This is a genomic window from Pseudoalteromonas sp. ABE4_541, from assembly GCF_056312285.1.
The window spans coordinates 1-57671 of record NZ_JBSVEM010000024.1; the positions used below are offsets into that span (position 1 = coordinate 1).

The 57671-nt window shown below is 43.4% G+C and carries 55 protein-coding genes (1 of these 55 running past the window's edge); 13 read left to right on the forward strand and 42 right to left on the reverse strand.

Annotation, left to right across the window (positions count from 1 at the left end):
- Nucleotides 1–318: 318 nt before the first annotated feature.
- Nucleotides 319–786, forward strand: a complete 468-nt coding sequence (locus ACW689_RS18535) for an RNA recognition motif domain-containing protein (RefSeq protein WP_476293597.1) — start codon at nucleotides 319–321, stop codon at nucleotides 784–786.
- Here the strand turns inward: ACW689_RS18535 and murI are convergent.
- Entirely contained in the window at nucleotides 783–1586 is an 804-nt protein-coding gene (gene murI, locus ACW689_RS18540; protein WP_476293598.1) for a glutamate racemase, read from the reverse strand. The two genes, ACW689_RS18535 and murI, sit on opposite strands and share 4 nt — an antisense overlap.
- 41 nt (nucleotides 1587–1627) lie before the next feature.
- A complete protein-coding gene (locus ACW689_RS18545) occupies nucleotides 1628–2722 on the reverse strand; it encodes a DUF5610 domain-containing protein (RefSeq protein ID WP_476293599.1) in 1095 nt (364 codons plus the stop codon).
- Between the two features lie 185 nt (nucleotides 2723–2907).
- On the opposite strand from ACW689_RS18545, the gene trmA reads away from it, so the two are divergent.
- Nucleotides 2908–4005, forward strand: coding sequence for a tRNA (uridine(54)-C5)-methyltransferase TrmA (gene trmA, locus ACW689_RS18550; RefSeq protein WP_476293600.1), 1098 nt, complete (start codon nucleotides 2908–2910; stop codon nucleotides 4003–4005).
- 62 nt (nucleotides 4006–4067) lie between these two features.
- On the opposite strand, the gene ACW689_RS18555 is transcribed toward trmA, so the two are convergent.
- From ACW689_RS18555 to ccoG, 4 genes are all read right to left on the reverse strand, one after another.
- On the reverse strand, nucleotides 4068–4700 hold the full coding sequence (locus tag ACW689_RS18555) for a thiol:disulfide interchange protein DsbA/DsbL (RefSeq protein WP_476293601.1): 633 nt from the start codon (nucleotides 4698–4700) through the stop codon (nucleotides 4068–4070).
- A gap of 15 nt (nucleotides 4701–4715) precedes the next feature.
- Nucleotides 4716–5348, reverse strand: coding sequence for a thiol:disulfide interchange protein DsbA/DsbL (locus ACW689_RS18560; RefSeq protein ID WP_476293602.1), 633 nt, complete (start codon nucleotides 5346–5348; stop codon nucleotides 4716–4718).
- Nucleotides 5349–5366: 18 nt separating this feature from the next.
- Complete coding sequence (locus ACW689_RS18565) at nucleotides 5367–6341, reverse strand: serine/threonine protein kinase (RefSeq protein WP_476293603.1); 975 nt, start codon at nucleotides 6339–6341, stop codon at nucleotides 5367–5369.
- A 65-nt stretch (nucleotides 6342–6406) separates the two neighbouring features.
- Nucleotides 6407–7834, reverse strand: coding sequence for a cytochrome c oxidase accessory protein CcoG (gene ccoG, locus ACW689_RS18570; protein ID WP_476293604.1), 1428 nt, complete (start codon nucleotides 7832–7834; stop codon nucleotides 6407–6409).
- A 275-nt stretch (nucleotides 7835–8109) separates the two neighbouring features.
- Here ccoG and ACW689_RS18575 point away from each other — a divergent pair, with 275 nt between their 5' ends.
- Together ACW689_RS18575 and ACW689_RS18580 are read left to right on the forward strand one after the other, a co-directional pair.
- Nucleotides 8110–8469: a hypothetical protein gene (locus tag ACW689_RS18575; RefSeq protein ID WP_476293605.1), complete on the forward strand. Its 360-nt coding sequence runs from the start codon at nucleotides 8110–8112 to the stop codon at nucleotides 8467–8469.
- On the forward strand, nucleotides 8466–8672 hold the full coding sequence (locus ACW689_RS18580; RefSeq protein WP_476293607.1) for a hypothetical protein: 207 nt from the start codon (nucleotides 8466–8468) through the stop codon (nucleotides 8670–8672). Before ACW689_RS18575 ends, ACW689_RS18580 begins: the two co-directional genes overlap by 4 nt.
- Here the strand turns inward: ACW689_RS18580 and ACW689_RS18585 are convergent.
- The 13 genes from ACW689_RS18585 to gspC all read right to left on the reverse strand — a co-directional run bounded on the left by ACW689_RS18585 (nucleotide 8669) and on the right by gspC (nucleotide 20665).
- Nucleotides 8669–9259 carry a UPF0149 family protein gene (locus tag ACW689_RS18585; protein ID WP_476293608.1) on the reverse strand — a complete coding sequence of 197 codons (591 nt, stop codon included), beginning with the start codon at nucleotides 9257–9259 and terminating at the stop codon, nucleotides 8669–8671. The genes ACW689_RS18580 and ACW689_RS18585 overlap by 4 nt on opposite strands.
- 9 nt (nucleotides 9260–9268) lie before the next feature.
- Nucleotides 9269–10027 carry a type II secretion system protein N gene (locus ACW689_RS18590; protein WP_476293609.1) on the reverse strand — a complete coding sequence of 253 codons (759 nt, stop codon included), beginning with the start codon at nucleotides 10025–10027 and terminating at the stop codon, nucleotides 9269–9271.
- 3 nt (nucleotides 10028–10030) lie between these two features.
- Complete coding sequence (gspM, locus tag ACW689_RS18595) at nucleotides 10031–10507, reverse strand: type II secretion system protein GspM (protein WP_476293610.1); 477 nt, start codon at nucleotides 10505–10507, stop codon at nucleotides 10031–10033.
- Nucleotides 10504–11712 (reverse strand): type II secretion system protein GspL, encoded by a 1209-nt coding sequence (gene gspL / locus ACW689_RS18600; RefSeq protein WP_476293611.1) that lies wholly within the window; start codon nucleotides 11710–11712, stop codon nucleotides 10504–10506. The genes gspM and gspL overlap by 4 nt, the downstream gene beginning before the upstream one ends.
- The gene (gene gspK, locus ACW689_RS18605) at nucleotides 11709–12689 is read right to left on the reverse strand and encodes a type II secretion system minor pseudopilin GspK (protein WP_476293612.1); all 981 of its coding nucleotides are present in this window, start codon (nucleotides 12687–12689) and stop codon (nucleotides 11709–11711) included. Before gspK ends, gspL begins: the two co-directional genes overlap by 4 nt.
- The gene (gene gspJ, locus ACW689_RS18610; RefSeq protein WP_476293614.1) at nucleotides 12686–13411 is read right to left on the reverse strand and encodes a type II secretion system minor pseudopilin GspJ; all 726 of its coding nucleotides are present in this window, start codon (nucleotides 13409–13411) and stop codon (nucleotides 12686–12688) included. The genes gspK and gspJ overlap by 4 nt, the downstream gene beginning before the upstream one ends.
- Nucleotides 13411–13785 carry a type II secretion system minor pseudopilin GspI gene (gspI, locus tag ACW689_RS18615; RefSeq protein WP_476293615.1) on the reverse strand — a complete coding sequence of 125 codons (375 nt, stop codon included), beginning with the start codon at nucleotides 13783–13785 and terminating at the stop codon, nucleotides 13411–13413. The genes gspJ and gspI overlap by 1 nt, the downstream gene beginning before the upstream one ends.
- The gene (locus ACW689_RS18620) at nucleotides 13782–14378 is read right to left on the reverse strand and encodes a prepilin-type N-terminal cleavage/methylation domain-containing protein (protein ID WP_476293616.1); all 597 of its coding nucleotides are present in this window, start codon (nucleotides 14376–14378) and stop codon (nucleotides 13782–13784) included. The genes gspI and ACW689_RS18620 overlap by 4 nt, the downstream gene beginning before the upstream one ends.
- Before the next feature lie 5 nt (nucleotides 14379–14383).
- Nucleotides 14384–14809, reverse strand: a complete 426-nt coding sequence (gspG, locus tag ACW689_RS18625) for a type II secretion system major pseudopilin GspG (RefSeq protein WP_476293617.1) — start codon at nucleotides 14807–14809, stop codon at nucleotides 14384–14386.
- Nucleotides 14810–14870: 61 nt separating this feature from the next.
- Nucleotides 14871–16097: a type II secretion system inner membrane protein GspF gene (gene gspF, locus ACW689_RS18630; RefSeq protein WP_476293619.1), complete on the reverse strand. Its 1227-nt coding sequence runs from the start codon at nucleotides 16095–16097 to the stop codon at nucleotides 14871–14873.
- A gap of 2 nt (nucleotides 16098–16099) precedes the next feature.
- Entirely contained in the window at nucleotides 16100–17611 is a 1512-nt protein-coding gene (gene gspE / locus ACW689_RS18635; protein WP_476293686.1) for a type II secretion system ATPase GspE, read from the reverse strand.
- 55 nt (nucleotides 17612–17666) lie between these two features.
- A complete protein-coding gene (gspD, locus tag ACW689_RS18640) occupies nucleotides 17667–19739 on the reverse strand; it encodes a type II secretion system secretin GspD (protein WP_476293620.1) in 2073 nt (690 codons plus the stop codon).
- A gap of 26 nt (nucleotides 19740–19765) precedes the next feature.
- Entirely contained in the window at nucleotides 19766–20665 is a 900-nt protein-coding gene (gene gspC / locus ACW689_RS18645; protein ID WP_476293621.1) for a type II secretion system protein GspC, read from the reverse strand.
- A gap of 210 nt (nucleotides 20666–20875) precedes the next feature.
- Here gspC and hslR point away from each other — a divergent pair, with 210 nt between their 5' ends.
- The 3 genes from hslR (at nucleotide 20876) to ACW689_RS18660 (ending at nucleotide 23944) form a co-directional block, all read left to right on the forward strand.
- On the forward strand, nucleotides 20876–21286 hold the full coding sequence (hslR, locus tag ACW689_RS18650; RefSeq protein WP_476293623.1) for a ribosome-associated heat shock protein Hsp15: 411 nt from the start codon (nucleotides 20876–20878) through the stop codon (nucleotides 21284–21286).
- An 11-nt stretch (nucleotides 21287–21297) separates the two neighbouring features.
- On the forward strand, nucleotides 21298–22143 hold the full coding sequence (gene hslO, locus ACW689_RS18655) for an Hsp33 family molecular chaperone HslO (protein ID WP_476293624.1): 846 nt from the start codon (nucleotides 21298–21300) through the stop codon (nucleotides 22141–22143).
- Nucleotides 22144–22405: 262 nt separating this feature from the next.
- A complete protein-coding gene (locus tag ACW689_RS18660) occupies nucleotides 22406–23944 on the forward strand; it encodes a phosphoenolpyruvate carboxykinase (RefSeq protein ID WP_476293625.1) in 1539 nt (512 codons plus the stop codon).
- Nucleotides 23945–24045: 101 nt separating this feature from the next.
- On the opposite strand, the gene ACW689_RS18665 is transcribed toward ACW689_RS18660, so the two are convergent.
- The 4 genes from ACW689_RS18665 to ACW689_RS18680 form a co-directional block, all read right to left on the reverse strand.
- Nucleotides 24046–25152, reverse strand: coding sequence for a hypothetical protein (locus ACW689_RS18665; protein ID WP_476293626.1), 1107 nt, complete (start codon nucleotides 25150–25152; stop codon nucleotides 24046–24048).
- Nucleotides 25153–25237: 85 nt separating this feature from the next.
- A complete protein-coding gene (locus ACW689_RS18670; protein ID WP_476293627.1) occupies nucleotides 25238–25492 on the reverse strand; it encodes a hypothetical protein in 255 nt (84 codons plus the stop codon).
- A 408-nt stretch (nucleotides 25493–25900) separates the two neighbouring features.
- Nucleotides 25901–26800: a hypothetical protein gene (locus tag ACW689_RS18675; RefSeq protein ID WP_476293628.1), complete on the reverse strand. Its 900-nt coding sequence runs from the start codon at nucleotides 26798–26800 to the stop codon at nucleotides 25901–25903.
- 288 nt (nucleotides 26801–27088) lie between these two features.
- Nucleotides 27089–27655: a hypothetical protein gene (locus ACW689_RS18680; RefSeq protein WP_476293629.1), complete on the reverse strand. Its 567-nt coding sequence runs from the start codon at nucleotides 27653–27655 to the stop codon at nucleotides 27089–27091.
- A gap of 333 nt (nucleotides 27656–27988) precedes the next feature.
- On the opposite strand from ACW689_RS18680, the gene ACW689_RS18685 reads away from it, so the two are divergent.
- The gene (locus ACW689_RS18685; protein ID WP_476293687.1) at nucleotides 27989–30019 is read left to right on the forward strand and encodes a methyl-accepting chemotaxis protein; all 2031 of its coding nucleotides are present in this window, start codon (nucleotides 27989–27991) and stop codon (nucleotides 30017–30019) included.
- Between the two features lie 109 nt (nucleotides 30020–30128).
- Complete coding sequence (gene hemN / locus ACW689_RS18690) at nucleotides 30129–31499, forward strand: oxygen-independent coproporphyrinogen III oxidase (protein WP_476293630.1); 1371 nt, start codon at nucleotides 30129–30131, stop codon at nucleotides 31497–31499.
- A 210-nt stretch (nucleotides 31500–31709) separates the two neighbouring features.
- On the opposite strand, the gene ACW689_RS18695 is transcribed toward hemN, so the two are convergent.
- Complete coding sequence (locus ACW689_RS18695) at nucleotides 31710–32162, reverse strand: tellurite resistance TerB family protein (RefSeq protein WP_476293631.1); 453 nt, start codon at nucleotides 32160–32162, stop codon at nucleotides 31710–31712.
- Between the two features lie 57 nt (nucleotides 32163–32219).
- Here ACW689_RS18695 and ACW689_RS18700 point away from each other — a divergent pair, with 57 nt between their 5' ends.
- A complete protein-coding gene (locus tag ACW689_RS18700) occupies nucleotides 32220–32606 on the forward strand; it encodes a hypothetical protein (protein WP_476293633.1) in 387 nt (128 codons plus the stop codon).
- A 56-nt stretch (nucleotides 32607–32662) separates the two neighbouring features.
- Here the strand turns inward: ACW689_RS18700 and ACW689_RS18705 are convergent, their stop codons facing one another.
- From ACW689_RS18705 to fabR, 16 genes are all read right to left on the reverse strand, one after another.
- Nucleotides 32663–33082: a globin family protein gene (locus ACW689_RS18705; RefSeq protein WP_476293635.1), complete on the reverse strand. Its 420-nt coding sequence runs from the start codon at nucleotides 33080–33082 to the stop codon at nucleotides 32663–32665.
- Nucleotides 33083–33171: 89 nt separating this feature from the next.
- Entirely contained in the window at nucleotides 33172–33765 is a 594-nt protein-coding gene (locus ACW689_RS18710; RefSeq protein WP_476293637.1) for a hypothetical protein, read from the reverse strand.
- Nucleotides 33766–33847: 82 nt separating this feature from the next.
- Complete coding sequence (gene leuD, locus ACW689_RS18715; RefSeq protein WP_476293638.1) at nucleotides 33848–34447, reverse strand: 3-isopropylmalate dehydratase small subunit; 600 nt, start codon at nucleotides 34445–34447, stop codon at nucleotides 33848–33850.
- Nucleotides 34447–35847: a 3-isopropylmalate dehydratase large subunit gene (gene leuC / locus ACW689_RS18720; protein ID WP_476293639.1), complete on the reverse strand. Its 1401-nt coding sequence runs from the start codon at nucleotides 35845–35847 to the stop codon at nucleotides 34447–34449. Before leuC ends, leuD begins: the two co-directional genes overlap by 1 nt.
- A 56-nt stretch (nucleotides 35848–35903) precedes the next feature.
- A complete protein-coding gene (gene leuB / locus ACW689_RS18725; protein WP_476293640.1) occupies nucleotides 35904–36980 on the reverse strand; it encodes a 3-isopropylmalate dehydrogenase in 1077 nt (358 codons plus the stop codon).
- Entirely contained in the window at nucleotides 36977–38524 is a 1548-nt protein-coding gene (gene leuA / locus ACW689_RS18730) for a 2-isopropylmalate synthase (RefSeq protein ID WP_476293642.1), read from the reverse strand. Before leuA ends, leuB begins: the two co-directional genes overlap by 4 nt.
- 402 nt (nucleotides 38525–38926) lie before the next feature.
- Nucleotides 38927–39985 carry a hypothetical protein gene (locus ACW689_RS18735; RefSeq protein ID WP_476293644.1) on the reverse strand — a complete coding sequence of 353 codons (1059 nt, stop codon included), beginning with the start codon at nucleotides 39983–39985 and terminating at the stop codon, nucleotides 38927–38929.
- A gap of 72 nt (nucleotides 39986–40057) precedes the next feature.
- Complete coding sequence (locus tag ACW689_RS18740) at nucleotides 40058–41530, reverse strand: internalin (protein WP_476293646.1); 1473 nt, start codon at nucleotides 41528–41530, stop codon at nucleotides 40058–40060.
- Nucleotides 41531–41540: 10 nt separating this feature from the next.
- Nucleotides 41541–42386, reverse strand: coding sequence for a GEVED domain-containing protein (locus tag ACW689_RS18745; RefSeq protein WP_476293648.1), 846 nt, complete (start codon nucleotides 42384–42386; stop codon nucleotides 41541–41543).
- Nucleotides 42387–42396: 10 nt separating this feature from the next.
- A complete protein-coding gene (locus ACW689_RS18750; RefSeq protein WP_476293649.1) occupies nucleotides 42397–43632 on the reverse strand; it encodes a hypothetical protein in 1236 nt (411 codons plus the stop codon).
- Between the two features lie 38 nt (nucleotides 43633–43670).
- Nucleotides 43671–45656, reverse strand: coding sequence for a Hint domain-containing protein (locus ACW689_RS18755; RefSeq protein ID WP_476293650.1), 1986 nt, complete (start codon nucleotides 45654–45656; stop codon nucleotides 43671–43673).
- Between the two features lie 111 nt (nucleotides 45657–45767).
- Nucleotides 45768–49007, reverse strand: a complete 3240-nt coding sequence (locus ACW689_RS18760; RefSeq protein ID WP_476293652.1) for a M4 family metallopeptidase — start codon at nucleotides 49005–49007, stop codon at nucleotides 45768–45770.
- A gap of 367 nt (nucleotides 49008–49374) precedes the next feature.
- Nucleotides 49375–49770, reverse strand: coding sequence for a hypothetical protein (locus ACW689_RS18765; RefSeq protein ID WP_476293654.1), 396 nt, complete (start codon nucleotides 49768–49770; stop codon nucleotides 49375–49377).
- Between the two features lie 201 nt (nucleotides 49771–49971).
- Nucleotides 49972–50673 carry a hypothetical protein gene (locus ACW689_RS18770; RefSeq protein ID WP_476293656.1) on the reverse strand — a complete coding sequence of 234 codons (702 nt, stop codon included), beginning with the start codon at nucleotides 50671–50673 and terminating at the stop codon, nucleotides 49972–49974.
- Between the two features lie 101 nt (nucleotides 50674–50774).
- Entirely contained in the window at nucleotides 50775–51491 is a 717-nt protein-coding gene (locus ACW689_RS18775) for a hypothetical protein (RefSeq protein WP_476293657.1), read from the reverse strand.
- A 224-nt stretch (nucleotides 51492–51715) separates the two neighbouring features.
- A complete protein-coding gene (gene fabR / locus ACW689_RS18780; protein WP_476293659.1) occupies nucleotides 51716–52324 on the reverse strand; it encodes an HTH-type transcriptional repressor FabR in 609 nt (202 codons plus the stop codon).
- A gap of 120 nt (nucleotides 52325–52444) precedes the next feature.
- Between fabR and ACW689_RS18785 the strand changes: the two genes are divergently transcribed.
- Both ACW689_RS18785 and sthA read left to right on the forward strand, forming a co-directional pair.
- Entirely contained in the window at nucleotides 52445–53590 is a 1146-nt protein-coding gene (locus tag ACW689_RS18785) for an acyl-CoA desaturase (RefSeq protein ID WP_476293661.1), read from the forward strand.
- Between the two features lie 33 nt (nucleotides 53591–53623).
- Nucleotides 53624–55057: a Si-specific NAD(P)(+) transhydrogenase gene (gene sthA, locus ACW689_RS18790; RefSeq protein ID WP_476293663.1), complete on the forward strand. Its 1434-nt coding sequence runs from the start codon at nucleotides 53624–53626 to the stop codon at nucleotides 55055–55057.
- 57 nt (nucleotides 55058–55114) lie between these two features.
- Here sthA and ACW689_RS18795 read toward each other — a convergent pair whose 3' ends face one another.
- The gene (locus ACW689_RS18795; RefSeq protein WP_476293664.1) at nucleotides 55115–56353 is read right to left on the reverse strand and encodes a hypothetical protein; all 1239 of its coding nucleotides are present in this window, start codon (nucleotides 56351–56353) and stop codon (nucleotides 55115–55117) included.
- Nucleotides 56340–56978 carry a methylamine utilization protein gene (locus ACW689_RS18800; protein ID WP_476293665.1) on the reverse strand — a complete coding sequence of 213 codons (639 nt, stop codon included), beginning with the start codon at nucleotides 56976–56978 and terminating at the stop codon, nucleotides 56340–56342. The genes ACW689_RS18795 and ACW689_RS18800 overlap by 14 nt, the downstream gene beginning before the upstream one ends.
- Nucleotides 56979–57161: 183 nt before the next feature.
- Here ACW689_RS18800 and ACW689_RS18805 point away from each other — a divergent pair, with 183 nt between their 5' ends.
- A protein-coding gene (locus ACW689_RS18805) for a glycoside hydrolase family 97 protein (RefSeq protein WP_476293667.1) crosses the window boundary here: on the forward strand, nucleotides 57162–57671 show its beginning. Its footprint extends 1533 nt past the window's final position; only the first 510 of its 2043 coding nucleotides appear in the window; its start codon is at nucleotides 57162–57164; the stop codon falls past the right edge of the window.

Here is a 57671-nt window from a genome sequence, read left to right on the forward strand (position 1 = left end):
GTTTTCTTGGTAAGAAGTTTCAAGATTAAGTTTTACTTGACCCTGACTCGTTTCGTTTTCGCTTTAGTGCGTAGCGCTCCGTGTCAGTGGGGTCGCATTATAGGGCGATCCTTTTTTTGATCAAGCGTTTTTTATTCTTTTTTTGTTTGTTTGCACACTTTGTGAGCAAAACTATCTAAAACACAGTTTTTTGCCCACTTTTAATGCAATTTCCTGAGCTATGCCTATTTTTATTATTGCGAAGTTTATTTATCTCGTTAATATAGCTTCCTTATTTGTTAATTTAATGTTTATCCTCTGTTTATTGGTAACTCTATTATGAAATCATCGTCTCAAAAGTCTTTTATTATTACGCTAGTATTGGCGGTTGCAGGGTTTATTGCGGCGCAATTTTTATTTTCTAGTATTGAAATTAGCGCACCGATCACATTTGCTGTGGGGATCTTAATCGGCGGCCTCGCAGTGATAGCAACTTCTACCACATCAACATCTGATCCTTTACAAGATGTAGCAACTAAAACACTTTATGTAGGTAACCTACCTTATAAAGCAAATGAAGGAGTTGTTAGAGAACTATTCGCGCAACAAGGACAAGTATTCAGTGTTCGACTATTAAAGGATAAAAATACCGGCAAACGTCGCGGTTTTGGGTTTGTAGAAATGGCCGAACAAGATGCTGATAAAGCAATTGCCCAACTAAACGACAAAGAATTCCAACAAAGAACGCTAAAAGTACGCGCGGCAAAACAAAAGCAGTTTGAAGGTGATGAATCAAACGCTATTTAACAGCTCAGCTCAATAGGCAGTAGCTTTACTTCCTTATTGTAATGAGAGATATCAGATGCCGTTGCGTAAAAACGTAACGGCATTTCATTTTTTACATGGCTACTTTTAAGTTTATCGGCTAATAAAAACCGTACGCGATTAGCAATAGCATCGCCTGAATCAACAAGTGCGACTTGCTCTGTGTAAAACGCAGCCAAAGACTGAGCCAAAATTGGAAAATGCGTACAACCTAAAACAATACTATCTACGTCGGGATGAATGCCAATGTGTGATAACTCCTCTGCAATTGCCTGTTCATCTAAAATCTGCTGCCAATAATACAGCTCAGCTAATCGCACAAGTTTTGTAGACTGGTGCAAATCTACCTGACAGTGCATCGCATGGTTAGTAATTAAATCTCGCGTATATTGATTACTTGATGTGGCCGGTGTGGCAAGAAGCGCAATACGTTTTGTTTGGCTCATTGCTGCTGCCGGTTTGATTGCTGGCACAACACCTACAATGGGAATATCGGTACACTGACGAGTGGTCGCAAGTGCATAAGTTGACGCAGTGTTGCACGCTATAACAATGAGGTCGACTTTTCGATGAAAACGACCAAGGCGTTGCACTAAACATCTTAACCGTTTTTGGATAGTTTCTTCAGATTGAAGTCCATAAGGCAGCAGGGCATTGTCCATCACATAGCTATATTCTGCAAACGGGAGTTTCGCACGAATGCGCTCCAACACACTCGTACCTCCGATACCTGAATCAAACACCAATATGTGAGGCAAAGCACAACCGCTAAAAAATGACACTTGCGCGGCAGTTTGCCATGCGACACATTAAAAATAAATGACTACTCAGCGTCTTTCTTATCTAACTGACCAAAAAAACCTTGCGTATAGTCAAAAAACTCTTTTAGTCGAGCCTGTCCTTCATTCAACCAAGCAAGGATGTCTGGCAATTGTTTTTCAATTCCCAATTGTTTGCCTTGAACGTGAATGTTTTCCAGTTGCTTGTCTAAAGGCTGTAGCCCTTTCTCAATCTCTTTAAGCGGATTTGACTGCTGATACTGACTAATCGCGGCGGTCGTTTTAGACTGACGAAGATCCATAGTAAAGTTTGCTATCTGATCACTCTCTATATTCAATGACTTGGCTTTATCAAACGCGTCGTCATACTCACCTGAGAAAAACGAATCACTGACATTGCGCACATCTTTCATCATTTCATTAATTGCATTTTGCTCTTCTTGGTTAAGCTCACCATTGACGATTATCGAGAAGCTGACTTCATGCTGAGTATGCTGGCCAACAGCGAAGCCATGTTCATTTCCTTTTTGACTATAAGCCGCAGCCTTTGATTCAGAACGTGCATCACTGAATGTAATTTTAACTTCGTCACCTTCAGCGGTAGTGAAACTATATTCAGCCTGATTTGAAAGACTGGCATACTGCGCCTCGCTGACTTGCATTGATTGCGACTTAGGACTGAACAACGACTCTTCAAACTCATCAAGCCCTTTGAAAATTCCATCATGCGCTTTTTCTATTCCTTGCTCAATTTCATCATTATAGGACTTTGCCCCTTTTAACTCTTCCGTGGCTTCATCAATCCCCATTTGCACGCCTTTGCGAGCGGCGCCTAACATCTCTTTTAGTTCATCGTCATTTTTGCCGTCAACCTTTGCGCGTTTCACCGCCGCCGTCACGAAATCCAGTACATTTTTGGTAATAGCTTCAAAATCAAATAATGGCTTTTCTTTTTCAGCTTTTTTTTCTATACCGAGTGCCTGTGCTAACTTATCGTCTAGCACCATAGCAGCCAGTTTATTTTTATCACCAAAGTAGCTATCTGAATTTAATTTTACGCTGGGTGCAAAATTATCTGGTCTATTTGCTTTATTAGTCAGTGCGGGGTTAAGCAACTGATGTAACTGTCCTATTTTCATAACATGGCTCCAAATATCGTGGTCATCTTGTGTTAAACACAACCATCCGTTCCTTGTTATCGACCAGAATAAACTTAACTAAAGAGTTTTTAGTATAAAAAAGAAACAATTTTTATGCGATAAACTGGACAAATCGGCAGCGCCCCCTAAAATAGCGCGTCTGAATTTTGCAAGGTACTTCTTATATGGCTGTCATTTTAATAGATACTTCCGAATACGAGCAGCAGCTCGCTGAAAAACAACAACGCATCAGCGCACAATTCGCTAAGTTCAATGCGCCAGAGCTGGAAGTGTATGACTCGCCAAAAACACAATACAGACAACGTGCGGAATTCCGCGTTTGGCATGAAGGCGACGATCTATTCCATATCATGTTTGATCAAGCGACTAAGCAGAAAATCCGCGTTGATCGATTTGATCCAGCCGCACCACTTATCAGCGAAATCATGCAAGTCATGATGGATAAACTTCGTGACAACGAAGTCCTGCGTCGAAAACTCTTTCAAATCGATTATCTTTCAACGCTTAGCGGGGAAATACTCGTCAGCTTACTTTATCACAAAGCACTTGATGAACAATGGCAGGAGGCGATGCAAACACTTCGTGCTGAATTACAACAAGTGTATAAAATTGATTTCATTGGTCGAGCTCGCAAGCAAAAAGTGGTCTTTGGTGATGACTTTGTCACTGAGAAACTTCAGGTGAACGGCCAAGAGCTCATTTATCAGCAAGTTGAAAACAGCTTTACACAGCCAAATGCCAAGGTGAATGAAAAGATGCTGGCATGGGCACAATCGGTATGTACTCCTCTGAACAACGATTTACTCGAACTCTATTGTGGCAACGGTAACTTTTCCATCGCGCTGGCTGGCAGCTTTAATAAGGTACTGGCAACAGAAATTTCTAAATCATCGGTTCACTCTGCTCAGTACAATATTGCCGCCAACAAAGTTGAAAACTTAGACATCATCCGTATGTCGAGTGAAGAGTTTACCCAAGCAATGAAAGGTGAACGCAACTTCTCAAGACTCAACGGTATCGACTTAAATGACTATGATTGTCAAACTATTTTGGTCGACCCTCCACGTGCTGGGATGGATGAGTTAACTTGCAAGCTCGTGTCGAACTACGACAACATTATTTATATTTCTTGCAATCCAGATACGCTAGAGCGAGACCTTGAGCTACTATGCAAGACACATACGATCTCTCGTATCGCCATTTTTGACCAGTTCCCATATACTCATCATGTTGAGTCGGGCGTATTTTTGCAACGCAAGTGACAAGAGTTAAAGAGCACAAAAAAGCCTCGTGATGACGAGGCTTTTTTGTATTTAAACGAGAGTTATTTCGTTGCCAAATAATTGATCAAAGCACTGATCTGCTCTGGCGTTGTCGTTTTTGACTCGCGTAATAACAACTTGTATTTACCATTTACGATAAAGGTCGGCACTCCACTTAATGCACCTTTTTCTTGTAATTGCGCTTGATTACGTGCCATACGAGATGCTTTGGTGCGAACCGAAAAACTCTTGTATAACTTATCAAATTTATCGCCATCAACACCTTGCGATACAAAAATATCTTTAATGTCAGCAAGCTCGTTAATTTTTCCACGCTTTGTATGAATGTGTGTAAACAACGCGGAAACAATAGCCTCTTTCTGTGGCAAAACTGCGGCCGTTGCCAGCGCGTTAGACATCATTTTTTGAATTTCAGGATCACGTGAACCAACAAAATCGACGTGACTTTTCTTAAACTTAACACCCTTATCAAGCTTAGGCTTAAATTCAGCAATCAAAGGCTCAAATGCTTTACAAGCAGGACAATAAAACGAAAAGTATTCTGTCACTTCAGGTTTTTTTGTACCGCGCTCTGCAACCACTTCGTAATGTACGCCCTCTTCATACTGCACAGCAGCATTGGCGAACATAGGCAGCATCATTGCAATGGCCGCAGCTTTGATTAATTTCAACATTGATATCTCCAACTCTTATTTTTCTAGTAAGTACTTTACTAATTCATTTAACTCTTGCTGACTTTTTAGTTCTTTCATGTTTATTGTGTACTTGTCGTTAACGATAAACGTCGGTACGCCTCTCAACGCGCCGAGTTTACCAAAATGCTCTTGTTGATCCTGCATTTTTTTCTCTGCAGCAATCACCAACATGCTACTTAGTTGTTGGTCAAATTGTGCTTCACTAATACCATGACCGGCGAGCAGCTTTTTAACTTCTTTAATATCCGTCAATCTGTTGCCTTTTTTGTGAATGGTATTAAATAAGTCTGCTGCGACTTCCTTACCTTTGCCCATCTGATTGGCAATAATATAGGCATAGCTCAAGTTACTTTGCACTTGTGCTGGTATCCCACCTAAAAAGTTCACGTGACTCTTTTCGAAGCTCGCTCCTTTAGGTAACCCCTGCTCTAACGCAATAGCAATCGGTTCAAATTGATAACAATGCGGACAGTAGAACGAGAAAAACTCGGTCACTTTGGCATTCGCGCTCTTTGTATTATCAAGTGTTTTGAAATGTGTACCATCAACAAATTCAGCCGCATGCGTAGCAAATGCCATTAGAGGAATACATAGAATCAATAATGATTGTTTTATTATTTTAAACATAAAAGTCTCTTTAATTTTTTAAGGAAATAAGCTCAAAGCAGGTTCATGCAAAATGGCGTATTGTTCTTTTAAAGCCAAAATTTGTTGTTCCCAATATTTGTCTGTCGCAAACCACGAAAAGTTCCGTGGAAAAGCGGGGTCCTGCCACCTCGTCGCCAACCAGCCCATGTAATGTACCATTCTCATAGCTCGCAACGGTTCTATCAAATTCAATTGTTGTTGATCAAACGAATTAAACTCTTCATACCCTGATAGCAAGGTATCAAGTTGCATTATCTGCTCTTGCTTGTCGCCATTAAGCATCATCCATAAGTCTTGGATCATAGGCCCTTGTCGACAATCGTCTAAATCAACCAACATCAAGTTATCGCCTGACCACAGAATATTGCCAGCATGACAGTCACCATGCAAACGGATCTGCTCAACTTGTTGGTATTCATTTTCAGTCTTAGCAATCAGTTGTTCTAGAATCATCAATAATGGGGTTTCTAGTTGCATCGGGATCAACTGACTATCAATTACTGCGGTTCTAGCGCGGTGAAGATAATCTTGACAAGTGATACTTGGGCGATATTTAAATTGATGATTTCCTGCGACGCCATGCATTCGGCCAATATAACGCCCCAAAACCTCTAACTGATCAAGATTATCCATTTCAAACTGACGGCCACCAACACTTGGGAACAGCGCAAAGCGATAGCCTTGATAATGAAAAAGGCTAACTCCATCGCGTTTTACAGGTGCCACAACGGGCACTTCAGAAGCCTCGAGATCAAATGCAAATTGATGCTCCTCTAAAATCTGCTCGTCACTCCAACGCTGTGGACGATAAAACTTCACTACATAACGACGGTTGTCGTCTGCTTTGAACTGATAAACTCGGTTTTCATAGCTGTTTAGTGCCAACAAACCTGACTCTGGGAAAATGCCAACACTCTCAATGGCATCAAGCATGAAGTCGGGCGTTAGACTGGCAAAGCAAAATTCACTCATAGTTGTCTCTGTGATAAAAAAAGCGGGGAAACCCCGCTTTTACTGATAGAAGCTAGTGTACTGAACTATTTGCCTTTAAAAAAGTTCGTTTGCTGTATCAACTTGTCTTCAGGTGCATCTGTTGGGTAAATTGAAAACTCAAACTCTGTCACTGGCTTCTTCAAATCATATGGATCGATTATCACTGATAGAGGTACGTCCATAGAGCGCCCTGCTTCAACCGTTACCTGCTGTTTGCCTAACACTTTAAAATGCTCTAGGCCTAATACTTCGATAGCAAAAGTTTGTGTTTGTTGCGCCTTGTTGATCACTTTTAGGGTGTAAGTATTTTCAACTAAGCCGTCAAAGTTAACGCGATATAATTGATTTCTATCACGAATAATATCCAGCTCCATTGGTTTACGCATAGCAATATTAGCCACCAAAGCACCAGAGAGCACCAACAGAATACACAGATAACCTATCAATTTGCCACGAATTGGCTTGGTTTTTTCCGATGACGTTTCTAAGTTCCGCTCGGTCGTGTATGAAATCAGGCCTTTTGGATAATTCATCTTATCCATCACCCCATCACAAGCATCAATACAAGCGCCACAGTTGATACATTCGTACTGCAAGCCATTACGAATATCGATGCCAGTGGGGCACACCTGCACGCAGAGGTTACAGTCAATGCAATCTCCTAACCCCAACTCTTTTGGATCTTGCTTTCTTGAGCGAGGACCACGAGACTCTCCTCGTTTAACATCGTAGCTTACGGTAAAGGTATCTTTATCGAACATGGCAGATTGAAAGCGTGAGTATGGACAGATATGCAGGCACATGATTTCACGCATCCATCCCGCGTTACCATAAGTACACACCGCAAACACGGCTATGCTCAATAACGCATATCCACTGGCTGACAAAGTGATCAGGTTGGGGAGGAGTTCTCGAATAGGTGTGAAATAGCCAACAAAGGTGATCGCAGTGTAAAGTGAAAATAATATCCAACTACCATGCTTGGCCGATTTGCGCCAAAACTTTTCAAAATCCATAGGACGTTGATCTAACTTTTTCCGTTGATTGGCAGAGCCTTCGAACTTTTCTTCAAACCAGATGAATATGAATGTCCATATCGTTTGCGGGCAGGTATAACCGCACCATACACGTCCATAGAAAGTAGTCACCAAAAATAATGCAAAGGCGGCTATCATCAAGATGAATGCCAAAATGGTGAGATCTTGCGGTAATAAAGTTAACCCAAAAATATTAAATTTTTGCTCAAAAAGGTCGAATAACACCGCTTGATGACCGTGGAAACTCAGCCAAGGCAGCACCATAAATGCAAGCATGCCCACAAAACCGATACGCCTGCGTAATATCTGATGTAACCCTTGGACAGCTCGCACATAAATACGGTTTCTCGGATTAAACCTATCTGGTTGAAGGTTATCCGGCTTTTGAATTTTTACATCCGTGGGAATATTTTTGACTTTGATCTGCTTGTCCATCTAAGCTCCTTAAGCCGCCATGATCGACAGGTACTTGCTACAGTGACCTTTATTAGAATAGGGGTATTATAAGCAAGCTTAGCAGCTGATTGATACCTGCCAACAGCTATAACGCTTAAATAAAACTGTAAACTATAAATTTATTAAATAGCAGATACTTAACTTATAGACAGAGTTTACCACGTGTTTCATTGCTTGCTTTTAAGTCGGCTATTTTATTACACTAGGAGATTTACCGATGCTACTGAGATCAAAGAATTCTTGAAAAACGCATTATGAAAAAGTTTTTATTATTGTTAGCTGTGGTTGTCGCATTATTTACCACCAATGTGGAAGTAGTAAAACAACCACGAGATAGGCTCATTAACGACATCATCGCAGTATTGAGCGAATCGACTAAAGTGCAAAGACCATCCTTAGCAAGGGTTGCTTTAGTCAGTATAGAGCAACAGGTCGAGCTCACACCTGAACAACTAGAGCACTTAAGCACAGAACTTGCGAACGACCTTGCATTACGTCAGTTTTATCAGCAATATTGTAAGGAAAGAGAAATGAGCCTTTACTTTTTTACCGATAAGCTCGAGACAATATGCGAGCTTATCGAACGTGCAGCAAGTAAAACAGGGACTTTATGAACGATTTTACTCAATTGAATAAACAGCGTGCAGCCTCTTTTAACAAACAAAAGCAGCTGCTGAAAAAGCTCAGCGCTGGGCAAACAATCTTATGTGAAACATGTAATGCACCGTTAAAGCTCAATTTAGCGGTAGACGCATCGCAAAAAGGACACGTCTGTTGTTCAAAAGGTTGTACTCATATTGAGTTAGAGATTGCCTAAAAGCCTTCTTCATCTTCATCGAATAACCCGCTCGCAACAGCAACGTTTTCTATTAGTTGCGCGTAGTCGGGGGCGAAATCTCTCGCCAAATCACTCTGCTGGGTAAGAAAAACATGCTCATCCAAATTGAGCTGAGCGCAGTACTGTTTGATCTGCTCTAATGATAAAGAGAAAAAAGCCAACTGTTCAGTCGCCACCTGCAATGCTTGTTTAAGTTCTGTAGACAGCCCCTTAGCTTGCATGAGGTGCTCAAAATACGGTTGTGCCGCCTGCAAAAAGCCGGTGCTCCATTCGTGTTTCGTTTGATAATCAGCATTATTCAGCCAAGGTAATATGTACTGCTGTGAAAAAACCTGTTCACTGATATAATGATGCAAAGCCATAAACGCAAATATAACATCTTCAGCTAATTGCTCATCGCCCGAAGTGATCTCACCAAGCCACAGCTCCACTTCTACGCTAGATGGGCCACAGATCATCGCAAACAAATAACCTTCTATCTGCGACAGAGTCATCGCAGAAGGTCTTTTTACCAAGTATTCAGTGAGCAATACTTGATGTTGCTCAGTATAATTAAACTCTAACATCACACTACTTTATAAATTAACGGGATAGCGACCTTCACTATCTGGGCGACCTAAAAACTTCACAGCGTCGTGCACTTCTTTTGGTAATGAAGGGTCTGGTTTGATATTACCAGCTACGCGAAATTGGAAATTATCAGCCAAAATAGCGTCAGCTTGCAGACCCAAACGATTTTCAGGGTCTACAAGCACCGCAATATCGCCAGACTTACAACTTAGACTACCAGCCAGAGGACCAATCTCGAACCAACCAGTTAAACCCTCAACAGAAATACCAGGGCTGCGGATCTCACCCTTTAGTGCCTCACAATAAGGTGCACCGCTATTATATTGGTCAATATCTAACAATACGCGTCCTTTTGCATTAACGGGTAACGGCAAAGTGACCTGCGACATGGCTTGTTCGACACTAAAGCGTGCCATTGCATCAGATAAGGAAATCGATTGATCAAACAAACCCACATTGAAATCAGTCCGACCCGACAGTTGTGATTTATCACGAGCATTACCAAAGCGTAAATTACCTTGCATATTACCAATTAACAACGCAGGTGCCTCAATACGCCAGCGCACATCATCTAACTGTACATTGCTGACTCTAAGCTCGCTCACTTGGCCTTGCCAAACAGTGCCTGTTACAGCGCCAATCTGCAAACTTGGTGGTAAATGCTTACCCGCCAACTGCAATGCCAACGAAGCAGGCATGTTGTAAAGAGTAAACAAAGCAAACGCAATTATAAACGTAAGGACTAGGCTAATGGTCTTTTTCATTTTTTAATTCTCTAACAGCAAACGACTAACACGTACAAAGCCCGGCGCACTATCTTGTGCCAAATCCAAACTATCCACTCTTACTCCGTGCTGATTAGTTAATTCATCTAACCAAGCAATTAGTTTGTTAAATTCAACAGAATCAATAGTAAGGCGCAATGCCTCATTACTCGGCTGCATTTTGCTAATATTAATTTGGTATTGGCCACGTGTGCGATTCACCAATGCAGATAAGTTACCTGAACGACCGCGGGTGTTGGCCGATGCGCTGTGCTTAAGTTTACCCACACTATTGTTAACCCATGCCACTAATTCTTGCTGGCGCTGCTTATCTTTTTGCGCCTTTTCAACTGCACTATTGAGCGGTTTAAACACTCCCATAATCAGCACAAAAATGGTGAAAACCACCGCAGCGATAATCAACAGCTTTTGCTCTTGCTCTTTTAAAGAGTGCCAGTATTTTAATGCTTGCTGCTTCATGCTTCACCTCGTAAACGGATCTCACCAATCACTACGTCACCGTCATTGTTCAAAGACCCCTGTTGAACGCTCAAACCGCGCTGCTCCAAAATGGCTTTGACCTGCCCAAAGGTTTGGAAACCATTGGCTCGCGCACGAATTCTCAACTCGTTACGACGACTGTCATAGCGCAGTGTTTCCGGTGTAAAGTTTTCAACTTCACCATAAACGGCCACTAAATGATTAGTTAGCTCTAAAAAGCCACCTTGTTGTGTGCCACTCAGTCCAGCAAGCTCACCTTGAATTTGTTTTTTCAATAGGTGCGGACGTACTGTCTTACCAGGGAATGCTTTTTGATAACTCGCTACCGCTTGCGATTTAAACTCATCCGCTTGTTTTTGCAACATCATGAGCTGAGTGCCTTTGACCACCACAAAACATCCAATGGCTACACTTGCAGCCAACAGACCGCTCTTCCAATCACGCCACCATTGTGGTTGTTTCTTCTTCGCAGCAAATAGGCCTTGACGCAAATTAAATGATGTTGTGCTTAAGTTCTTGGCAAACAAAGCCAGTGGCAAGTCATATTCTGCTTCTTTCGCCTCTTTTGGCGCAATATCAGGTATGCTCTGTGCTGGGCTGTAATGTACTATTTTTTGCGGTTGTAACGCATATAAATAATCCGCTCCCCAGCTCTTTTCAATCGCACTGATATGCCAAGAACCTTGGCGGCATAACCATTGATCGCCCAGCTCAATCATAGTCAGAGTGTCGTCATCAATATGTGGCAATAGCAGCGCATCAGGTAATACACGTGTCAGTTCAATATCATGCTTTGCAAAAACGTCAAACCACTCTTGTAACCATGCTTTGTCACAAATCGCCACTTGTACGGTGTGTTTATCACCGTCCATACTTGGACCAGAAATAGCCACAAACAACTCATCTACATCACAAGCTATTTGCTCTTCGAGCATAAATGGTAACGCTTGCTCTAGCTTGCGATTCCATTTCGTTGGCAAATCAACTGTTTTAAGTTGCACCTGTGCTGCACTCAATAGCAGAGTTACTTCTCTGCTTTGCGCTTTCTCTGTCAATTGTGACAACTGCTCAGCATTATCCAGTTCACCACTGGCAATGATCTGCTCATCGGATGATGAAAATACCAACCAATGAATTGGGTTATTAGCTGATTGATCCGAGCGGATCACCAATTTTTCTGTCACTGTACGCCTCCAAATTTTCGCGCCAGTATGGTTGCTTGACCTTGATTTATTTGAATAATTGAGGTCATTGCAAAGCGCCTATCATCAAATAGGGCTTTTGCGCGTAACTTAAAATAATTGCTGTTTAAGGTAAATAATTCTTCACTTTGCTTATCGACTTTTGCCCCTTGGTTACGGGCTTCAGTAAAAAATTCATCGATATTGTCGAACCCTTTCTCTGGACGGGCTGATATAACAGCTTGCGCACCAGACTCACTCAAACCATCTAACAGAGCACTCAATAATAATGCTTGTTCGGGTTTAACCGTATTCACATTCACTTTTAATTCTGTACTGCCAGGGATCACACACACATAAGGCTCGATTTTTTGCATAACTAAAGGGTTAAACCCTTTGATGATGCGCAGCTCAGAAGCAGATGCCAACATATTATTCGCAGCTAAATAAGGCATTTGCTTAGACATATATTCGTCTTCTTCAGCGCCTGAGCGAAACGTTATACTGTCCTCATCAAGCCAATCGTAAACACTGTCAGCAAGCGCCTCTTCACTTTCTTCTACAGGTAAATCTTCAATATTTGTTAGCAGCGATAACAATGCCTTATGAGCGGGGTTTGTATCATTCACCGATGCCCCTTGTTTTTTCGGCTCACGCAACGCATTCAAATTTAAACACGCCTGTAAATCCGTAACTTGACCACTCAAAGTACCATGATCAACGGGGTAAGGGACTTCACTTAGGGCCCAAGGTTGACCCAAATGTACTTTATCAGGGTCATCTTTTTTACTTTCTAGGATCACCTTTTTGACTAATTCTTCGGCACCATAGCTATACCATTTGGCCTGCTGATGCGTTTGGATATTCTGTGCTCGTTGCACCTGCACCATTAGATTTGCGGCCATTTCCGCAGCGATAGTGGCCGCCAATGCGACAATAAATAACACAATGATTAAAGCCGCGCCATTTTGTTTATTCATGAGCGACCTCCTCGCGAGCCACCCGAACCACGCTGTCCACCACCTTGGTTCTGTCCACTACCTTGATTTTGTCCAGCACCTTGCCCTGAGCTATTGGGAGTGCTACTTACCGCCTGCTGCTCTTTGCCATTGCCTGGAGTTAAAAATAGGCGCTTAATTTCTGGCGTATCTTTGAGTTTAAGCGTTACCGCAACAGCAAGAGGCAAGGCCTTTTTTTTCCAGTCGTTTTGCCACTTTTGTTGGTCATCTAGAAATTCGAATTTGAGTTCTTCAATATTTTCTATAACAACCTGTGAGCGCGGCTCTGCGCCATCTAGCTCATCAACATAAATTCGATATATGCGTTCTAGGTTGTCATCAATAACGCGATAACCCACCGCTTGTAATTCAGAGCGAGGTAGTAAACTGATAGGGTTCGTCCAACCATCACGTACAAAAGCAATACCATCAAACTGGCTCTCTAACGCATAACGGCCATGTAAAATATAGCTTGGGTTGATATCGCCCGACTCATTGCGTACCTCACGCTTAGTCATTTGACTAAAATCTTGATCCATTAATCGAAACGTTGTTTGTAGCGCTTCGATTTCGGCAATGGTTTCTTCAGACGCTTCTTTAGCCTTGATAGTTGAGTCTAATATCTGATGTGTCACCATCACGACAAACGCTAAGATCCCTAACGCAACCATCACCTCTAAAAGAGTAAAACCACGTTGGCGCATTACGACTTACCCTTGAGCATAAATGTTGTGAGATCATAAACCGAATGCTTGAGCGCTTCGTCTGTATATACTTCTATAATTACTTTTACGAAACTTGGATCTGCCGTTGGAACAACTTTTTGTTGCCAATACCACATCTGCCCAGCCAGCTCTTCTTCGCCTTTCGTGCCATTTTTTCCGGCCCACTTTTCTGCGTTTGCTCGCATTTCAACAAGTCGATTTTCAGCAACCCAAGACGCATAGGTTTGATCTTCTAAGCTAGAAATATGGGTAATATGCTCTCCGGTAGCTTGCATAGCCGCAATCCCAGCCATAGCACAGATACTCATAGCAACCATGACTTCTAGGAGCGTAAAACCAACCACACGTTTCATGACTGTGGTTCCCGACGCAGTTTGACTGGTGCGATAAATTCACCTTCTATATAAAACACAGGCTCTCTTTGCTCCGCCAACTCCAAACTGATTTGGAATGCGCTGACCTCACCTGAAGAAAGGATAAGCACTTGCGGTACTTTCACCTTTCTCAATTCCAATAGGCTGTCTTCATCACTCGACCCCATTAGCTCTTGCCAGTTTGACTGTTCTAGCAGGTTGTCTTGTGACCAAGATAAATCTTCGGTAATCAACTGTGCACGAAACTGTTTTGTAAATTCTATGGGTTTGTAAAGTTCTTCAGCCTCGAACTCGGTCCAGGTTTCACCATCAAACACCAACATTTCTAGCGTATTTTTTTCTAAGCGTAACCCAAGCTCAACTTGATTCAACACCGCAAATTCGGAAGCAAGATTGATCACGCTGTGTACTTTCAATGCTTGTTTTTCTAGCTCTTCTTCCATATCGCCGCCAAAGCTGTAAGCAACCAGTTTGGTCGCAAAAGCAATGATCACAATCACCACGAGGATTTCTATTAAACTGAAACCTCGTGATGATTTAGAAAAAGAATGGAAAGGTATGCGGTGTGCCATATAGATTAACGTTGCTCTTCGTCATCCCAATTGCCGATATCATCTTCTGTGCCCACTTCACCGTCTGGACCCATAGAGAAGATGTCTATCTTGCCCATTTCACCTGGGCTCACTAGCTGGTACGGATTACCCCATGGGTCTTCAGGTAGCTTTGAAATAAAACCGCCATCAGGGAAACGTTTTGGCACAGGGTCAATAGTGGTTTGTGTTACCAGCGCTTCTAAACCTTGCTCTGTTGTTGGGTAAGCTTTGTTTTTAAGCTTGTACATATTCATCGCATCTTCTAGCTGCTGAATATCTATCTTCGATTTATCAATCGCCGCTTCTTCTTGCTGGCCCATGATATTTGGTGCCACGATAGACATGATCATACCAATGATCACCAGTACTACCATGATTTCTAATAATGAAAAACCTGATTGTCTATTCACAATATTTTCCTTCAATGTTTCTTAATTTTAATTGTTAATTGCACGTCTTCGCTGTGTTTGACTACAGCCCGACAGCTTTGTTCATCGCCATAATGGGTTGTAATATCGCCATCACAATAAACAGTACAATAACCGCCATACTGGCTATCATGGCCGGCTCGAGTAACTTAAGTGAGACACTGACCATACTTTCAAACTCTCTGTCTTGGTTATTGGCCGCTCGTTCCAGCATTTGCTCCAATTCACCAGACTTTTCACCGCTGGCTATCATGTGCAGCATCATAGGTGGAAATAATTTCGTTTGATGTAACGCTGCGCGCAGACTCGCGCCTTCGCTAACCCTAGCTGCAGCGTCAGCCACAGCGGCTTTAATCTTTTGATTTTCTAGTACTTGACCTGATATTTTCATCCCTTCGAGTAAAGGCACAGAACTCGAAGATAAAATACTTAAGGTACGTGCAAAACGTGCCGTATTAATGCCACGACTCACTTTGCCAATACCAGGAATAACCAGCATTTTACTGTCAAACCAAAAACGAATTTTAGGCTGCTGTAAGGCGCGTTTCGCCATAACAACACTGGCCGTCAAAGCAACTAAACTCACTAGCCAATAATCTTGTACAAAGTTACTGGCAGCCATGACCCATTCCGTTGTCCAAGGTAATACTTGGTTTGATTTTTCAAAGGTCTTTAAGATTTTTGGTACCACTGTCCCAAGCAAGACAGACACGATGGCGATTGCGAAAATGACCAGAATAGTCGGATACACCATCGCCTGTGTAATTTGACTACGCATGTGCTGTCGTTGCTCAGTGTAATCAGCCAGTCGGTTTAATACCGCATCCAAATGCCCCGACTTTTCGCCAGCGGCTACCATGGAGCGATATAAGTTATCAAATACATGTGGGAACTCTGACATGCCATCAGCCAATGTATATCCTTCCACAACCTTTGAGCGCACTGACATCAACATACGTTTTAAACGTGGTTTTTCACACTGCTCAGCCACAGCCATCACCGCAGCTTCAACAGGTAAAGAGGATTGGATTAAAGTGGCTAGCTGACGAGTCACCAAAGCAAGATCGGCGACTGACGGTTTATAGCCTTGAAATAACTTGAAGCCACCTTCGCTTTGCTTTTTATCTTTTTCCGCTGCGGGGGAGACTTCAATCGGCATCATGGCTTTTTCGCGCAGCATTTGCCTCACTTGTTTGGCCGTATCCGCTTCTAAAATCCCTAATTTTTCTTTGCCTTTCGCATCTAAAGCACGATACTCAAACGCCGCCATGATTAACCTTCCTCACGCGTTACACGTAATACTTCTTCTAGCGTAGTTTGGCCATTTAACACCCGGGCTAAGCCATCTTGGCGAATGCTTGGGCTGGTTTTACGAATGTACTTTTCAACCGCTTGCTCACCTTTGCCGTTGTGAATAAGCTCTCGAATAGTTTCGTCAACCACGAGTAATTCGTGAATACCGGTACGACCTTTATAGCCGTTGAAATTACATTCTTCACAGCCAATCGCACGATAAATTGTCGGAGGCTGGTCAAAAGGTACACCTAGTAACTCACACTCTCGCTCATCCGCATGGTGTGCTTCTTTACAATTAGAGCATAATGTACGAACTAATCGCTGTGACAAGACGCCAAGTAACGACGAAGAAAGTAAGAAAGGCTCAACCCCCATATCTTCCATACGGGTAATCGCACCTGCGGCCGTATTAGTGTGCAGCGTTGACATAACTAAGTGACCGGTTAATGACGCTTGTACCGCTATTTGCCCTGTTTCTAAGTCACGGATCTCACCGACCATCACCACATCCGGGTCTTGACGTAAAATCGCTCGCAAACCACGGGCAAAGGTCATGTCAACTTTGGTATTAACCTGAGTTTGACCTATGCCTGGGATCTCGTATTCAATCGGGTCTTCAACAGTTAAAATGTTGCGGTCTTTAGAATTGATCTGACTCATGCCCGCATACAAGGTGGTACTCTTACCAGAACCTGTGGGGCCGGTGACAAGAATAATACCATGTGGCTTGCTGATAATATCCGCAAACAAGCTGCGGTTACGCTCAGTCATACCTAAGTCTTCAAGGTTTAAACGCGCGTTATTTTTATCAAGCAAACGCAATACGACACGCTCACCAAAGCTCGAAGGCATGGTCGATACACGCACGTCTACCGCGCGCCCTGCGATACGTAAGCTAATACGACCATCTTGTGGGATACGCTTTTCAGCAATATCCAATTTCGCCATAACCTTGATACGAGAGACAAGCAGTGACGACAGCTTACGATTCGGTTTCAATACTTCTTTAAGCACGCCATCCACACGGAAGCGGATCACTAAATCTTGCTCAAATGTCTCAATGTGAATATCCGAAGCCCCTTCTTTGATGGCCTCACTGAGCATGGCATTAATGAGTTTAATGATTGGCGCATCATCATCGGCGGCCAGCAAGTCTTCCGTTTGCGGTAATTCTTCCGCCAACGAGAACAGGTCGACTTCGTTACCTATGTCTTCCATCATTTGCTGCGTTTCAGAGCTATCACGCTGGTAAGACGCTTCAAGCATCAGCTCAAATTTATCATCATCTAGCTGTTCTAACGTGAAAGCTGCGCCAGCAATACGGCGAACTTCAAGCAAGGAAGCAACACTTAGCTCACCTCGATAATAAACGACTAAACCTTGCGCTTCTTGACTCAGTAACATGCCTACACGGCGTGCATAAGCAAATGGCAGGCGAAGCGGCGAATTCACAGCCCCTTCCACTTGCTCTAATACTTCTGCGGGCATATCGCCGGCACCTAGTTCACTGACTGGTAATTCGGTTACCACGTCTACCTTACTCTCAGTCATCATTGCTCTGCTCTTTCGTATTTTGTTCTTTCAAAAACTCTTCATACGTTGGCGGCAATACTAAGGCGTCGTTCCATTCAGGCAATATTGGCGAATCTTCAAATGGCATTAGTTCAATACCATCATCGCGCTGTAGTTTTTGCTCGCCACGAATAAAGTTATACTTCGAATGGCTTAACTTATTCATACTGCGGCTGTCACGAATAATCGTTGGGCGAATAAATACCAGTAAGTTACGTTTACGCTTGGTGGTCGAAGTTGACTTAAATAAGTGTCCTAGCACTGGAATATCACCAAGAAGTGGTACTTTAGAGACGCTTTCTTGCACGTCTTCATCAATTAGGCCGCCCAAGATAACCATGCCGCCGTCGTCAGCAATCACCGTGGTATTAATAGCACGCTTATTCACTGAAATATCGACCGCTGTTGCACCGCTCACGCTCGATACTTCTTGCTCAATCGTCAACTGTACCGCACTGCCGTCATTAATTTGTGGCGTAACCTTTAACTTAATACCCACTTCCTGTCGGTCAACCGTTTGGAATGGGTTTGAATTATTTTCGCTGGCCGTTGACCCTGTAATAATCGGCACTTCTTGGCCCACTATCATTGACGCTTCTTCGTTGTCCATGGTCGTCACGGAAGGCGTAGCTAGAATATTCGACTTGGTATCGGTTGAGATCGCTTGAACAATGGCACCCCAGTCGTTTTTAACAATACCCATCGCCAAACCATTTACGCCACCTAATAGTTGCCCAAGCGGACCTAAGTCACCTTCTTTGGTTTCGTTATATTCACTCTTCTTAGTTGGGTCTTCAGTTCCGATCTGAGTACGCACAATAGTCTTATCTCGCGCTTGCTCTGCCGCAACGGCTAATGAACCAACAGGGATTGAGCTACCATTGTTAAATTGCAGCATACCGCCTTTTTCAGAGATCCATTGCAAGCCAAAGTTAATGCCATCGCCTTCAAGTACTTCTACGACAATCGCTTCGACTAATACTTGTGCACGACGAATATCAAGCTTTTCAATCACCTTAGCAAGAGAGCGCATCGTGTCTGGTTGCGCTGTTATCACTAGAGAGTTTGAATCTGGATGTGCTTCGATACTGGTTTCATTCTTATTGCTACGTGAGCGAGTTTTGGTGTTACCGCCCTGAGCTTCTTCTTGCAAGGTTTTGCTGACACCTTGTAGTACTTTGACCAAATCTTCCGCTTTGGCGTAATCAAGATAAAATACTTGCGTGTTACCTTGGTTTTCTAATTCATTATCCAAACGTTTTATGAGATCTGTCGCACGTGTACGAGCCTGCGACTCGCCACTAACAATCACGCTGTTGGTGCGGCTATCGGCAACCACTTTAGGGATTAGAAAATCAGGAATAGCGCCCTTACCGCTGTCTTTGTAAATGCTTTCAACGACCGAAACCACATCATCAGCCGTTGCAAAGTTCAACTTCACAATATCAACACGCTTATCACCCGCTTGGTCTACCGAGCGAATAATATCAACCAGTCGATTTACTGAGGCAGCATGACCGGTCAACATCATCACGTTGGCGGAGTTTAAGTTGGTTACATGACCGCCGTCTTTTTGGTCACTAAACTGACGAATTAACGGGCCAAGCTCTTGCACACTGACGTTTTTCACTCTGACAACTCGGGTGATCATCACATCGCCAGCCACCTCGTTGTCTCGGTCGATTAAAGGGACATTGCCCTTTTTCGCATCTGAGCTACGCACCACTTTAAGTACGCCACTTTCCATTTCTGTTACGGCGTAACCATACACTTCAAGTACGTTCAAAAAGAACTGGAAGTAGAGTTTTTCATCCATCAACTCATAGCTGCGCACATTGATATTGCCACGCACGTTTGGATCGATAATGATAGTTTTCTCTAAATTTTTCCCAACAGCGGCAATAAACTCATTGATGTCGGTCCCTTTAAAGTTGGCTGCATATTCTGCTGCAGACACAGAAAGCGATAATCCGGCTGCTAACAACACAGTCGCATATTTAGCTAACCCTTTTCTGATTTTTGTGAGGTGTAGCTGTCTACCCATTATTCTTAAACTCCAAATCTAGTGACTTACAGGCTAAATTGCACGCTCATTTGCTGACCATCTCGCTCAATTGTGATAGTCGCATCAGTGCTGTTTCTTAGCTCATTCATGGCGGACATAGCCTGTTTCATATCCGTGAGTTGATAGCCGTTAATAGCAACAGCCAAATCATTATTTTTTAGGCCCATTTTATCGAACAAGGCGGGATCTTTACCCGGACTCAAACGATACCCCATAAGCTGACCCGAACTTCTATATGGGGTGATGCGGATGTAATCCAGTAACTTACCAGGATCTTTTAAAAGCGCCTCTTTTTGTTCGATAAGCTCACCTGGTACATTTCTTTGCACTAACCCCGAAGTTCTTGAATTTTTCTGGTTAGCACTTTTAGGTGCAACGGGCATAGCAACATTTTTTGAATACTCCAAACCATCAAGCATGAGGGTTTCAAAACGGCCACTGACATCCAAAATAACGCGGTCTGGCAATACTTGTGCTAATTTTGCGCGCGTACCTTGAATGGCTTCTGCCACTTCATAGGTCGTTTGGCGTCCTTGTGACTCAATGATTGCCAACCCAGCTTTATCATCTAAGCTCACCGCAATGATGCCTGTTAAACGCACATTTAGAGCCGTTTGAGGCGCGTCAGAAACAATCGCTTTAGGTTGTTCAATCGGTTTAGAGCCTGCGTCACCAAATAAGTTCTGTTTAATAATGGCCTGACTACTGACTTTTGCGCTGGTTGATGCATACACCGAAGACATTGAAGGAAGTGGTTGTGTAACCGGCTGCGGCCACAATAACCAAAACAACTGAGACATTAAGTAAGCGATGTAAACAACAGCCAAATAAACTACTAAGCGACTTAATTTTGCGTGGGGCAAGCCAAGCAATGCTTTTTGTAACTGTTGTATTTGTAATTCCATATCCGTCTTTTCTTATTCTGTTGAGCGATCCAGTGTACCTTTTCAGTGTAATTTCAACAAGCGCACAAATATGACAGTTTGTCTTCACTATGTTAACAGCTGGTATCCCTTTGAACACTGCACAGTACGAGAGTTCCGCGTACTTTTTTTGAACGTTGAAATATGCTAAATTCTCTGCATTATACCCACGTTCTGTATGGTTAATAAATTGTGACTAAAAAATCCCTCGAACAACCCAACCAAAACGACGCTGTAAGGCTAGATAAATGGCTATGGGCGGTCCGATTTTACAAGACCCGAGCGATAGCTCGAGAAATGATTCAAGGGGGTAAAGTACACTATAACGGTCAACGCTGTAAACCCAGTAAATTAGTTGAATTAGGTGCAAAGGTTAAGCTTGCACAAGGGTTTGATGAAAAAGAGGTGACCGTTTTGATGCTATTAGATAAGCGTCAAGCAGCCCCTATTGCACAGCAAGCATACCAGGAATCGGTACAAAGTCTGGAGAAAAGAGAACAAAACGCAATAGCGCGAAAAAACAACAGCTTTTTTGCACCACATCCTGTTAACAAACCGGATAAAAAGCAAAGGCGCGAATTACTCAAATTGAAATCAAGCTAGGATTTAAATAAATGCAATCTGATTTACTACACCGCTATATTTTTGAAAAATTAGATGTACGCGGCGAATTAGTGCAAATAGACCAAACGTTCAATGACATCATTGCTGGCCATAACTACCCACAAGCGGTGCAAGCACTTTTGGGTGAGTTACTTGTGGCGACCAGCCTACTTACAGCAACATTAAAGTTTGAAGGCGACATCGCCGTTCAGCTTCAGGGCGACGGTCCTGTAAAATACGCTGTTATCAATGGTGACCACCAACAAAATATGCGTGGCGTTGCCCGATTACAAGGCGAAGTAACAGGTACAACTGTGCCTGAGTTGATGGGTAAAGGTTATATGGTGATCACCATCACACCAACCAAGGGCGAGCGCTACCAAGGTATTGTACCGCTTACTTCTGATTCTTTGGCGGCTTGCTTAGAAGATTATTTCATTCAGTCTGAACAGTTGAAGACCCGTCTTTGGTTTGCAACCAGCACTGGTGGCGAGCGTGTAAAAGCTGCAGGCTTATTTTTGCAGGTATTACCGGTAAATAAAGAAAAGTCAGAAGAAGACTTTGTTCATTTAGAAGCATTAAGTAACACTATTAAAGACGAAGAGCTGCTTGATCTTGATGCGCAGACCGTCTTGACGCGTTTGTATCATGAAGATAATCCTCAGCTGTTTGAACCACAAGCGGTCAACTTTGTTTGTGGCTGTAGTCGCGAAAAGACAATTAATGCGCTAGTCAATGTTGGTCAAGAAGCCTTATTGTCAGACTTAGAAAAGCAAGGTGAGATCAACATCAGTTGTCATTATTGCCTCAAAAATTACCAGTTTAGTGAAGACGATATTAAGGCCATTTTTAATTAAACTCGACTTTGCACTTAAATCGAATATCAAGCCGTCAAAAAGACGGCTTTTTTATGGGTAAAAAATGACACCGGTATCACAAAATTAAAGACTTTCATGACACCGGTATCATTGAAAATATTTAAGTTTTTTGACATTTTTATGCCTTTTTAACGGTTCCAAAAGCTCGAATATCTCAAAACCATCTGGTACTATAAATTCAGCTTAAGGTTAGTCAGAACTCTAGAGCTATCCCGTTCAATTCTCACATTTAGGTAATAACATGACTTCAAGCGCTACTCGTTTTGTCGATTTAACTGCAGCCGAACTTGTCGAACACGCCATTGCGCGTGGCGAAGGCACTTTAGCCGCAAACGGAGCTTTCGTTGCTAAAACAGGCCGTCGTACTGGTCGTTCACCAAGTGATCGTTTCATCGTAAAAGAGCCAAGCACTGAAAACGACATTCAATGGGGCAATGTTAACCGCCCATTCGATGCTGAAAAATTTGCTTCTTTATGGGAACGTGTTGAAGCACACGTGCAAACTAAAGACCACTTCGTCTCTCACCTTGAAGTGGGTGCAGATCCAGAACACTACCTACCAGTAGTCGTGACAACTGAAACTGCATGGCATCATATCTTCGCTAAGAACATGTTTATCGAGCCTGCACGCTACAATGCGTCAGACTTACCTCAATGGAAAATCCTAAACGTGCCTTCTTTTGTTTGTGACCCCGAGCGCGACGGCACAAACAGTGATGGTACGGTTATTATCAACTTTGCAGAGCGCAAAGTACTACTTGCTGGCATGCACTACGCTGGTGAGATGAAAAAATCGATGTTCTCTGTACAGAACTTCTTGTTACCAGCCAAGGGTGTACTACCAATGCACTGTAGTGCAAACGTGGGTGAAGCTGGTGATACTGCACTATTCTTCGGCCTATCTGGCACAGGTAAAACGACTCTTTCAGCTGATCCAACTCGTTTCCTTATTGGTGATGACGAGCACGGCTGGGCACCGGGTAGCGTATTTAATATCGAAGGCGGTTGTTATGCGAAATGTATCGACCTATCGCAAAAGAACGAGCCTGTTATTTGGAACGCGATTAAGTTCGGTACCATCTTAGAGAACGTGGTACTTGATGAAAATCGCGTACCTGATTTCAAAGATACGAGCTTAACGCAAAACACCCGTGCTGCTTACCCATTAGAGCACGTTGAAAAGCGCAAAGTAGAAAACCGTGCTGGTGAGCCAAAAGCAGTTGTATTCTTAACGTGTGACGTAAGCGGTGTTTTACCTCCGGTTTCTATCTTGTCTGAAGAAGCCGCAGCTTATCACTTCCTAAGTGGTTACACAGCAAAAGTAGGTTCAACCGAGATTGGTTCAACGGCTGATATTGAGTCAACTTTCTCAACGTGTTTCGGAGCACCTTTCTTCCCGCGTCCTGCTGGCGTTTACGCAGAGCTGCTAATGAAACGCGTACGTGAGTTCGGCGCTAAAGTATTCCTAGTAAACACAGGTTGGACTGGTGGCCCTTACGGTATCGGTAAGCGTTTTGATATTCCAACTACACGTGCCGTAGTTGATGCTATTGTGTCGGGTAAACTGGCTGATGTTGAAACAACGCACATTGAGTCACTTAATCTGAATGTACCAGTCGCGGTACCTGGTGTTGACAGTGCGCTACTTAACCCAATCAATACTTGGGAAGACAAAGGCAAATACGCGGAATACGCAGCGAAGCTAGCAGCAGATTTCCAAGAGAACTTTGCCAAGTACGATGTGTCTGACGCAATTAAGCAAGCGGGTCCTCGCGGCTAATCTAACGATTCCTTTATCAAAAGCGCCCCTCGTTGGGCGTTTTTTTGTCTCTATGGACTCACATTAGCGCTAAGTGCCATAATTTTGAGAGCTACAAACAACTAGTGAAGCTGATTTTGTAACTGTGCAATTTTTTGCTGAATTGCCGGAATTTGATGAAAATAGGCTTTGCGATTGGCAATAATACGTTGAATACAAGGCGTATCTAAATATTGAGTGTACCAATGACTTGGGAACAGCGCTTTGTCTTTGAGTAACGCTAAAAACTGTTCCCTGCCACCTCGGTCATATAACCGAGCAATCGTTGAGCGCAAACCCGATAAAGCTTCTTTTGGTACCACTTCTTCGTTTAAAGGCGCAAGGCTTTCCGCCAACCTTTTGTGGTTTATTGACGCCGTTAATTTTTCGACTTGCGCTAAAACCTCATGCTCATCGGCGCTGTACACCAGCTGTTTAATCTCTTGGTTGTCACTGAGCACCACAAAAACAGCCGTTATACCCGTCCCTCGCTGTAAACCCAACTCAGCATAGGCTAGTGCTTTGACAACCATCGCTTTGGCTTGGTCTGGTTTCTTCTTCGCGATATATTTAGCGTCGTACAAGCCTCGTATCACCAATATGCTAATTCCCGTTTTCCAGTCTCCCAATATTACTAGACGTTCAGCCGCTTGATATGCCATCTCGGTGGTAACTGCATCATGGCTTTTCTCAGCAATAACGCGCAACGCAACAAGGTCATCACTCTGCGCTAAGCTCATTAGTGTGTCACTATCCATGCTTAAATAGTTAACCATATTTTCATCAACTACCCGATGTCCAACAATAACGCGCTCACCTCTGGCATGCTCTTTATAAAACGCTTGTCGTTGGTTGTACTCAATGATTTGATCTTGTTTAGATAAATCTTGGCTAGCAATACACCAATCATCATCATAGTCAAAAGTTTTGGGCGCGGCTAAACCACCTTTCAATAGTGCCTGCCGGTTTATCTCCTTTATTTGCTGCTGTAGCTGTGCTATCTGGGTTTGAATAACCTCGGCCCCCTCTGGTTCTTGAGGGGCACTTTTCGGCTCTACCAATTTATTTTTATGGGCGGAGCTTTGCGCTTCGACAACGGTGGCAACACTTGCTGATGATACACAGTTTAAATACACTGCTCCACAGCCTCCTAAAAGGGTAATCACAGCAAATAATTTCTTCTTATCCATTTTTTTTTAACTTCCCAATACTGTCACTCTGTGCATTGCCATAACACCGTTATTAGCTGTAATTGAGTGCATTGCCATAACACCGTTATTGGCTGGAATTGAGTGCATCAAGCTGGCTTTGCAACTGCGCAATTTCTTGTCGAATTGCAGGGAGTTGATGAAACTCGGCTTCGCGGGTTGCAATATGGCGTTTAATACAAGGCGTATCTAAGTACAAGGTTTTCCAATGATGGGGAAAAAGTGTTTCATCTTGTAGCAAATTTAGCGTTTGTTTATCTTCGTCTCTGTCATACATCATCGCAATGGAAGTTTGAAATTCATATAACGCAATTCTTGGCATTTTTTCTTGTGCTAGTGGCGCTATGCCTTCTGCTATTCGCGTTGTATTAATTTCATTATTCAGTTTCTTTGTGAAATGAGAGACTAAATTGGCATCCGTTTTTCTAATAATTTCTCTTAACTTAGGTGTATTAATGCTGAGAAAAATTTAGTGTGATTACCAAGGGACACTGACAGTATAAGTACCAAGCGATTTTGACGTAATCACACATGTTTTTTTGAGTGTGCCAGTTGTACATCATATTCAGCACGCTGTGTTTCAGCTACGGTAGTGGCACGCTCTGATGGTATACAGTTTAATATACCACAGCACTGCCACCCAAAAGCGCAATCATAATGAATATGTGCTTCTTATCCACTGTTTATTGAATTCCTAAACCTGAAATCTCCGTGCATTGCCATAACACCATCATTGGCTGTTATTGAGTGCATCAAGCTGGCTTTGCAACTGCGCAATTTGTTGTCGAATTGCAGGGAGTTGATGAAACTCCGCTTCACGAGTTGCTATCTGGCGTTTAATGCAAGGTGTGTTTAAATAAACATCGTTCCAGTGAGTTGGCAGTAGGGTTTTATCTTGCAACAATGCGTACCCCTCCTTATCACTCTCATAAAGTTGTACAATTCTCGTTTGGAAGAAACTAAGTGCTGCTCGCTGTTGAGCTATATCATCGAATGGAGCCAATCCGTCTGACAATCGCTCTTGATTAATCCCATCAGCCAATTTGCCTGCATAATTTGCGATAGATACATCATTCGCTTTACTAACAACAGCTCGCAATTTTGGGTTACCTTTTAACATTTCCAAAAGAGCGTCTAGGCCGTACACGCTTCCATGACGAAAACCCAGTTCAACATAACCCATTGCTCGGATGACGTGTTGTAAAGCCACATCAGGCTTTGAATCTACAACTGCGTTTGCCTTAACAAACTCTGAAAGTATTTGTGGGGTCAACCCCTCTAGAAAATTACCTAGAACCAGTAACCTTTTAGTCGCTTGGCGAGCCGTTTCACTATCTACTCCGCGAACCTTTCTGCGGCTTAGGACTCGCAATGCGACAACGTCATCATTCTTAGCATATTGTTTTAAAGTCTCAACACTCAGAGATAGGTAACTAAACGTATCTTCATGCACCACCTCGCCATTTTCTATTACTATTTGACCTCGCCTTTGTCCTTCTAACCAACTTTGACGTTGGCTGTACTCGTAGTGTTGGTCTTCTTTAGACAGATCCAAGTGAGCGATACACCAATCCTCATCATAGCTAAAAATAGTTGGCTCAGATAAACCTCCTATTTCTAGTGCATTCATGGAGATTTCTTCCGCCTGTTGTTCTAATAGATCTATTTTAGATTGAACCGAGAGATGACTTTTTGATGCCTGATCTATTTGAAATTTTGAATCCTCACCTCTAACTTTATCTTTATTTTCGGCCGTGTATTCATTATGTACCGAGTTGGACCTATTTTTGAAAACTAGTAGCCCAGTCAATGTTAAAATCGTGATTACACCTATTAAAAATTTTTTATTCATACTTTCCAAACTAGTAATACCTAGTGATAGAGTCAAAAAATGACTCTATCACTATTTAATATTTTATTATTTATAACAAGCACGTGACTCTCTAGCTTTACTAACTTCACATCCAGATAAATTTGCTTCCTTCCAGCCTTCTATTGGGTATTTACACCGCGCCCAATTGTCGTACGACAACGTTACGCCCCCTCCAATTGCACCGAGTCCCCCTTGAACGTTCCCTGATGTCGAACTTGGTTGTTTTCCACATTGAGATTCTACTGCAAGAGTTGCATCAACAATAATGTCTGTTCTACAAGTATGATAATCCTCGTCCACTTCATACAAACATTCTTCTTTCGCTTTCTCTTTATCTTCCTCAGGTTTAGGCTCATTTCGATTATTGTGAGGGGCATCTTCTCCGCCTCCACCACCGTCACCACCTGAGTTGTTTCCACCGCCACCTCCGCCGCCAATGATCGGGCCAGAAGGTTCCGTGCCAGGTTTATCCACTGTTGTTGTACACCTCTCCCCGCTGATCCCATCGTTTCCGGGGATACAGTGCATTTCCGCATTACTACATGTTGAAACCATACACAATACCGACACAAAAGCCAGCCTAGACATCCCATCTAATTTTATATTTTTCATTAACTTATAATCAATCCATTTTGTTGATAACCATTTTGTAAATGACTGCAAACTCCTTGAATGCCACTCAGCTCCTTGAGTTATATTCGTAATTGCAGAAACAGGAGTATATTGTATACAATGCTAATTAACAACCTAAAAAAGGAACGCGCTTGTGAATTATCTGCAACAAAAATGCAATGCCGTTTTGCTAGTAAAGTAAGCTTATTTTTTAAACCATAATTTCCAACAGGTTATGAAGAGAAATCTCTTTAGTTTGGCGCAAACGGTAGTAAAGCAAGTGCAGATATGGTTTTATTGACGTTTACGCATTACCAAGAAAAAGAACAGATCATGCTAGAAAACTTATCAATGAGGAAAAAAATCCTCCTACTGATTGGCGGCACTATTTCAGTGCTGCTGATCATTGCCTCCAGTTACTTTGTGAATCACATTGCCACGCTGTCACGACAGGGGGTTGAGCGTGAAGCACAAAGCTATTTGTATGGCGAAAAGCTATCGATGGAATCTTTCTTCGCCCAATACGGTAAATTGGTGAACTCATTCGTCACTAGCCCCCACATGGTGAGCTTTTTTGAAAGTTACACGCAACGTGAAACTAACCTCAATACGCTAGACGGATACGATAAAATCAACCAAGACTTTATACGTATCAGTCGCAATGATGAAAACGTGCTATCTGCTTTTTTTGGTTCAGCGAATACGGGCGAATATTTCAAAGAAAATGAGCGTACCTCTCAATTTGCAGATGGTCAGCCTTATTTCGCCTATAAACGAGGTTGGTGGCAAGATGCACTCAATAACAATGGCTTGTACGTAGGAGCTGTATCTGTTGATATTAACACTGGTGCCGTATCTGCCGTAGTGCAACAACCTGTGCGTACCGCCAGTGGCAAACTCGTCGGTGTGGGTGGGGTTGATTTACAAATCAACCGCATCAGCGCCTTGGTGGAAGATATTCGTTTTCAAGGCCAAGGGTTTGGTTTCTTGCTTGACCACAATTCAAAAGTGGTGCATTTATCTAAGCGCTTGGGCCACGACTTGTCGATAACCGATGAGGGTCCGAACGGGAAAGAAGGCCTAGAAGCACTTGAAACCCGTTTTAGCAATACTTCAGGATTCTCAGCGCTAAACTCACTGATCAAAAGCAATACGTCTGGCACCAGCAAAGTCACGCTTAAAGGTGAAGAGTACTATGTGGTCTTTAATAGCGTGAAGTTAGACACGCCAATTCTTGATTGGCGCGTGGGTATTTTAATTCCTGTGAGTTTTATCGAAGCACCTGTTGACCAAGCTGTGGTATCAACCATGACGGCGGTGGCCATTATGCTTGCCATTGTGGTTGCCATGATCTGGTGGGCAACGCACATGATAGCACAGCCTATTACGACGCTTACTCGCATCATGCGCGATATCGCATCAGGCGATGGCGACCTAACTCAGCGTATTGATATCAAAAGTAAAGACGAAGTGGGCCAGCTCGCGCACCATATGAATACCTTTATCGATAAGTTACGCGCCATGATGATTGATACGGCGGCACAGGCTTCCCAATTGGGGAATGCCTCGGCGCAGCTTAGCGAAGTATCATCCAATACCAATCAAGAAATTCAGCAAGAAAAAGAGCAAGTTGACAGTGTGAGCGCGGCAGTCACGGAAATGGCTGCTACCGTGACTGAGATCTCACGTAACGCGCAAGAAACAAATTCAGCCGCTGAAACGGTACAACGCATGACGCAAGACGGCGCCAAGCGCTCAAACCAAGCACAACAAGTGATGATTGAATTATCAACCCACATAGGTGAAGCGGCGAAAGTGGTTGCTGGCCTTGAACAAGAAACTAGTAACATCGGTGCGGTCATTGACGTGATTAACGGCATTGCTGAACAAACTAACTTGCTGGCGCTCAATGCAGCCATTGAAGCGGCTCGTGCGGGTGAGCAGGGTCGTGGCTTTGCCGTTGTTGCAGATGAAGTACGCTCGCTTGCTAGTCGTACGCAAGAGTCTACCGATGACATTCGCAACATGATCTCTCGTCTACAACAAATTGCACAGCAAGCATCCACCATGATGCAGCAAGGCCAAGATCAAGCACAAAGTACGGTTGAACAGACGCAAGGGGTGCTTGATTCACTGCGTGAAATTGCCGACTCCGTTGTGACGGTACAAGATCAAAGCCATCAAATTGCCACCTCTACTGAGGAGCAAACGGTGGTCGCTGAAGACATCAACAACAGTCTTAATACTATTAATGATCTGGTCAATAGTACGGCACATCACGCACAAACACTGGCAAGTGAAGCGCAAGACTTAAACGACTTAGCTAAAGCACTGAACAGCACGGTTAACCAATTTAAGCTTTAATAAGGCTCGTGATGCGGGCGAGCTGCTCGCACCAATCTTGCTTCAGATCAATACCACTTATCCCAAGACCTTTTACACTGCCCGCTCAAAGTAATTATTGAGTGCGATCGTGATTAATTTACCAACTTGGGACGAGTCCCTAATCAAAAAATACAATGTGTCTGGGCCAAGGTATACTTCTTACCCTACGGCGTTATCACTGACTGATGGCTATGACGTTGCTGCATTACGCTCAGCTATTTCCGCATCAGATAGCCAGTCTTTGTCGCTATACATTCACATCCCGTTCTGTCATCAACTTTGTTATTACTGTGGCTGTAATAAAATTGTGACTCGTCACCAGCACAAAGCTGACGTGTATCTGGATAATTTAGAGCTGGAGATAAGAGCTCAAGCACCACTTTTTAAACGTTACCAAGTAGAGCAATTACATCTAGGTGGCGGTACGCCCACATTTTTAACCGCACAGCAAATGACACGCTTGATACAGTTACTGGAGCAACATTTTACTTTCGCGAGCAATGTACAGCGAGGCATTGAAATCGATCCTCGCTCACTTGCCGATAATATGCTCGAACACCTGCAATCACTTGGTTTTAATCGCGTATCTTTTGGTGTACAGGACTTTAATGACCAAGTCCAAGAAGCCGTAAACCGCCCGCAGCATATGGATGATGTAATTGCCCTGCTAGAGCGAGCACGCCATTTAGGCTTTAAGTCGATTAATGCCGATATGATTTACGGTTTACCACACCAAACGCCAGAAAGCTTCGCACAAAGCATCGACAAGTTAATAGCACTCAGCCCAGACAGAGTCTCAGTGTTTAACTATGCGCATCTACCAGACAAATTTGCAGCACAGCGCAAGCTCAAAGAGCAAGACATGCCAAGCGCACAACAAAAACTCACTATGTTCAAAAACACCTTGGCGCAAATGACGCAAGCGGGTTATCAGTTTATTGGTATGGATCACTTTGCGAAGAAGCAAGATGAGCTGGCAATCGCGCAACAAAATGGCGAACTGCATCGTAATTTTCAGGGGTACACCACGCACGGTAATTGTGACTTACTTGGTTTAGGCGTTTCTTCGATTTCACAAATAGGCGATGCCATATTACAAAACCAAAAAGAGCTACGAGCCTATTACGATGCCGTAAACCAAGATGGTTTTGCCATCACCAAAGGCATGAAACTCACAGTAGAAGACAAAATGAGAGCGGCGTTGATTAAACAGCTCATTTGTCATTTTGAGCTGGATATAAAACAATTCGAAAGCGCCTTTGACATCGACTTTACTAAACACTTTTCAGATGCATTGGCAGCGCTACAACCTTTAGCTGACGACGGTTTAGTTAATGTAGATGTAGATAAAATCGAGGTTACCAGTAAGGGTAACTTATTTATCCGCATTATTTGTATGTGTTTTGATGCTTACTTACAACAGCAACTTAAAACATCACGCTTTTCTCGCGTAATTTAACTAACCTTAGCTGCGGATAAGAGTTTTGATAGCTAGCAATAGAAACATTGCAACTATTTCGACATCCAATGATGATATTTCGCTTAATATCAAGGCATTTTCGCGAAGTAATAGCAGGCTATTACAAGTGGAAATAACGCAGAGAGTGAGCGAAATAGCTTTATTGGGCAAATTCGCTTATGTGCAGCTGAGGTTAACTAAGTACGCCCTCTATTGAGGGCTTTGCGCTTGCGCTGCTATTTTTGCGCTAATAAAGTCAGGATGCGCGACATACAATAGACCTGCTATTTTTCGGATCATATGATCTTCATAGCTGTCAAGATGACCATCAGCATACGCCACATGCCAGAGCAACTCGATTATCTCGATACGCTCCACATCCGAAGTGCGCTGATTGATTTGCTTCACAAATGCAAATAAGTCGATGGCCTGAGCGACGAGTTTTTGAGCCTGTTCTATCAACGTTTGAGCCTGAGGTTCGCTCAGCTGACAATGCTGAATGAGTATAAGGCGGATAGCATCGATCTCACTTTCAAGCGTTTTGCCATCGGCTCTCATAACTTCGACCAACAAGGCTGCCAGTGCGGTATTGAAGTCTAGCGTCGTGCCTCGCGCAGCTTGAGGCTGATTACTTTGCAATAGCTTTTTTAAGTGTTTTAGCAAGAGATCACCTTCTGTGTGTTAAACTCAAAATATCGTAAATGAAAGGAGTAGTCGCTTATGCGCGCATTGAATAGACGCAAACAGCAGGTACGCTGTAGACCTTATCTTGTTACCCTAATAGCATCAACGTTATTAATGGCCTGCCAGCATACGCCAGTACAGATGGGGACACCAGAAAAGCTCTACGATTTTGACCACAAAGTGCACTACGAACAAACAAAGTATAATGATGACCACTATTTATTGAAGATAAAACCTGATAGTTATCAGTTTTTTTTGCAACAAAGTGTGTTTTTGCTGCGACATGCAAAAAGATTATGTCAGGGATCAACCCCGCAGCTTACTTTGCTACAAGGCGTACAAACGTTTGAAAAGTTACCGACACAACCGAGACCTTATCAACATGATTTAACCGTTGAAATAAAGTGCGTAGATGCAAAATAACAAACAATGAAACGATTAAAGGCTTTGTATTCAAAAGAGCCCGTATTACCTTCTCACTAATGCTCTGTAAAAGCATGAGCTTTCATCACCTTGGCTATCACTCTAAATACATCTACCCAAGCTTGCCGAAGTTCAGGGTTCCAGTCATCACCCAAACCCACTTTAAGTGTATATAACAGAGCATTACCGACAGGAGTAAAGTCTTTGGCTTGTACGCCATAAGCGACGTGACGTTCTGCCAATTTGTGAAGCACAGGTATTAAACGATCTAAATCATCCAATCCAGCCACCGCCACTTTTAAAGTAGCCATCAACTTTTGCCCTTGCGCTTTCATACTATTTTTAAACAATGGCTTTAGCGAAGGATCATATTCAAATAAGGTAGTGTAGAAGATCTCGGCCGCTTGCTCAGCAATAGGCTCAACCTTAGCAAAGCTTTGTTGTACGAGTTGTTTTTGTCGCTCAGAGATGGGCATAACGTATCCTTTACGATACGCCGAAAAGGTCGGCGTTTTAGTGACTATTTATAAAATAGTCACTAAAACATATTGTTGCGAATTTCTTTTTAGTCTTTATAGCCCCATGGCGCAGCTGGTGCAGGGATAGGCTTGGTTAAATCAAAGTCGACGCGAAACTCTCGCCCCTCTCTCACCATACGGTAGGTAAAGGTCTCTTCATAGATAAACATCTGCCAAGTATTGCCCATAGATTGCGGGATACCTTGACGAACAAAAAGTTCTTTTGAATATTGATCGGCGGGAAATGATTGTACATTATTAAAACCCGCATCAAGTGTATGGCCACCATACATAGTTGAGGCATCGTCACTTCCGTCTTTATGGCGATGATCGTGCTTGAGACTTAAGCCACTACCCGTTTTAGTGATGATCCAAGTACGTGAGGCATCTTCACCGACATGAAATGGAATTTGTAATTGTTGATCGTCACAACGACGCACATGCATCACCAATTGTTTATTCGCAAATGAGCTACTGCCCGATGCATTGTCTACCGTTACCTTGCCCGCATAAGCCTTACCACAATGCTGAGCAATGTGACTAAAAAACGCATCATGCGTAGGGATTGAGACTAATGGTGCTGGACGAGACAACACTGTAAAACTCGCCAATGCGAGCGTTCCGATCAACCAATTCTTCATACTTCACCTACAAATTACACAAATAAAAAGCCAAAGAGTAATGGGCTCTTTGGCTTTAAGCAAATTAAATACGTTATCTGTGCTATTGCCAAGGTCGCTCAGCGTTTAACTGCTGCTCATAGGCAGTGATTTGTTCGTTCAACTGCTCAGTTTCACCGATAAAATCTAAGCCACTCAATAAACGCGCTTTGATGTCTTCGCGCACTTCAAAATCAATCACGTCAAAATATGGGCTCTTTAATTGCTGATTGGCCAAATCGACTTCCACTTGTATGTCTTCATGTTGCTGCGTGAGCACAAATAATTGCTCAAGCACGTCCGCGGGCAATGCCACACACAGCATCTGATTATTACCGCAATTATTGAAAAAAATATCAGCAAAGCTTTCAGCCAAGATCACCGTAAAACCGTATTGCTTCAACGCCCAAGGTGCATGCTCGCGAGAAGAGCCGCAACCAAAATTATCACGCGTCAATAACACAGAGGCGCCTTGGTAGCATGCTTTGTTAAGCACAAAATCAGGATTTGGCATACCATCGTCCAAATAGCGCCAATCATAAAATAGTGCTTTATCAAACCCATCACGGCTAGTTGAGGTTAAAAACTGTTTAGGAATGATCTGATCGGTATCGACATTATTTTTATCTAATGGCGCTAACAACCCTTGATGATAACAACTCATTAGACTTCTCCTCTAATATCCGTGAAATGACCCGCAATTGCAGCGGCAGCAGCCATTGCAGGGCTCACAAGGTGCGTGCGACCACCACGCCCCTGGCGACCTTCAAAGTTGCGATTTGATGTCGAAGCGCAACGTTTGCCAGCTTCTAAACGGTCATCGTTCATCGCAAGACACATCGAACAACCTGGTTCGCGCCACTCAAAGCCAGCGGCTTTGAAGATCTCAGCTAGGCCTTCTTGCTCGGCTTGCTGTTTCACTAACCCTGAGCCCGGAACAATGAGTGCTTCCACTCCTTGTGCCACTTTCTTGCCTTGTACAATTTGCGCTGCAGCGCGTAAATCTTCAATACGACTATTAGTGCATGAACCAATAAACACCGTATCCACTTTCGCATCAGATAGCTTTTGACCGGCTTCTAAACCCATGTATTTTAGCGCACTGCGGATAGCGTCGGCTTTGATCAAGTCTGATTCCAAATCAGGATTAGGCACAACGTCATCAATACCAATCACCTGTTCAGGACTCGTGCCCCAAGTCACCTGTGGTTGAATATCTTCTGCGTTTATCTCTACCACAGAATCAAACTGCGCACCGTCGTCAGTACGCAGCGTTTGCCAATAAGCAACAGCGCTGTCAAAGTCAGCACCTTGAGGTGCAAATGGACGACCCTTCAAGTAGGCGTAAGTCGTTTCATCCGGTGCAATGAGTCCCGCTTTTGCACCCATTTCAATGCTCATATTACACAGTGTCATACGCGCTTCCATCGACAAAGCCTCAATGGCTGTCCCGCAAAATTCAGCGACATACCCTGTGCCACCAGCAGTGCCTAACTTACCAATCACCGCCATGATTAAATCTTTTGCAGTCACAGTTGGACGTAGCACGCCGTTTACTTGTATTTTTAGCGACTTCGCTTTTTTCTGCTGCAATGTTTGTGTTGCCAACACATGCTCTACCTCTGAGGTACCAATACCATGGGCCAAGGCGCCAAATGCACCGTGGGTAGAAGTATGGCTATCACCACACACGATGGTCATACCCGGCAAGGTGATCCCCTGCTCAGGGCCCATCACATGTACAATACCTTGATTAATTGAGTTCAAGTCATACAGCACAATACCAAATTCATCGCAGTTTTTAGCTAACGCCATTAGCTGGTTTTTCGACACTTCGCTAGCAGCATCTAAAGAGCGGCTTTTAGTCGATACATTGTGGTCCATGGTGGCAAAGGTTTTCTCGGGGCAACGTACGGTGCGGTTTTGCTCACGCAAACCAGAAAATGCTTGTGGTGACGTTACCTCATGCACTAAATGCCGGTCGATATACAATAAATCGGTTTGTTCATTTATTTTTGCAACCACATGGGATTGCCAAATCTTGTCGTATAAGGTTTGTGCCACTTGCTACATCCTCATCAGTCATTGGCAACTCGACGAAAGTTGCCACTGTAAATTAGTTATATTCGACTTACGATCGCTTGCGCCACATCTTGCGTGGTGTAACCGCCATTAGGGAAGATATCTGGCGTCCCCACGCCTGCCGCAACCGCCTCTGCAACCGCCTTTTCAATACTGCGTGCCGCTTCATCTTGACCGAGCGAGTAACGTAACATCAGTGCGGCGCTTAAGATTTGTGCAATTGGGTTAGCAATGCCTTTTCCTGCAATATCAGGCGCTGAGCCACCTGCCGGTTCATACAAACCAAATCCAGATTGATTTAAGCTTGCTGAGGGGAGTAGCCCCATAGAGCCTGTGATCATCGCGCACTCATCTGACAAAATGTCACCAAACAAGTTATCGCATAACAGTACATCAAACTGCCCTGGCTGCTTTACTAACTGCATCGCTGCGTTATCGACATAAATATAATCAAGCGTCACTTCTGGGTAATCTTTACTGACTTCTGTTACCACTTCACGCCAAAGTACGCTCGACGCTAACACATTGGCTTTATCAACCGATGTAACGTGGTTGCTACGCAATCTTGCGGCTTCAAACGCAAAACGGGCGATACGTTCAATTTCAAAGCGCGAGTAACGCTGAGTATCAAAGGCTGACTCTTCTGCACCGCTGCCTTCGCGACCCTTTTCACCGAAGTAGATACCGCCCGTTAGTTCACGAACACATAAAATATCAAAGCCTTGTTCACTGATATCAGCACGCAGCGGCGAAGCCGCACTCAATGCCGGCAGCAGTTGTGCTGGGCGCAAATTACAAAATAAGCCAAAGTGCTTACGCAGTGGCAGCAACGAGGCACGCTCTGGTTGTTGCTCCGGAGGTAGGTTTTCCCACTTTGGTCCGCCAACAGAACCAAACAAAATTGCGTCGGATTGCTCACAAGCTTGTAGCGTCACGTTTGGCAGCGCTTGACCAAACTGGTCAATGGCTGCACCACCAATGGCATGCTGCTCAAATTGTAAGGTGAAGTTAAACTTTTCACTGACCGCATCTAACACGCTTAGCGCTGCCGACATCACTTCTGGGCCAATGCCGTCTCCTGCGAGAACAGCGACTTGGTAACTCGTTTGGCTCATCCTGCTTTCCTTTGTTGTTTTAAACTAGAGACTTTTTGTGCTCTATCAATCAAGTTATAAACGCGGATCATGGCCCGCACCGAGGCTTCAACAACATCGGCAGCTAAACCTGCACCGTGATATTGTCGGCCATTATATTTGGCAATGATATCGACCTGACCCAGCGAACTTGCGCCCTGCCCGGTTGCATCAAGATTGTATTCAATCACTTCTACCGCCATGCCGGTAATTCGTTCAATGGCTAAGAATGACGCTTCAACAGGACCATTACCCGTTGCAGCTTCTTGTTTTGACTCTCCCCCAACCGTCATACCGATGGTTGAGCTGGCCACTGATTGAGAGTTAGAAGTTGAATTAACAAACTCAAGCTTGTAATGGTCGTCTTCATCACTAATTTGATTAAAGTAAATCATGGCTTCTAGGTCATAGTCGTAAACGGTACCTTTTTGGTCCGCTAACGTTAAGAAGCTCTCATACAGGCTATCCATGTCATAATCTGATTTTTGATAACCCAACTCAGTCAAGCGATGCTCAATAACATGACGACCAGAGCGAGAGGTCATATTTAGTTGATTATTTGGTACACCTACACTTTCTGGTGACATGATCTCGTAGGTATTTTGCGCTTTTAAGACACCGTCTTGATGGATACCGGAGCTGTGCGCAAAGGCGTTTTCTCCCACAATGGCTTTATTTGGCTGTACCGCCATGTTGCATATTTTTGCTACTTGGCGAGAAGCTCGATAGATTTCTTCACTGTGAATGTCGGTGTGCACTTTCAAATGGTCTTGGCGCATTTTCATGATCATTGCCACTTCTTCCAACGAGCAGTTACCTGCACGCTCACCGATACCATTCACTGTGCATTCAATTTGCCTCGCCCCTGCCTGCACCGCAGCAATAGAATTGGCTACCGCCAAACCCAGATCGTTGTGACAATGCACACTCAAACGTGCTTTATCGATGTTGGGCACGTTGTTCATTAAATGGTGGATCATCGCTGCATATTCATCAGGTGTCACATAGCCGACGGTATCAGGTAAATTAATGGTTGAGGCACCAGCATGAATGGCCGCCTCAACAATACGGCACAAATCACTATGCGGTGTGCGCCCTGCATCTTCACACGAGAATTCAACATCATCAGTATAGTTACGGGCAAGTTTGATTGACTTCACCGCCATTGCTGTCGCATCGTCTAAGCTCATGCGTAGTTTATGCTCTAAGTGCAACGGGCTAGTTGCGATGAAAGTATGAATACGACCTCGTTGTGCAGGTTTTAATGCTTCACCACAGGCTTCAATGTCTTTGCTTACTGCGCGGGCCAAGCCGCAAATCACGGGGTTACGTACTTCCATTGCAATACGTTGTACGGCTCTGAAGTCAGCAGGGCTAGAAACTGGAAATCCAACCTCCATTACGTCGACATTCAAACGGCTAATCGCATGTGCTAACTGTACTTTATCATCTTCGGTTAGGCTTGCTTTTAACGCTTGCTCGCCATCACGCAACGTAGTATCAAAAATCCACACTTTATCCTGCATTGTTTATTCCTCATCCACAAAAATAAAAAAACCCCGCAATGTGCGGGGTTAAAAAGTAGTTGCTCAATTACGCGCACTACGCCCCGCTGACAAAATTAATCAGTAAGAGGTTAAGCAGTAGTGACAAAAGCGTGATGTTTTTCATTGAGCTAGTAGTCCTGTTGATGGATTGGTTATGTTTTAACATGGGAAACAAAACGAGATCAAGCATAAAAATTCCAACGAAACACAAAATAAAGAACCAACACCAACTCAAATTTCTAAAACAACAAGCTTAATCGGTTAATCTATTCATTTTAGTGTATTCATTCGCATAGTTATATAATTAAGATAGCCTTTATATGTACTAATGTTTCAGTTTAACTTTTTCGCAAAATTTTATGCTGAATATGATTATATCGCCTAGCTGCATTGCCCAAGCCAAGGCTGTGCTAAGCAGGTATCACGCAATTGTGCTATATCGTTTAAACTGATTTGTGCCGCATCATATTCTGCTTGTGCACTCGCTTGCTCTTGCTCGGTGGCCACAGCCAAAAATGCTTCAGCACGTTGTAGTCTTCTTACCGCTGCACCATAACGCTGTTCTACACCACGCCATATGCCTTCATACTGGGCGCCATCGTCAACGTTAATTGTTTGCGCAATCTCGAAATGACCAGATTCTTCGTATTCCTTGGTGATAATACTGCGAGGTTGTTTAGGTAATGAATTTAGTTCATTGCTCAATTCACCTCCGAATGCGTAATCGGCCAATACTTGCAGCGTGTTCAAACAGGGTGAGATATTTTCACCGCGACAGTGCTGAGGGTTACTATTGAGGAGCTGCTGTAGTTTAGGTGTCAACGGTCCGTTCGAGTTTGCATCTATACTCAATACCGCATTTTGCGCAAATCGCTCAATTTCCTTAACCTTGGTTTTGGTTTTTTTAAAAAACAGCACGCGAATTTTTATTTTAGTGACAAACTTTTTGTAATCCGCTTCCGATTTAAAATGCAACCTTGCATTGATGAACAAATCGCGTCCGTAGTTCACTTGATAGATGAAGTCATCACCACATTGCGTCGCACCTTTTACCACTTGCCTATCTTCTAGCGTACTATGACCTTGCGACAGTTTGAGGTGTAACTGTGAAGTTAAGCTAAGATTGTCTGTTGCATTTCTGTGGGTAATTGACGTTGATACACTGCCTGCCACAATAAACAAATTGACTCCACCATGCACTTCACCAAAAGTTCTACGCCTAATTTGCGTTTCATCCAAACGTTGCAAATAGTCGAGCTGACCAGATGCTTTAGAATGAAACTTCACTTTACCTGTTAAGCATTTATCTGCCCCTTGATGCAGTGCAGTGTTAAAAGCACGCCCTAAATCCAGCTCATCAAACTTATCGCTGTAGTAGCGCTGTGCTTGCACGTTAAATGCAGCCAACATCAACAGAAAATTCAAGACCATTGATCTCATGGGTTCTCCTTAGCAAAGAAATAAAAGAAGTGATGACTCACTTCTTTTATTTTTGAGTGCATTTAAGCTGGGTTAAAACTGCGTGTTATAGGTGCTTAACGCCCCTTCGCACAAACGCCAATTCACAATACCAACGGCTGGTGTACTGGTGTTGATGAACGTAGGTGCCCAACGCATATTGCGGTATTTAACACTCTCTTCCTCACTTACCACACCGGCACGAACAGCTTCTTGACGCGCTAATTCACACTGTTTCCAATCTAGACGATCTGATTGTGGTAGTTGCAATTGTGTCACGTCATAACTTGCAGGACATGTTTTCCCACGGCGTGTACAGTCGTCTTTCATTTTTTGCACTTCGTCTTCACACGATGTACCAAATGGATTATCACGACAGAATTGCGCTGCGTTATATAAGAACCATGCATTGTCGTACGCTAAGTTTTGGATAGTTTTCACCGCGGTTTGCTGCGATTCAGGCAAATAAGCATAGTAACTAGTCAATAAGCTCGTTGCGCGCTGCTCGTCTAATACTGCTTGTTTGAAGTCATCTTCTAATTCACTGATCAACCATTTAGTCGCATTTCGGATCGTTCTGTAATCTGCTACTAACGGACGAAGTGCCAGTGATGAGTTGTCATATCGTGTAGTGTAATAACGCACAACATTATAATCAGTCAACGAGTTAAGCTGTGCACCAAAACCTGATTTGGCGTATTTCACCGCTTCTTGGAACATATCAAAACAAGGTGTTGGGTTATCCAACGAACAAGTAATGATGTTGTTTGGAATAATGCTTAACAGCTGTTTTGGATCGCCACCATTTTGGATTGCACGCACCGTGATTTTTACCGACGACTTAGTATCATCTTGTAAATATTTCAGTTGGCCCCCTACATTGAAGACACCACCATATAGATCTACGTCTAAATAACCACCAATCTCAGACTTATCTTTATTGCTACCATAATCAATCTTTAGGTTAACCATGATGTTGGCACCATATTCGATGGCCGTTACAAATTCATCACCCGCTAACTGCTGCAATTTAGCTTGGTGCTTATTGGCAATTTCATCACCCGCTTGAGATAAGGTGTAACCAATATTAGGGTCTTGCGGTAAGAAGAGTCGTTTCTTTGGCGTACTGTTGGCACTAAAAGTATACGAGCTCGAATAAGTGCTTGATGCCATTTCTTTGGCAAGAGATGCACCTGCAGAGACACGTACCACAGGGAAGTTAACGTCTAAATCAACACTACCATTGAGCGTGCTAAGCAAGTCGTCATAACTCATATCAATACCGGTTTTGAAAGTCACTTCTGTGTTACCAAAAGTTTCATCAATGCGGCCTGATACCGGTTGTACGTTTAAAAAACGTTTCGTTTGGCTATCGTATGCTGTGCCAATCGCAATATGGTCATTAATTAAGCCTGAAATTGCAGAACCTGAGTTAATGCCTTCTTTTGCTGTCATATCTGGCCCTTTCGCTAGAGCCGCTCCACTGCTCAGTGTTAGCAGTAGCATAGTTGAATAAATAGGTTTCATAGTTCTGTCCTTAACGAATTGTCACCAAGTAATCTTCTACCTCACCGTATTGAATACGCTTACACGCATCATCAGAGCCGCCACCCGCATCGGTAGCCACACGCATGAGCGTTATGCCTTCAGGCATTTCGGTCGGTACTTCAAAAGCAAACTGGAATACCCCATCTGATGCAGATTTATAAACCATTTCAGATTCGCTCAGCTGGCCATCTTGGTTCCAGTCAATCCATACTCGCAGCGCAACATAGGAAGGATATTGCGGCTCTTTGTTACCTGGTGTCACTGACATTTTCACCGCTCGTCCGGCAGGCAAAGTGATCACCTTACCCGTTACCGCTGTGTAGCTATGGCCCACTGATTCATGACCAAACTCTTCCACTGTGACTTTAGAGATCCACTCCCATTCATTGTCATAGCTTTGGTTTGCACAATATTGGTTAGCGAGTAATGTTGTTTGCAAAGCAACAGGGATATACTCTGGTGGCATGGTGCTGCAGGCATCATTTTCGCTGTTACCCGCTTGCCAGTTATACGGATTGCTAAAATCACTATTTGCAAAAGTGAGATACTGAGCGCGTCCTTTTGTTAGCTTGTCGTCAGACAACCATAAAGCGCGCAGTTGCTTAAGCTTTTCTTCTTTACTGACAATCTGTGTAGTGTCATGAGATTGCTCCCAGATTTCCACCAATAGTCCGTCATAGCACTTTTCTAACCAAGCAAAACGCCCTTGTGCTTGTGACACTGTGAGTAAATCACCCACTTCGTTATAGTTTGCGTTTTGTTCAAGTTCATTGTTCGCTTGCACGCCAACAGATACACACAATGCTGCTGTGCTCATTAATACACGTTTGATCATGGTTGTTTCCTTACTTCAATACGTCGCTGTAGCTGCTGTAGTCGTTGTAATAAGCCAAGTTGGCTGCTTCATATTCGATACAGTAGTTGCCTTCAGGATTTTGCTCACAGTAGTCCACCATGTCGGCGAACAAGTTTGCGTTGTTACGACTAGCTGATTCGATATCACTTAACTGATTCAACTGCTCATTAGTAAATTGTGATGCGTAATAACGTTGTAGATTTTTCGCGCGGCGATAAGTCAGACGCTCATCAATCCACCGTGCGGTTAACTCTTTGACCACCAACTTGGTGAGATAATTGGCTGCAACATACCCTTGCTGTGGTACAAGTGTTTGTAATGCAGGGCCAGAATCTTGATAATTGGCAATGTAAGCTTCAGTCACATTGTAATCATCTAACGAATCAAATTGATTGATATAGTCATTTTTCAAATAATTGATTGCAGACTCAAACAGTTGAAAGCAAGGTTCTGGGTTGAGTAAGGTACAACGCATAATGCCGTTTGGAATGATATTCAATAAACGATTTGGCTCACCACCACTTTGATAACCACTAATAGTGATTTTCACCGACTGACGTTTACTGTCATCCAGTTTTTGTAGTTGTCCATCGACTTTCACCTTACCGATCCAATCAACGCTCAAATAACCACCAATTGAACGTTTGTCTACCTCATTGCGATAATCGATTTTCATGTTGATCACCACATTGGAGCCATATGCAAAACCATGCACAAAGCCATCACCTAAGTTGTTTTCTTTGTTTCCTGGTTGTGCAACGGCAAGATCCGTCGCGGCTTGCGTTGGTTCAAAACCAATATTCCCACTTGGCACCAACATGCGAGACTTGGGTTTCATGGATGAATAAACGGTGTAAGTACCCGTATACTTGTCGGCGCTAATGTCTTTGGCGTAATTTGCCCCAGCATCAACACGTACCGCTGGAAATTTAAAGCCCGCATCCACTTTACCATCAATGAGTTTTAGTGCTTGTTCGTAGCCCAAATCCACACCGACACGAAAGTCGATTTTGCTATTTCCAAGGTGTTCAGCTTGCGAGCCTTTTACAGACTGCAACCCCAAATAACTTTGCCCTTTGCTTAAGTAAGCGGTGCCCAATGGCACAGCATCGATATTGTCGCTTTTAACGCCCATTAGTTGCTCGTCTTGCACCGGCTCATTAGCAAAAGCGGTTGATGCGCATAAGGTCGCGATAAGCAAATTCATGTATTTCATTTTTTTCATTGTTCACTCCTTGAGATGGCCCTTTCGGGCCATACCCGTTACTTGATGCTGTTTAGATAATCTTTGTGCCAAGATTCAGGTAAACGATTCAGAACATCCTGCTCAGTTTCTGTTTCATTCTGGAATTCATTGATACTTTGCATTGCCAAATCACCCACTTGGAAGCCATTGGCAAACATACTGAATGTTTCACCTTCCAGATATCTTGGATCATCCTTGCTACGGCCTAGACGTAAGTTGTATACCTTGTCTTTGAACTTAACTTCTTTGATTTTGCTAACAAACTCGATGCCATCTTGAGTTTGAATACGGTCGCCAAGCTGAACTTTGTTAGCCCAAACAGATTCACCTGATTGCATGATCACAGGGTGTGATTCAGTTAATAGCAGCTTTTTCCCTGAACGTGTTCTTAGCTCAATCATAGGAAGCACTTCAACACCAACTGAAATATCTTTAATTTCAAGCGCTAAGTGATTTGCAGCATTGTATTGGCTGGCACCTAATACGTGATCGCCCACTTTAAGCGTTTCGATTGGCACTTGCTTACCATTAGGCATAGTGATCATGCTACCTTCGGCTAAACAGCTATAAACGATTTGCATCTGCGGATAATCAATGTTTTCCCAAGAGCCTAAGCCAGCAGAACCGATCACAATCGTTTCTTCACGAGCGGCTTGTCCAGGACGAGGTTCATTGTCAACCGCAATATTCATGATCCAGTTGGCATCTTGGTAGCGGCCATAAAGAGTGGCATCGCCAAACACACCTTGGCTGCGGGTAATATTCCATGACAATTTAGTTTTAGTACGTCGACCAAACGGGATGTACTCTAATTTAATACTGTCTGCGAAGAAGTTCTGAATATCAGTGTATTGATTGCCAGAAATACTCGTAGCGCCGCCACCTTCTTTAGTTTGAATGAAGATATTAGTACCAAAGTCCATTACTTCAGGCTTAGTCACTTTCGCACCAGGTACTAAGCTAACACTGCCATCTTCTTCTACCTTCGCATCCAATACCGTCCAATCAGGGCGGTAAATACGTGTTACCTTACCCATCAACATATATTCACCAACAAATGGGATCTTTAACTTCAACTGATCATTTGGTGTATTTGTTGGATACATGTTTTCATAGTCACAGTCACCGTAGTTGCGGTTTAAGCAAACAATGATTTTGTTGTCTGGCGTACCTTCCGTTTTCGACGTTGTATCTTTTGGATGGCTGATAGACGGACCGAAATCTGTTTGTAAGGTACCCACATCCTGCGTACTCATCATCGCATCGTCTTGTGAAAGCTCAGCGACTGGTAAACCTAATTGAGCAAGTAGCGTGTCTTTGGAATATTCTACTTTTGAGTTTTTGTCTTCAACAATTTCATTGCCCAATGCATCGGTGTATACCACAGTAACCCAAGCATCAGCATAAATGCGCTCTGCACTTTGTAGCTTGTTCAACGCATCGCTTAAACGTGCTGCAGAATAAATCGATTTACGCTTTTTGTTGTCAACGTCATCACCAAAGTACTCTGAGTAACGTGGCAACGTGATTGGCTGACCTTTTTCGTTCACCAAAGTAATATCTATCACTGTATAGTCAGTGCTAATACGCTCACTGTTTAGTGCTGAAACAACTAGGTATTCTTCGTTAGTACCTGGTAAAGTCGCAACTTCAACACCCATATGCTTAAAGAACGAACATAAGCTTGCTGTGTGTACATTACAGCTACCATCGTTAGTCGAGATACTCGCTGTAGTCGATAGCTGATTTTTTAAGCCGCGCTCAAGTTGTTTGTCGATCACACTGAAAAGATGAGGCCTGTTTTGCTCATTCAATCCATATTTGTGTAAGCGCGCTTTCAGCGCTTGGATATTCTGCTTTTTAGAAAGATCCGTATAAACAGCACCTTGATTTATCTCAAGTACCGGTGCGTTAATCTGAGCCGAAGTCGAAACTGGTTGCGCTTGAACCAGTGATGAAGCGGCCCCTAGAGCCAACGCGACGGATAAGCTGATAAGTTTCATTTATTAATCCCTTTTATTTGTAAGTAGTCATATTGAACTTTTTGAGCACAGGCTCAGGAGCCTTGCATCTATGGATGCAAGGACCCTTACTGCTTGAAAAAGAAATAATTACTAACGTGTAACCGAGAATTTTAAGTCGTTAACTTCGCCATAGTGGAAGTTATGACAACCATCCTGACCTTTGCGGGCCTGCGGTAACTCTTCAATACGTGCTCGGATCACATAATCTTTCGGCAACCACCACACATCCGGTAAGAACAGAGATTGACTGGCCGTAATGGTGCAACGACCTGCCACGCAATGCTTGGTGTAGTTGCTATTCATATCGCTGAAGTTTTCTTCACCTGCTTCAAACTTGTCATCACGGTCTTCATCTAACCAAATCGTAAATCTCAATTCCGTTTCACGATTTTCTATGAGGCGCTTTGCAGTGCTTTCACTGAGCTCATTAGTGACAATATCCACAGTCAATTCTTGGCGGCGAAGGAACTCAAAACCCGTGTTCAGCTCACTGTATCCACTGCTATTGGTTCCAGAGGCGCCTGACACTGTTTTTCTATCTAAAATAGAGGTCCACATTTTGATCTCATCGATGTATAGGGCATCAGCGTTATCCGGATTACTGATCCCAACGACGCACTGTTGTGGCTTAGTGAGCGAAATTGATTTACGAACAACATTCGATTCGTTGCTGCCATCCTGATAACTCACTTTAAGTTCAATGGTATAGTCGCCCGCAGTTTGTGGATAACTAATGGTGCCTGGGTTTTTCAAGGTACTTGTTTCACCAAAACCAAAGTCCCACTCATACTTAGGCTGACGCAGCTCATTAACAACAGAAGTATTGGTAAACTTCACTGCATTATTTGCCAAAATCTGGTAGTCAAATCCAGCACTGATAGGCAGTTCAGGCACATCAATTTGAGTTTTAATATCGACGACCTGCGCTAACTTGGTATGACCACAGGTATCGTAGAAGTTGTATTCACTACCAATGGCAACACGCAGCATGCTTACACCCGCAGTGATGCTATCTGGTAGCTTAAAGCGCACAGTGCCATTGCTTCCTATCAGCTGACCATCCAATACACGCTCAGCTGCAGTGAATAGTCCATCTCGATTACTATCCACCAGCACCGTTGCACGTTGATCACTCAAAGAAGCGGGCACAGTGAGGACATGCTCGTTGTGACGATTAAGTGCTAACGATTCGGACAAAATACTTTGATAACGCGCACCATCCAATGCAAATTGACTGCTATTGATAGTTAAGCTGTTGGTGTGAACACGTCCTTGATTAAAGTAAGGCTCACATGCCGCCCCCACAGCACGGCTGTAGTAATGACGGTAACCCACTTTTTGTTGGCCATCTTTTTTCGTCACTGCCAGTTTGAAACGGATCAGTTCCGATTCATTGACCTTGCGCTCACGCTCAAGGAATGGATAAATATCAACGCCTGTGCTCGACTGCCAGACTTCTTGGTTACCATCTCCCCATTGCACTTCAAGCTTGTCTATTTGCGATGAAGGGATTGAAGTTAAGCGATATCTTACTGTGTCATAATTAATTGAGCTGTCTACATCCAATGATGATAACTGTGAATTGCTGGCGATAATGCCCACTGAATGCAAGGTTTGATCAAGCTGTGACTTCAACAACGCCTCGCTGCCATACTCAGTAAAGTTACGCGCTTGCGATAATAAACACTGCCCCGCATCGGCGATACTGTTGCCTGGGAAAAAACACTCAACGTTGGCACGTAAAAACAATTTAAATGCTTGTTCTATTGTCCAGCCCTGTGTTTTAACCAGCTCGTAAAATGCTTTTCTAAGTACGCCACCCGTATGATAAATGGATAAGCCAGCTTGATAATCTTTGAAGTGATCGATACTCCCTCCATCCCACGATGGCATTTCAAAGAAACGGGCACCTTTATCTTCATACATGACATCCCAGCCATACCACCATTTGCGGTTTTGCTGATAGCTGTCTTGCATATCTTTGGTTTGCTGAGCAAACTGTGTTGACTGAGTATAAGCACCACTGGTGTGCTTTTGCAGGTAATCCAGTACCGCGACACTGGCAATATCTGAAAATGCTTCATTAATGGCCCCATCTTGACCCGAAGAACCTAAGCCGCTATTCCAGTAGGTCACCGCGTGGCTCGCTTCGTGCGCCACCACATCTAGTGTTGTATGAAAGTAATGCGTGCCCCCATAGTTACCCGTTCCATAGTTAACATGCGTGTCATCCCAGTTCGCTTGCGTACTACCAAACGTATTGTTACCCACATTTTGCTTAAGCTGTTTCAAACAGTAACCCGATGTCGAACACGAAGTGCCTTGTGCTGGATACATCTCACTCAACAAACTGTGGTAAAACTGCATAACCACACCCGCGTTAAAATGCGCTTCATTCACCGCTTGGTAGCTGTAGTAATCGTAATATTGATCATCGATGGCTTGTTTATTGAAGTGCTCGTTATTTTCACCACAGGTGTAACTGGCTGCCACTGACTTATCGGTCAAATAATCAATAGTTTGCACATAGGGGTTTTCAAACGTGCAGGTTTCCCCCTCTTTGCTCACAACAAATGGGTAACCTGAAAAGGACGAGAAGATTGCCGCATTTTGCACCTGAAACTGCAACTCTTTCCCCTTTGGACTCATAGCATCAAACTGATAATTCAGGCAGTTGTTCATACTACTCGGTGCGGGTGAATAACAAATTGCGCCCAGCTTTTCATTACCGCCAATACCGCCACCAGCCACGAGCGTTGAAGCATCATTGTACTTGTCTAAATCTTGCTCACGACTTATCACAGCAAGACTTCGCGCATCCAATAGATAACGATAAACCTGTTTGCCATCGGCGACTTTCATTGCCAATACGGCAAACAATTGACCATTGCTCACGTGATATGCGCGTGACAACTCTGCCTTGTCGGTGGCAATATCTAAACGAGCCGCAATGTCATTCAATAAAGATGCATTTGACTGTAAGAATCGCTTTGGTGGCAAGAACGTGCTTTCCTGCGTACTCACCAGCGCGCGCCCAAACGCTTGCTGTATGCTTCCTGCACTATCTTTGTGCATCACAAATCGACTCTCTAACACGGGCCATTGGCCAACAAACGTTTGGTAGTGTTCGTACTCGCCTTGCGCACCCGTTCTTTTTAACAACTTGTGATGTATGGCAAACCTCTCTTTTTGCGTATCAGCAGCTGCAACCACCAACGCTTGCTCCACCTCATTCCAAAGGTGTGCTTGATTTAGCAATGGCTGCATCTGTGCCGCATTACTTGCAAAAGCAACACAACCACCCGCCATCAAAATCGAAAGCTTTTTCATTACCACTCCTTTTTTTTAACTTTTTTGGAGAATAATTCAGCCACAGTTGTGACTATCTTAGGAGGTAGAGTAATGCATCAAATTTAACAATTGAATAACAAAAAAGTGTGGATAATGTTAACGTTTAAGTAAGTGCTTGATGAGGTTAAAAAATAAACACGATTTTTTACTCAATCGAATTGTGACATTGCGATGAATAAAATATTCCACGCTAGAAAGTGATACGAATTAGGTACTGAATTGGTAAAAATGGTTGAGTGTGATGCATGAGAATTATGCTACTTTATTATTTTTAAAGGGTTATGGAAATAGCAGCTACTTACCAACTTCATCACATACGATAGTTTAGCTGCTACTTTTGGTCATTTTAAGCGCGATCACACACATACTGCCTAACAACAGTATCTGGCTTTTTGACAATGTTGACGTGGCATTGGTAACCATGTTGCTCGGTATATTTGTGGATTCTACTGATCACGGCGGCTTTAATTCCATCAAATGAGATATCGTCAACACGCGCTATATCGAACGTAATTTGCTCGTTTGGGCCATGTTTAATAGTCACCTCCACAATACCTTCACAAAAAGAATGAATAATACAAATACCGATTGGCTTATCGTTATCAATAACCATCAGAAGATTAGGTTCTTCTTTCATCTCCTCTGCAGCAAAATGCGTTACATTCTCCTCTGTTTTTACGGGTATTGCCTGGTTGCATGCCGCCAAACAGCCACTAATCATTAAATATAAAAACCATTTCATGGCATAGTCCTTAGTCTGTTTTTTTATCCATATATGAGAGTTTTATGATACTTTCATCAAGTCCCGAGTAGATTGCAGCACAGCTTTGAGCCTGCACCTTTTGGTACGGGTTAACTTTTTAAGTTATAGGCTCCAATTAAGTCACCTTCATCCACCCATTTAAAAATACCCTTACTAATCATAATTGCGTACTGAATGCATTTATGATGCAGGGAGCGCATGCTTAGTTGAGTCTCCATCATCTAAAGCAGGACAAGTAACTATCATATCAACACGCTTGCTAGCCTTTACATGTACCATCTCACATTGCTTTTTTAGCGCTAAGAAGTAGCTATTGATTGCAAATACAACAGAAAAAACATTGGGTACTGCACCCAAGTCACTACCATTAACAATAGTAAAAACTAATTCTCCCTTCTCATTTTTGTTAATCAATAACTCTTTGACCGCTTCACACCCTCGGCGAGTTATAAAGCACAGTTCGTATGGCTGAGTAAGGTCATCGTCTTTAAAACGCATCACTTGAAATAGGCTATTTTCGTACTCAAACTTTTGCTTTAGTTCATAAAAAAGTTTACTTGGGTCGCGCGTATCCGCTTTTTCTAGTAACAAATCTAATGCTTCAAATGAAAACTTTTCCAACTCTACTTCTGATTCACCTTGGACTAGGCGATAATTTTCACCACTCAACAGAGCAACAACCCACCCATAAAAAGCATCCACAGGCTCAACATGACTGGGTACTAATAACATTGCATTTGCTTGTTGATTTCTCCCAGAATAGGTAATGACAGGTAGTTGTTGACCACTTTTATCATAAATAAAATATGCATCGGGAGCCGAAGCATTAGCCTGACTAGTGAAAAGAAACAGTGATATCAATAAGCATTTAATCAGTTTCATAGTAATGTTCCTTCTACTCAAGACAAAAGCCTCATTAATGAGGCTTAGTTCAATTCAAATACTGTATGCCACAACTGATTCTATTTTTTAACAAAATTGAATCAGTATGATGGAAAACATACAATTTCAGTCTTCATGTTACCTTCCGTGCCTGTGCTAGCTACTACGCAGCGATAATTAATTGTACCTGCATAATCACTGATCGCATCCATAAGCTCTGCTTGTTGTTCGATATAACGATATTCATCTCTCCTTTCTAAAAAGATCGCAAATTTATTGTTATTTCGTAGCTCAACACTGACTTGTTGAATTGGTGGACACCCTCCGTTATATAATTTACACATAGCTACAGGAGACCTTCTGTCACCATTATGTATCATTACATACTTGAAGGGCGTGTTATCTTTAGATTGATTTTTTGCTCTATCATACACATCATTCGCAACACGTGTCCCAAAAGCAGATGCTATTGACTCAATAAATTTATTCGCCCATGCAAACCTCCCAACAACTCTTTGTGGCTTCATTGGCACTTGATGACCCACTTGACAGTCGTCACATGGAGCTCCATCTTGAACATAAATATAATTTTCACTATTCAAGGTTGAAGTCACATAATCATAGAGAGCATCCATAGGATCTATATGGTCCGGTACTACAAACGTGTAATCTAACTCCCCATCGCTCCCCATGCTGACAGAATATGATATTTCCTCTCCGTAGCGGTTTTTAAAAAAGTAGTTCTCACTACTTGATGCAAAAGAAAAGGTAGAGGCCAAAAGCGCAATTGCGCCCAATATTGTCGTTAAAAGTTTCATTTTTTGATCCTTCAAAATTAATAGGAGCACTGAGTATATATACAAAAAAAACACCCGAGCAACACTAGAAACAAAAAATAAACAAAATTAACTTTTTAATATTGTGGGTGATTATTATGAGCGCTTTTCGCGCGATTTATTGCATTTCTATAAAAGGTACATAAGAGTGTAACGATTAGCGTGCGAGGTCAATAAATACAAAGCGCCAAGTACAAACAGCCAACTTAGTTAGCAGCACCATAATGATTGGCACCACGGGCGATATAACGCAGTTGCCAAATCAACCTTTCGGTCAGTTCTAAACGCTGTTGTGTGTCTTGATCAAGCGCTTCGGCACCAGCGTTAAATACTAAGGTCACCATAGCCTCGGCTTGAATGTAGGCATGCATTTGGTTACACGGGGTTTCGGTTTCAAGGTAGTGTGCAAGCTCTAAAATAAAATGCTTTATTTCTCGTGCCACGGCGGCACGAAACGCTTTTGACGTGCCAGATCGCTCTCGTAGTAACAATCTAAATTGGTTGCTGGAAGTATCAATAAACTCCATAAAGGTTTCAACAGAGGTGGTGATCACACTGCCACCGCTGGCAATTCTGCGGCGTGCTTGGCGCATCAATTGACGTAAGGTAAGACCTGCTTCATCCACCATGGTTAAGCCCAACTCATTCATATCTTTGAAATGCCGATAAAAAGAAGTCGGCGCAATGCCCGCTTCTCGAGCCACTTCGCGCAAACTTAGATTGGAAAAACTATGTTCTGCACTAAGCTGATTAAAGGCGGCTTCAATTAACGCTTGCCTAGTTTTTTGTTTTTGTTGTGCACGAACACCCGACATTTTAACACTCCAAAGGCGACTTTTTTAAAACGAACTCAAGTCTAATACTTGACGGGGGGAGAATGAAAGATTATTTTAGCGTACAAGTGTACGCTGAAATTCAACTAACTTGACTTAATCATGAAAAAACCACCACTCATTTGGACCAATGTTTTATTCTTTAGCTTGTCATTTTTGGCAGCTGTCACGCTTGTACCTTGGTACGGCTTCACCTACGGCTTTACCGCAACGCACTGGGTGGCGTTTGTTGTTTGTATGTTTTATGCGGGTTTATCAATCACCGCTGGCTATCACCGCCTTTGGGCCCATAAAGCGTATGATGCCCACCCTGTGATGCAGTGGATATTTGCCCTAGGCGGTGCGTTTGCGCTACAAAATAGCGCACTGCATTGGAGCAGCGATCACCGCGTTCACCACGGACAAGTTGACGACCCTGTAAAAGATCCTTATGCGGCAACAAATGGTTTTTGGTTTAGCCACATAGGGTGGATGCTGCGTGATTATCAAGGTGATAGCTACGGCGACTATTCAAACGCGCGAGATTTACAACGCAACAAGATTGTGATGTTTCAACACCGTCACTATTTAAAATTAGTGCTGCTGACCAATATTGGCATTCCTCTGGCTTTAGGCTTACTGTTCACCAATGGTTGGATTGAAGTGTTAGGCATGCTTTTGCTAGCAGGGGTGCTTCGTTTAGTACTGAGCCAGCATTTCACCTTTTTCATTAATTCACTCGCACACATTTGGGGGTCTCGCCCATACACCGAGAAAAACACCGCCCGTGACAATGGCTTTTTAGCTTTATTCACGTACGGTGAGGGTTATCATAACTTCCATCATATTTTTGCCAGTGACTATCGCAATGGCATTCGTTGGTATCACTATGACCCAACCAAGTGGATGATCCGCGCAATGGCTGCTGTAGGCTTAGCGAAAAAGCTAAAACGCACACCCGTTGAGCGAATTGAAAAAGCGAAGGCTGAAACCTTGCTTCTCAAGACAAAAGTACGCCTTGCAAAATTGCCTTTAGCGCAAGATAAGCTTACATTGTTACAACAAGAGTATGAATTGCTTCTAAAAAAATTACAGACGTTTTGCACAGTGCAAAGGCAATTAATAGAAGCAAAAAAAGACTCCATGCTTGAGCATTACGACAAGTCGGCACTGATCAAACAATATCAGGAATTAGAAGCGGCTTGGCAATCACAAAAACAAGCATGGTTAGCATTAAATGCGAGGCTGTTAAAACCGTCTTTTAGTTAATATGACGGCCTCGACCCAAAGTGAGGAGAGGCCGTGGCTACGCCAAAGCATAAATCAACATCCGTCGAAGAGGCGTTTCAATACGACGCTATCATCATAGGTACAGGCCCCGGAGGTGAAGGGGCCGCGATGAACCTATCAAAAAGTAATAAAAAGGTCGCGGTGATCGAGCGCCAAGAAGCCGTAGGTGGTGGTTGTGTACATTGGGGTACAATTCCATCCAAAGCGCTGCGCCACTCTGTTAGTCGCTTGATTGAATACAAAGCCAATCCACTGTATCGCTTTACCGAACGACCCCAACGTCATACCTTCCAAGACATTTTGAATCATGCCAGCGCGGTGATTTCTAAGCAGTCCAATTTACGCAGCAGTTTTTACGAGCGTAACCGCATTCACCTGTATCAAGGCAATGCCAGCTTTGTTGATCCCAACACCATCAAAGTGGAGCATGTGGATGGCTCGCAAGAGATCATCACCGCACAAACCATCGTAATTGCCACGGGGTCAAGACCCTATCGACCGCCGGAAGTTGATTTTTCCCACCCTCGCGTATACGACAGCGATACGATTTTAAGCCTTGAGCATAATCCACAGCGAGTGTTAATTTATGGCGCAGGGGTCATCGGTTGCGAATATGCCTCTATTTTTAAAGGCTTGGGCGCAAAAGTTGACTTAGTCAATACGCGAGATCGCTTACTTGCTTTCATGGATGCGGAGATCTCTGACGCGTTAAGCTATCACTTTTGGAACAGTGGCATCGTTATTCGCCACAATGAAGAGTTTGCCAAAGTAGAGCCGCGCGATGATGGTGTTGTTTTACACTTGCAATCGGGTAAGCGCGTAAAAGCAGACTGTATTTTGTTTGCCAATGGTCGTACCGGTAACACCCAAGATTTAAACCTTGAAGCGGTTGGCTTAAAAGCGGATGGACGTGGCCAGTTAAAAGTAAACGAAAACTATCAAACAGAGGTGAAAAACGTCTACGCAGTGGGCGACGTCATAGGTTACCCAAGTCTTGCCAGTGCTGCCTTTGATCAAGGCCGTATCGCCGCCGATGCCATTGCCCATGGCGAGTGTGCAGATAAGTTGATCATTGATATTCCATCGGGCATTTATACCATTCCTGAGATGAGTTCGGTGGGTAAAACCGAGCAACAACTCACCGCAGCGAAAATTCCTTATGAAGTAGGTAGAGCGCAATTTAAGCACCTTGCCCGCGCACAGATCACGGGAACAGAAGTGGGTAGTCTAAAGCTCCTATTCCATGTAGAAACCAAAGAACTACTCGGCGTGCATTGTTTTGGTGAGCGCGCCTCTGAGATTGTCCATATCGGTCAAGCCATTATGGAACAAAAGGGACCGGGCAATAATATCGAGTATTTTGTGAATACCACATTTAACTACCCCACCATGGCGGAAGCTTATCGGGTAGCGGCATTGAATGGTTTAAACCGATTATGTGACTAACTCGCCACTTTTTAAAATGAAAAATAAACACGCCGCAATTTTACCTGCGGCGTTTTATTAAAAGCGGTACTGTGCCGTCACACGCCAAACTTGCTCATATTGTGAAAGCGGACGACCAACGGCCAAGCGCGAATAGGCATCGGATGCTACCCACTGCCACTCGCCACCTAAACTCCAGTGTTCAGACAATGATTTTTGTACATTGAGCGTCGCGCCACGGGTCAGGCTTTCGTTTTCATCAAACTGCCAGTGATCTTTATCCAATACTTTGGACTGTTCGACTCGAGCGCTTAACCGATAGTCATCAAAAGTATGGCTAAGCATCACAAACCAACTGTTAAAATCGTTATCCACGCCACGTGTTGGTCCCATCGCGGTATTTCCCAGCATAGTTTGTACAATTAATTGCGTTTGCACACTCAGTTTACTGCGCCAAGCTAAACTCCAAAACTTGGTATCCCACGCATATTGGCCGGTTTTATAGTTTACGACCGCCGGATCACCATTATTATCGTACCAATAAGCACGCAATGTGTGCCGTTTCAAATAACTCCAATGCACGCCCAAATAATAACCAAAACGGCCATCCACCTCAGTGAATGGTTCAACATACTGATTTTGATGACGCAACTGCGGCGCGCGCAATGCACTCAATGGCGCAAACCCAATTCGCTCGTTAAACACGCTTTGTCTATCGTGTGGTAAGAACCCTCGCCAGGCAACAATAGTTCCGGCCGGGTCATTGCCCTTAAACACAGAGCCAATCAAACTAACATCATGCTTTGAGCGAAAACGGCGCGCTGCTCGCTTTAACTCAAATTCTGCGCCAAAGGTGCGGATTTCTTCGCCAAGCCACGCATTAAGGGCCGAATAATGATAAGTGTAAGGAGACGACCAACCTGTCGCGGGGTTTTCTAGTGACATACGAGGGTAGAAACCACCCGCTTTGGCGCTAAACTGGTAGCCTTGTGATAACGGTTGATATTGTAGATATGCCTCAGTCATGCCCAATTTATGATTGGGTTCAGGCACATATTGACCCACAGCATGGACTGACCAAGCGGAGCTTATGTCGGTGCGCAGTGACAACACACCTCGGTTGATATTCACGGCATTGGCCTTATCACCAAACCTTGTAACCCCCCATCCTTGATGCAACCAAGAAGGCATATCTGACGTATTGGTCACACTGATATCAACAGCCCCTTTTATTTGCGTAGGCATGGACTGCGCGTGCACGGTTTGAGCAAAGAAAATCGTAATCGCCCCCGCAACCAATCGCTTATTCATATTCATCGGTTTCATCCGTTAGAAAGTCTAATTTTTCGAGTAAGGGTTGCTTGATTTGATAACGCACCACTTGTTCAGTGCCCGTGACCGTCAAATTGCTCACCTCTGGTTGATTTAGGTTCTCAAAACGCTCATGCCAAACATGTAATTGTCCATTGCCTAGTTGTGAACTTGTCATTTCTAACTTTACACGGCCTTGCTCATCGCTAATGCCAAATACCCCCGAGTTAACGACCAAAATATAGCCCAGCATCCAATCATGAATATTGCAGCCAAGCTCAACCACCCCCGTGTGTGTAAAGCCAACAGGCGCTTGTGGCTTATCACGATACAGTTTTAGCTCAAATGGTTTAGCCTGCGAAAATGAATAGACATGATGCAAAATAGAATCATAATTTGGGAACTCAACCTGCGCGCCCTGTGGCACGACTAACAGGTGGGGCGTAAACGCTCGCTCTCTTTGCCCCATAGAAAATATTTGTGGCGCAAGGGTCTGTTTGATGGGCCATTTGTCCCCCTCCAGCCAAACCGCTGCGCCTTTGATGGGTTGATTTTGCTGATCTGTGAGCAACACTTCCAACGCCTGACTAGAACCACTGAGACAACAGAGCAACATCATTATTTTTTTCATGCGCTTTCCATAGATATCATTTGCCGTTAAGTATAGGCCATGCTGTTACTTACTTTGTTAATGAATAGACCATATAAACCTGAATTTTCATTCAATTGAATACGTATGCAAGTAGTTCAGACTTTGCCCTCTCCCAAAGTATGCTAAAGAAGCACTCATAATGACAACTATTTAGGGATCACCATGCGTTTTTTAAGCACCTTGATACTGTGTAGCGCGTTTTGCTGCACAGCACTGCAAGCCGCCAGTTACTCCGTGCAATCACCCGATGGCGCAATTAAGTTCACCATTGATGACAATCACTCACAACCACAGTATCAAGTGAGCTTTCGCGATAAAGCCATCCTGAACGATTCAAAACTAGGCTTTGAGTTCAAGCGTGCACCCGCTATGCGCGATAACTTACAGGTCACGGCCAATACGACCTCGAATCAGCAGCAAACATGGCAACAGCCTTGGGGTGAAGCACGTTTAATTGAAGACCACCATAACGAACTTGCGGTGACTTTTTCCGATAAAAAAACGCACAAAGCTGCATATACCTTACGTGTTAGAGTATTTAACGATGGTTTAGGCTTTCGCTATGAAGTAAACCAGCCTCACGCGCTTTTCATCACCAAAGAACTAACCGAATTTAACTTTGCTGACAGCCACAACAGCACCGCTTGGTGGATCCCTGCACGTGGTTGGAAT

Bases quoted from the DNA above. Each gene is read 5' to 3' on its own strand.
- ACW689_RS18795 (WP_476293664.1), bottom strand. From the start codon at position 56,353: ATGAATATGAATAAGCGATTGGTTGCGGGGGCGATTACGATTTTCTTT.
- ACW689_RS18560 (WP_476293602.1), bottom strand. From the start codon at position 5,348: ATGTTTAAAATAATAAAACAATCATTATTGATTCTATGTATTCCTCTA.
- ACW689_RS18535 (WP_476293597.1), top strand. From the start codon at position 319: ATGAAATCATCGTCTCAAAAGTCTTTTATTATTACGCTAGTATTGGCG.
- ACW689_RS18675 (WP_476293628.1), bottom strand. From the start codon at position 26,800: ATGAATGCACTAGAAATAGGAGGTTTATCTGAGCCAACTATTTTTAGC.
- ACW689_RS18755 (WP_476293650.1), bottom strand. From the start codon at position 45,656: ATGAAACTTATCAGCTTATCCGTCGCGTTGGCTCTAGGGGCCGCTTCA.
- gspK (WP_476293612.1), bottom strand. From the start codon at position 12,689: ATGAATAAACAAAATGGCGCGGCTTTAATCATTGTGTTATTTATTGTC.
- leuD (WP_476293638.1), bottom strand. From the start codon at position 34,447: ATGAGTTGTTATCATCAAGGGTTGTTAGCGCCATTAGATAAAAATAAT.
- ACW689_RS18575 (WP_476293605.1), top strand. From the start codon at position 8,110: ATGAAAAAGTTTTTATTATTGTTAGCTGTGGTTGTCGCATTATTTACC.
- ACW689_RS18785 (WP_476293661.1), top strand. From the start codon at position 52,445: ATGAAAAAACCACCACTCATTTGGACCAATGTTTTATTCTTTAGCTTG.
- ACW689_RS18770 (WP_476293656.1), bottom strand. From the start codon at position 50,673: ATGAAACTGATTAAATGCTTATTGATATCACTGTTTCTTTTCACTAGT.
- gspD (WP_476293620.1), bottom strand. From the start codon at position 19,739: ATGGGTAGACAGCTACACCTCACAAAAATCAGAAAAGGGTTAGCTAAA.
- hslO (WP_476293624.1), top strand. From the start codon at position 21,298: ATGCAATCTGATTTACTACACCGCTATATTTTTGAAAAATTAGATGTA.
- ACW689_RS18680 (WP_476293629.1), bottom strand. From the start codon at position 27,655: ATGAAAAATATAAAATTAGATGGGATGTCTAGGCTGGCTTTTGTGTCG.
- gspE (WP_476293686.1), bottom strand. From the start codon at position 17,611: ATGCCCGCAGAAGTATTAGAGCAAGTGGAAGGGGCTGTGAATTCGCCG.
- ACW689_RS18620 (WP_476293616.1), bottom strand. From the start codon at position 14,378: ATGGCACACCGCATACCTTTCCATTCTTTTTCTAAATCATCACGAGGT.
- gspF (WP_476293619.1), bottom strand. From the start codon at position 16,097: ATGGCGGCGTTTGAGTATCGTGCTTTAGATGCGAAAGGCAAAGAAAAA.
- fabR (WP_476293659.1), bottom strand. From the start codon at position 52,324: ATGTCGGGTGTTCGTGCACAACAAAAACAAAAAACTAGGCAAGCGTTA.
- ACW689_RS18580 (WP_476293607.1), top strand. From the start codon at position 8,466: ATGAACGATTTTACTCAATTGAATAAACAGCGTGCAGCCTCTTTTAAC.
- gspI (WP_476293615.1), bottom strand. From the start codon at position 13,785: ATGAAACGTGTGGTTGGTTTTACGCTCCTAGAAGTCATGGTTGCTATG.
- ACW689_RS18705 (WP_476293635.1), bottom strand. From the start codon at position 33,082: ATGCCCATCTCTGAGCGACAAAAACAACTCGTACAACAAAGCTTTGCT.
- ACW689_RS18750 (WP_476293649.1), bottom strand. From the start codon at position 43,632: ATGAAAAAAATGAAATACATGAATTTGCTTATCGCGACCTTATGCGCA.
- ACW689_RS18765 (WP_476293654.1), bottom strand. From the start codon at position 49,770: ATGAAATGGTTTTTATATTTAATGATTAGTGGCTGTTTGGCGGCATGC.
- ACW689_RS18555 (WP_476293601.1), bottom strand. From the start codon at position 4,700: ATGTTGAAATTAATCAAAGCTGCGGCCATTGCAATGATGCTGCCTATG.
- ACW689_RS18735 (WP_476293644.1), bottom strand. From the start codon at position 39,985: ATGAGATCAATGGTCTTGAATTTTCTGTTGATGTTGGCTGCATTTAAC.
- ACW689_RS18665 (WP_476293626.1), bottom strand. From the start codon at position 25,152: ATGGATAAGAAGAAATTATTTGCTGTGATTACCCTTTTAGGAGGCTGT.
- leuA (WP_476293642.1), bottom strand. From the start codon at position 38,524: ATGCAGGATAAAGTGTGGATTTTTGATACTACGTTGCGTGATGGCGAG.
- ACW689_RS18585 (WP_476293608.1), bottom strand. From the start codon at position 9,259: ATGTTAGAGTTTAATTATACTGAGCAACATCAAGTATTGCTCACTGAA.
- ACW689_RS18710 (WP_476293637.1), bottom strand. From the start codon at position 33,765: ATGAAGAATTGGTTGATCGGAACGCTCGCATTGGCGAGTTTTACAGTG.
- ACW689_RS18670 (WP_476293627.1), bottom strand. From the start codon at position 25,492: ATGCCAAGAATTGCGTTATATGAATTTCAAACTTCCATTGCGATGATG.
- ACW689_RS18775 (WP_476293657.1), bottom strand. From the start codon at position 51,491: ATGAAACTTTTAACGACAATATTGGGCGCAATTGCGCTTTTGGCCTCT.
- ACW689_RS18800 (WP_476293665.1), bottom strand. From the start codon at position 56,978: ATGAAAAAAATAATGATGTTGCTCTGTTGTCTCAGTGGTTCTAGTCAG.
- ACW689_RS18660 (WP_476293625.1), top strand. From the start codon at position 22,406: ATGACTTCAAGCGCTACTCGTTTTGTCGATTTAACTGCAGCCGAACTT.
- ACW689_RS18745 (WP_476293648.1), bottom strand. From the start codon at position 42,386: ATGATCAAACGTGTATTAATGAGCACAGCAGCATTGTGTGTATCTGTT.
- leuB (WP_476293640.1), bottom strand. From the start codon at position 36,980: ATGAGCCAAACGAGTTACCAAGTCGCTGTTCTCGCAGGAGACGGCATT.
- trmA (WP_476293600.1), top strand. From the start codon at position 2,908: ATGGCTGTCATTTTAATAGATACTTCCGAATACGAGCAGCAGCTCGCT.
- gspM (WP_476293610.1), bottom strand. From the start codon at position 10,507: ATGAAGCAGCAAGCATTAAAATACTGGCACTCTTTAAAAGAGCAAGAG.
- gspJ (WP_476293614.1), bottom strand. From the start codon at position 13,411: ATGCGCCAACGTGGTTTTACTCTTTTAGAGGTGATGGTTGCGTTAGGG.
- ccoG (WP_476293604.1), bottom strand. From the start codon at position 7,834: ATGGACAAGCAGATCAAAGTCAAAAATATTCCCACGGATGTAAAAATT.
- ACW689_RS18740 (WP_476293646.1), bottom strand. From the start codon at position 41,530: ATGAAACCTATTTATTCAACTATGCTACTGCTAACACTGAGCAGTGGA.
- gspC (WP_476293621.1), bottom strand. From the start codon at position 20,665: ATGGAATTACAAATACAACAGTTACAAAAAGCATTGCTTGGCTTGCCC.
- ACW689_RS18590 (WP_476293609.1), bottom strand. From the start codon at position 10,027: ATGAAAAAGACCATTAGCCTAGTCCTTACGTTTATAATTGCGTTTGCT.
- ACW689_RS18700 (WP_476293633.1), top strand. From the start codon at position 32,220: ATGCGCGCATTGAATAGACGCAAACAGCAGGTACGCTGTAGACCTTAT.
- ACW689_RS18685 (WP_476293687.1), top strand. From the start codon at position 27,989: ATGCTAGAAAACTTATCAATGAGGAAAAAAATCCTCCTACTGATTGGC.
- ACW689_RS18565 (WP_476293603.1), bottom strand. From the start codon at position 6,341: ATGAGTGAATTTTGCTTTGCCAGTCTAACGCCCGACTTCATGCTTGAT.
- ACW689_RS18760 (WP_476293652.1), bottom strand. From the start codon at position 49,007: ATGAAAAAGCTTTCGATTTTGATGGCGGGTGGTTGTGTTGCTTTTGCA.
- ACW689_RS18545 (WP_476293599.1), bottom strand. From the start codon at position 2,722: ATGAAAATAGGACAGTTACATCAGTTGCTTAACCCCGCACTGACTAAT.